The following is a 41083-nucleotide window of genomic DNA, read 5'->3' on the forward strand; positions in this document are numbered from 1 at the left end:
TTAACTGATGTCCTAACTACTTTGTCTACAGCTATAGCTGTAATAATGGCTGCAAAAGCAATACCCAAAATTACAAAAGTTTGTTTAACTCCAAAAGCATCTATCAGAAACTTAGCCAAAGGTGCGGTAATTAAAGGGGATAAGCCAAAACCAATTACAGTAGCACCAACAGCCAAACCTTTTTTATCAGGAAACCACTTAGCTACCACAGCCAAAGGTACACCGTAAGCGATACCCACACCCATACCAGCAATCACACCATAGGTAATAGTTAATGTGGGAATATTGCCACCGAAACTGGAGAGAATATAACCTACAGCCGTAATTAACCCACCCACACCCGTAATCAAACGAGTATCAAAACGATTAATATAAAAGCCAGTAATGGGCATTAAAATTGCGAATACAACCAACAGCATCGTAAATGGTAATAGGCTATCAGTTGCACCGACATTCAGAAGTTTTTCCAAAGGTTTTCTAAAAATACTCCAAGAATAAACTGTACCCAAGCACAGTAAAACAGTAATACTTAGAGGTATAAATATTTTCAATATATACGGTTGCTTGTGTCTGTGTTTTAAGTTACTACCTACTGCACAATACTTAGTGATCGCTCTTCGGAGAAAAACTTTTTGTCTTACTGATTGAATAGAAACCGTATAATTTAGCTGTATAATGTAACAAAAAAATGAGACGTATATAAAATGAAAAAAACTATTGCAGGTCTAACAACTTTTATACTGTTGAATACTTTTTTTTTGCAACCGCATACAATTGCAAATACAAATAAATTGAGTTTGCAAGATAAAAGTAAGAAACCTAGTAAAACAAAGTATTTAACTGTACCTTACAATGAGTCTATACGGATAACTCCAGACTTTTTAGGACATGACTTAAAAGCAATTATAGATGTGTTAACAAAAAGAAAAGAATTTTTTAAAAAAGGTGAATTTGAAACTACACAGGAATTTAACGAAAGAATCAATAGGGAACAAATTAAACCAATACTTGGAACGGTAAGTCTTGACAGTAAATTAGCTTTTGTTGCTCAAAAATATAGGAGTTTTTTATTAGACGTTAAAACCTCCTATGATGCTGATTCAAATTTGTTTAGCATAGAGATTCCATCAAGTTATGAAGGTTTTATATCGAAGGCGATAATCAACGGCGGTGATCGATTAATAGGTCACGAAAAGGGTTATAGCTTAGATTCTCAAATTGTTGATCTTGGTACGTATAAAGGTTCAAATGCTTATGGAGCTACAGTAGAGGTAGAAAAAATCAGTTATATAACCTGGGTTTTATTTCCTGGTAGAGTTATTGAAAAGCAGAATATTCAGCTAACAATGAATCGAGACGCAGCGATAAATTTAAAAGATAATATGGGCGTAATGTTTATCTGTAAAATAATAAAGTCAGACCCCATAGACGAACAATCACGGTTAAGTAAACCAACTTTTCAAGACCCAAAAGAAATCCTTTTTCTTGAATATAGGCTAAGAGTTGAAATAATGGAAATAAAGATATTCAATAAAAGCACTGGTAGCGTATATCACACAATAAAATTATGATGAATGTAAGGGGGTAAAGACAAGATACGCGCAAAATTTATCACCATGTAAACTTTTGTAAAGTAGCCATGTATTTTATGTCTTTCCAACATTGCCTAGTTTGAGCCAAACTAGGCGATGTTATGAGCGCAATTCAGCGGAATAATAATGGTTTTAGCTTTTCTTGATAAGAGTCTTCAACTTCTGTTTTCGGTAATGTTTAGAAAGATCGGATAAATAAGTGTGAAGCTTTCACCAGACTAAAAGCCTTACTCAGTATACTTTTTTCTTATATAGACAAAGGCGATCGCCTTCAATTTGTTACAAAAAATTTACATGGTGATAAATTTTGCGCGTATCTTGTCTTTACTCCAAGTTAACACTTCGACTACGCTCAGTGTGAAATTTAGTGATCGCAGAATCAAAACTAAGCTTTATAAATCTGGTAATGGTCAACTGATTCACGTTGATGTGAATGCTAGTTTGAATATTTTACGCAAAGTAGTCCCGACAGCTTTTAGTCTAGGGATAGGGGGCGTTGTAGTTCGCCCCGTCGGGGTTATTCCCGGCAAATGAAAGGCATGAGATATTTGTCTATGTTTTTTGTAACTATCTCACTTTTTGGCTAAATTAATCCTGGTAAGAATTAATCAGAATTAGTATGGCACTGTATTTAGATTCAGCTATTGTCGCCGAAGCGGAGATTGTTAAACATTGGGGTTGGGTAAAAGGTATCACCACAAACCCCACATTATTGGCACAAGCTAACACCCCACCAGAAACCACCCTTAAAACATTAGCCTCTTTAACATCAGGTCCCCTATATTATCAACTCCTGGCTTGCGACTATAAAAAAATGGTCATCGAAGGTAAAAAAGCCTTTGAAATTATTGGTGATCAAACTATTCTCAAAATCCCCGCCACACCTTTAGGGTTTGAAGTTGTAGCCACCCTTTCACCAGCAATTACCTGTTCCGTCACTGGTATTTACAGCCCTACACAAGCCGCAGTAGCTAAGGAAGCAGGAGCAAAAATTGCGATCGCCTATGTTAATCGTGCTACACGCTTATTAGGAGACGGTATTGGCTTAGTTAAAGAAATAGCGACCATTCTCCAGGGTAGTAACGTTGAAATTTTAGCAGCTAGTATCAAGTCACCAGCGGAAGCAGCCGCATCTCTTCAAGCTGGTGCAAATCATCTCACCTTACCCTTAGCAATGTTGGCAGCTATAGCCAGTCATGAACTTTCTAATCAAACCGTTGCGGATTTTGCGGCTGGAGGCATGGGCTTAACAATCCAAACTAATTTAACCTCAATTCTAGATAGAGAATACTTTTAGTTAATTAGTGAAGGGTTTCACCCCTCATCCTAAAAACCTTGATTTTAGATGATAAAAATATTTTAAAATCAGTTTTATTGCCGGAGACTAAATATCTGACAAAGCTGTGAGATCAAGTTAAATCAGGGATGATGGGTATGACCCCCCATTAGTTATTCTCGAATAAATATGGCTAAAAAACTGTTAATGGTGAACAATTGAAAAATTTTAAAAAAATGCCAAATTGGCAACCATCATCAAATAAACCAGGCTAAATTATATGAGACAAGAGAAAACAAGAGAGTTGTTAAGAGACAGCATCAATTAACAAATAACTCTTGTAGAGATTGTCTAAAAAATAAATAGAATTAGTATTTGCTGCATAGGAATACCTGCTAAATACAGGCGTTGTCGTTAACCTGCAAATTACCCCCCTAATTAACGGTTTTCGTCTGTATGAATAAATTCCTAATCGCTTCAGCAGCAAATGGTAGAGTGGGAGTGAAAGGCGCTTGATAATGCCTCCTCCCACTCTCTTTTTTTGGGTACTGTCTATATAAGAATTCAGGAGTTCAGGAGTCAGGAGTTCAATTTAATTTGGCTCTACCGGACTTAGTATGCTAATAGGATTAGGGAACTCTTAACTGGGAACAGTAAAAATGTCGGATATTAATGACTTTAAAGACTTAATGATTTGGCAAAAAGGGATGGATATTGCACCAAAGGTGCTATTTTCTTACTAAACTTTTTCCCAAAGACGAACTATATGCTATGGTTCAACAAATTAGAAGAAGTGCAGCATCCATTCCAGCTAATATAGCGGAAGGATATGGGCGAAGGTAGATACAGATAAATTCACAAGTACGCACTCTAAATTCAGATACTTACCAAAAGCATACTATTAATTTTATGAGTTACTACGTGATCTATGATGGGAACTGTAATCTTTGTGTAACTTTAGTACAGTTACTAGAAACTTTAGACCAGGGAAAACTATTTCGCTATGTTCCCATGCAAGATGAGGAGACATTATCCCAATGGGGAATTACTTCCACAGATTGTCAACAGGGGATGATTTTAATTGATGGTAATGCAATAGAGAAACGTTGGCAAGGCAGTAATGCGGCTGAAGAAATTGGGCGACTATTACCGCTAGGAAGTGTGTTCATACAGGCTTATCGGGCGTTACCGGGGATGAAATGGGCTGGAGATAGGTTTTATGAACAAATCCGGGATAACCGTTACACCTTATTTGGTAAGCGTGATCAAACCTATCAATCAGCATACTGTCTAGATGGTAGTTGCAAAACTGGTAACGAGTAATCTTGAGATGAGCAGAAAAACTAGTACCACAGGGCGGAATTAAAAATTAAAGATTGAAAATTAAAAAAGCTAATTTCACAAGCTTTTTAGGCATTTTTAATGGTGTGTTTATTTACGCCGTGTTGTATTGGTTATTTTTACTGACTTGGCCGATTAAACACCTCTAAAATTTGCCGACAAACCTGTTTAAGCTTTTCCCCAACCTCAGCAGAGGGTACAGAGTCACCAACAAAACTCCAGGTTTCAACAGTAGAAAGCCGCCAAACTTCTCCACGATGATCAAACCCAGCGGCTTCTACACCAATAGCGCGACGGTGATGACTGATGGGATCTTGATAAAATCGGATTTGAATTAAAATACTGCGACAGTGCCAAGATTTGCTAATACCAGGAAAGTGAAAACCAATATCTATGGAATCAGGATCTACTAATTCTCTGGTTTCCGGGTCATTATGCCAAGGTTTAAGATCAGATTTGACATCAGGAAACTCGTATTTAAATAGATTGACTACCGTAGCAATTTTGCTGGCAAATTCTAGGTTTATGGCTTGTTCGGCTGCGTTCACTCAACAATACTCCTCTATTCGGTTGGTCTGTGGGAAGAGAAAAACAGAAAAACCCGATTTAATTGTAATGATTCATTACATAGCGATCTAAAATAACACTGTTAATCTGTAAACAAACAAAAAATTAACTTCCATTTATGGTGCGTCAACGTTCTATTTTGTCACTGATTTTTGTATTATTAGCAACATTTTTGATTAGTTGTGGTAGTCCCAGTGTTGCTACTGTACCACCATCTTATACAGCAGCGGAAGTTGCTAAAATTCAGGAATATGTTCCCGGAATTCAGATGGTGCGCGATCGCAGCACAGAACTAGAAAACCTGATTAAAAAAGGTGAATGGATCAAAGTGGGTAATTTTATTCATGGACCCATCACAGAAGCTAGATTGAATATGACTTATATCATCCCCAACCTAGCACCCCAATCTCAAGCTAAAGCAAGAGAAATCAGCAAAGATTTACTCAAAGACCTAGTAAGAATAGATCAAGCTGCTTCAGCAGGTAATACCAGTCTGGCTTTAAGCAAATACAAAGAAGCTTTTGCAGATATTGACAAATTCTTACAACTAGTTCCCGAAAAGAGTAGCTAAGAGAGAAGGCAGGAGGGAAGAGGTAATACAAAGATTAATATCCTTCCCTGCTCCCCTGCTGCTCTACCCCTGCCTCCTTTAGAGTCTTGAATCACAAAATTCTAGGCTAATGGGGTGATAGGGTGGAGAAAAAGACTCTTCATTCTTCACCCCTGACTCAAGCGCAAAAACCATGAATGTAGTAATTATCGGTTGTGGTGTGGTTGGGGCGGCGATCGCCTATGAACTCAGCCAAGTTAAAGGTTTAAACATCACCGTTTTCGAGCAAAAACAGCCCGCACAAGGTTCTACCAGTGCCGCCCTCGGTGTCTTAATGGGCATCATTAGCCATAAAACCAAGGGTAATGCTTGGCGAATGCGACAAAGTAGCATCCAACGCTATACAACTTTGATTCCTGAATTAGAAAGGATTACAGGGCGAAAAATCCCTTGTAACCGTCAAGGAATCGTCATGCTGTTATCAGAAAATTTGGAGCGTCCTTTAGAAAGTGGCGTAGAAGTGCTGTCAGAATGGGAAAAACTCCGGGAAATTCGTCAATCTCAAGGTTGGCAATTGCAAGTTTGGGATCAAGAACAACTGCAAAAATACTGTCCTCAAGTTAGCCACCCGCAAATTATTGGTGCTGTCTATTCTCCCCAAGACTTACAACTAAATGCTACAGCTTTAACTTTAGCTTTAGTGGATGCAGCCCAACGTAATGGTGTAAATTTCAAATTTGGTGTATCTGTGACGGGAACAGAAACCCCACCACCAACCCCCCAAGTACCCTTACACATCAAAAAAGCATTGGGAGAAGCGCGCAAATGTAATTTTATTGAAACTACAGAAGGTAAAGTTAACGCTGATTGGTTTATCGTCTCTGCTGGCTTAGGTTCAACAGCCTTAACTGCTAAATTACATCAGATGGTGAATATTCGTCCGGTATTGGGACAAGCTTTATATCTAAGTTTAGGACGTGCTTTAGGAAATCCTGAGTTTCAACCGGTAATTACTGGTAATGATGTACATATTGTACCAATGGGAAATGGTGATTATTGGGTGGGTGCGACTGTGGAATTTCCCAATGATGAAGATATAGTATCTCCAAATCAAGAATTATTAGATACTGTCAGGCAACAGGCGATCGCATTTACCCCAGATTTAGCCGCAGCCAAGGTTCTCCGCACTTGGTCAGGATTGCGCCCTCGTCCCGAAGGTAGACCAGCGCCAGTTATTGATAAACTACCGGGTTTTACAAATGTTCTCCTAGCTACCGGACACTACCGCAATGGTGTTTTACTCGCCCCTGCAACAGCCACAGCCATTCGGGAAATTATTTTACCCCAAGATTCTCATTCTTAGGACTAAGATCCCCGACTTCTTAAAGAAGTTAGGGATCTGCTAAATGGGATCTGCAATCACTATAATTATTCATAGATTCATCAGTACCACTGCTGAGTTAAAAACTTTATTTATATTCTGTACAACGGAGATTCAGATATGGTACAGCAACTTACACCACCAGAAATTAAACCAGAAATCATCTACCCTGACAGTGATGGCAACCCTATGTCTGATAATACTAAACAATATCAATGGATTGTTAAAATTAAAGAAAATTTAGAAATATTATTTGCACCAAACAATGATGTATTTATAGCTGGTGATTTACTTTGGTATCCCGTTGAGGGAAGTGTAAAAACCCGCCAAGCACCTGATGTGATGGTGGTTTTTGGTAGACCCAAAGGTGATAGAGGTTCTTATAAACAATGGCAAGAAAATAATATTGCTCCCCAAGTAGTATTTGAAATTCTTTCACCAGGCAATAGTACCAAAGAAATGGCGAAAAAAATTCTTTTTTATCAACGTTATGGGGTAGAAGAATACTATATATATGATCCAGATACAATTGAATTAACAGGATTTATTCTTGAAGAAGAATGTTTAGAAGCAATTGAAGAAATTAACGGTTGGGTAAGTCCACGTTTAGGAATTCGTTTTCAATTAACAGCAGATAATTTAGAAATTTCTTATCCTGATGGTAGTAAGTTTCTCACATCTGTAGAATTACATCAAAGGGTAGAGCAAGAATATCAAAGGGCAGAACAAGAATATCAAAGAGCAGAACAAGAGTATCAAAGAGCAGAACAAGAACGGCAAAATTATCAAGACCTATTAGCAAAATTAGCAGCGAAAGGTATTGATATCAATAATCTGTGATTAGTCAGTAAATTGTAGGTTGGGTTGACGCAAGGAAACCCAACATTATGAAATCAAAAATGATTAAGTAGTGATACAAAATAAATTATATAGCAATCCTAAATAAGATATGAACACCTTTTCTCTATACCTCTGCGTCTGGAGCGGTTCGTTTTAAAAATCCGTTCATAAATCAAATAGGATTGCTATATAACTCATCACTCTATGGGAAAACCAGGAATAATTATATCAATTTCCTGCATTAGGTTTAAAGTTTCTGTTAAAGCAATGACAATTTTTTGATAGTGGTTAATTTCCTCTATAGATAATTCTCGTTTGGCGTTTTTTCTATCTTTTAGCCATTTATCTAATACCTGATATCCACCAATCTTAAATTCCCAGATATGTGGGGGAATATCTGTAAAATAACTCTGTTTATTAATATAAACCTTTTGGAATTCTGAATTATAGGTAACTTCCCTAACTTGATTATCTCCTATTCCTTGATAGGTTGTAATTAAATTATTGAATATATCTGATTTCATTAAATGTAAATTAACTAATTTTTCTCCTTTGATAGCTAATGAGTTAAATAGGTTTTCGTTACTGGTTAAGGGAAGACGGGGAAAATCTATTTTCAGAAATTCAGCGTAGCGAGTGCGATAAGTGGGACTGTGAAATATTGCATAAGCATAGTAAAATATTTGTTCAGGTGTGGGTATTTTACCAAGTTTAGTTTTGATAGCTTCTAAGAATTTTGGGGATAAATTAGGGGTTTTTTCTAGGAAAAGGTTAGTTTGTTCATTTTCTGTATTTGGATAAGTGTAAAGAGGAAAAACATAAGTTGCTTCTCTACTTTTCAATGAAACAGCACAATGTTCTGTTAAAGTTTCCGAACAAAATATATGATAAAAACCTGGTTCAACTTGTTGACGACATGAAAGTAAAGCAATGTTATTACCTTTTAATAAATGTGTCATTAATTCTTTACGACTATCACCTCTTTCAATAATCCTAGGGTTATAATAAACCCAACGATTATCAAATGGCCGATAAGCATATAATAATATATTTGATTCAACTTCATTTTCTTGGATATTTAACTTAGCTTTTTCTAAAGTCCAATATTCTGTATCTTTGATATTGTACTTTTCTTTTAATTCTTCTAAGTTAGTGTTTGTAGCAATATCATGAAAACGATTTATTAATTGTTCCCTATCATATTCAACACATACATTATCTCTTCTAGTTTTCACTCCTGCGGCATAAATGGAAAAAATATCAGTAATACTTAACTCTCTTTTATATTCATCTTCATAATCAAGATTTTTAGGTGCCAAAAAGTAATTAGGTGCAGTTGGTTTTACCTCTATCCAATCAACATTATCTAAACTTGCAGATTCCAAAAATTTATATTTATCCTCACGACTTCCCCAAACATCATAATATAATACCTTAGCCATTTCCTTAATCCCATCTCTGGATTTATAAGCAGTAAAACCATAATCAGGTTTACTTTTTTCCCGCACAGCAATTAAAATGGCTACACCTTGTTGAATATCAAAAACATTTTGATCAATATTACCATCTGGAGTAGTTTCCTTTAATAAAGAATTACCATGTAAATCCATGATATATAAAGTATCAAAATATTTTAATAATTCCTCCCTCATTCCCCGATGAATTAAACCATTAACATAGGAATGATTAGTAATAAAACCAATAATACCCGCATTGTGACTATTATTTTCTATTTGATATTGAGCAAATCTAATAAATTTAATATAATCATCATCCAAAGGTTGAATATTTTTCTCTCCTTCTAATCTTACTCTACCTTTATATAATTCTAAAAGTTCCCCAATGTGGGTTAATTCCGTAATAGTTTTACCTGCTTTACCAGTTTTATAAATTCTATCCCAAACTAAACCAGTATAGTCCACATCTGCTAAATATTTTTCATCTTGATTTAAGATTCTTTTACGTTTACTAGCATTTTGAGAACTGACAGAATAGGGAGGATTTCCTAATACTACAGTAATGGGAATTTCTGTTTTTACCTTTGCTGCTTGACTGGATTCTTCCGCGATAATTTGGGTAATTCCAGATATTAAATCACCTTGTTTTATCCCTTCTTCCAAAGCATTAGTTAAATATATTTTTAATCTTTCATTTGGGGCAAATTTATATTTTAAATATCCCAGTAATACACCTATTTTTAAATGTGCTATGGTATAAGGAGTCATTAATAACTCAAAACCAAAAAGACGATTTAAAAGTTCTGTATCTCTTAATAAATTTTCCCAACTACGAACATCATATTTAGCAAAATTATCACGAATTTGTTGAATAACTGCATATAAAAATGTTCCTGTTCCTGTGGCCGGATCAAGAATTGTTACCCTTCTATTTCCTAAACCATATTCTAAATCAAAGATTGTTCTATCTACTAAAATATCATTCACAGCACCCACGATAAATTTAACCACAGGTTCAGGAGTATAATAAACTCCGCGACTTTTTCTTAATGATGCTTGATAAGCAGCTAAAAATGTTTCATAAAAGTGAATTACTGGGTCTTCTGTGCGGGTTTCTCGACCAAAATTTTCTAAAATATTGGTCATATCTATTCTGTTAAATAACTCAATTAAATTCTCAATAGATTTGTGAATTTTACTAACGCTACCAGTTCCTAAAACTAAATCAAATAAACCTTTTAAAAAAGGGATTCTATCACTAATATAAATACTAGCTGTAGTGCGATTAAATGCAAATTCTTCAGGGTTTTCTGTATGACCAATTTTTGCAGTAAATAACCCATAGGCAATAGTTTGGGCGTACATATCCGCAAATTTATCATTATCTGTATCTAACAATAGTAATTTTTTAAAGGTTTCTTTGAGGCGATTTAATTCTTCCGTAGGATCTTCTATGACTAAAGATAATTCAATGGCATTTCTAATAGTTTTAGTATAAGCAGCCATTTCTTTAGCTAAATCATAATAATTATTAATATCATTAGCCTTTTGATTCAGAAATGATTGTAATAATTCTGTGATCGGTTTTAAATCATCAACTAGAGTAATTTCTCCTTGTTCTAAGGTAGCTAATTCAGCAGTTTTTTCACATTCCCCATCTACATACCAACGGAATTGTAGGTAATTAGTTAAGATGAAGTTATAACCTATATTCGATTCTAAATAACGTTTAATTTGCTGTTCATTTTGTTTGTCTAATTTAGTAATGTTGATATTAATATCTTTAGCTTCTATATATCCCACAACACGCTCATTTTTTCTGATAGTTAAATCAGGTATTCCTGCTTGATTACCTTTTTCTTCTACTATGGTATTAATGCCAATTTCTAACCCTTCTATTAAACTTTGTAAACTGGAATAGTGACTACGTTCTCCACCGTGTTTAATATTTTTTTGTAGGTTTTGGATGTAGTTATTAAAGTTAAACATAGTTGCTATTTTTTAGATTATAGACTGTTCAGAATAGCATATATTTGTTCATTTCGCATTGATAAAAACAAAATTTTATTAATCTTAGTAAAAAATTACAATTATAGATTTTAGGTAAGAATGCAGCCATAGCAATCATTCATGGACAGATCCCCGACCTCTTAAAGAAGTCGGGGATCTAGAATTTGGGATTTACCACCTTTATATAAACCAGAACTTAGGCAAAATACCTCTAAAACTCTCTTTATCTTCTTGTCCTTCGTGCCTATGCCTTCGGCACGCTTCGCGAACGTGGTTCATTCTTTCGTAACTTGTGGGTAAGTCCTATTTGTCAAAATTACCCAAAAATCCCTCTTAAATCTTCTTTCTCCGTGTCCTCTGCGGTTCGTTTTTCCTTTCCCACTACGTAAGAAAAGACTGATTACCAACTAAAACACCTTCAAAATTACGGTTTACCAGATTCATCAGTTGCTAGACTCAGATAAGCTAGTAAAGAAGATCCTTGCAAACTGAGTAAATATTCTCAACAGACTAACTACGTTATAACTGAATTATGTTTGATGCACTATCTGACCGTTTAGAGTCCGCCTGGAAAAAACTGCGAGGACAGGATAAAATCTCCCAATCCAATATACAAGACGCTTTACGGGAAGTGCGTCGGGCGTTGTTGGAAGCAGATGTCAATCTCCAGGTAGTCAAAGATTTTATTAACGAAGTCGAAACCAAAGCCCAGGGGGCTGAAGTTATCGCCGGCGTGCGTCCTGATCAACAATTCATTAAAATTGTTTATGATGAATTAGTGCAAGTCATGGGGAAAGAAAATGCTCCCCTGGCAGAAGTTGCAGGTAAAACCACCGTTGTATTAATGGCAGGTTTACAAGGTACAGGTAAAACCACAGCCACCGCAAAATTAGCTTTACATTTACGCAAACAAGAGCGTAGTTGTTTATTAGTGGCTACAGATATCTATCGTCCTGCCGCTATTGACCAGTTAATTACCCTGGGTAAACAAATTGATGTTCCAGTCTTTGAACTGGGAAGCGATGCTGACCCCGTAGAAATTGCCCGTCAAGGGGTAGAACGCGCCAAAGCCGAAGGCATAAACACAGTAATTATTGATACTGCCGGACGCTTGCAAATTGACGAGGATATGATGGCGGAATTAGCCCGCATCAAAGAAACAGTCCAGCCCGATGAAACCCTGTTGGTTGTGGACGCAATGACCGGGCAAGAGGCAGCAAACCTCACTCGCACCTTCCATGATCAAATCGGCATTACTGGGGCAATCCTGACTAAAATGGATGGAGATAGCCGAGGTGGTGCGGCCTTATCTGTGCGGCAAATTTCTGGCGCGCCCATTAAATTTGTCGGTGTGGGGGAAAAAGTCGAGGCACTACAACCGTTTTATCCTGAACGGATGGCTTCGCGGATTTTGGGCATGGGGGATGTTCTCACCTTGGTAGAAAAAGCCCAAGAAGAAATAGATTTAGCAGATGCGGAGAAAATGCAGGAGAAAATCCTGTCAGCAAAATTTGATTTTACTGACTTTCTCAAGCAAATGCGGTTGTTGAAAAACATGGGTTCTCTGGGTGGCATTATCAAAATGATTCCAGGGATGAATAAACTTTCTGAGGATCAATTAAAACATGGAGAAACTCAGTTAAAACGCTGTGAAGCCATGATTAACTCCATGACAATTAAAGAACGCCGTGATCCAGATTTATTGTCTAGTTCGCCTAGTCGCAGAAAAAGAATAGCATCGGGATCTGGTTATAAAGAATCAGATGTGAGTAAATTGGTGTCAGACTTTCAAAAAATGCGATCGCTCATGCAGCAAATGGGACAAGGTAGCATTCCCGGTATGCCTGGAATGTTCGGTGGAGGTGGCAATCCTTTAGCCGCAGGAAATCGTCCTTCACCTGGCTGGCGTGGCTACCCTGGCGGCGCACCACCAACGAAGAAAAAGAAAGAGAAAAAGAAAAAAGGCTTTGGGACTCTTTAAAATTTAAGCACAAAATCCCGGATTTATTCCATAAATTCGGGATTTCCTAAAGGCAAGAACTACGGTGTTTGTTCAGAGTCTCAAAAATGCAAAGCGATCGCAAATCACTATAATTGTTAATATATTCATCAGTGTCACTGCTTGTGTTCAAAACTTTATTTACCTCTAGTAAAATCGAGATTCAGATATGGTACTTATCTAAACTTTGGTAACCAATCAAAACCTTATTAGCAAACGACTTTACTATGCCTATCTCTAGTCTTCAAAAATCATTAATTCAACCCTGATTGGTGACAATTTCATTTTCTGCAAAATTCGAGCAAATTTATGATATCTACTACTGCAATTTCTCCCATTTTAACTATTCCTCCCCTAGAAAACGGCGACAAATTAACCCGTCATGAATTTGAACGGCGTTATCATGCCATGCCGAATTTGAAAAAAGCCGAATTAATTGAAGGAGTAGTTTACGTGGCATCACCATTAAGAATCAAAAGTCATGGAGAACCCCATGCTTATATTATGACTTGGCTGGGAGTTTATAAAGCAGCTACACCGGGCATAGGTTTCGCCGATAATGCCACAGTGCTAATAGATACAGATAACGAACCACAACCGGATGCTTTATTAAGAATTGAAACAGGAGGACAATCAAGAATAAATAAAGATGATTATGTGGAAGGTGCGCCAGAATTAATAGTAGAAATTGCTGCTTCTAGTGCTTCCTATGATTTACATGAAAAACTCAAAGTTTATCGTCGTAATCAAGTCCAAGAATATTTAATCTGGCGAGTTTATGACCATCAATTTGATTGGTTTAGGTTACAACAAGGGGAGTATATTCAACTTCAACCCAATGCAGATAATATAATTTGTTCCCAAATATTCCCCGGTTTATGGTTAGATAAAATAGCATTATTAGGAGGAGATTTAGGAAAAGTATTAGCTGTTTTGCAGCAGGGTTTAGCAAGTCCAGAACATGAGAATTTTATTAGTAGATTATCTAGTTAGTCATTATTGCCTTCTGCTTCCTGCCTGGCTATAACAACAATTTTTAACGCCTACCTACTTAGAATTATGTAATCAATACCAATGGACAGCAACCGAATAAGACCCTCAATATGGCGAAGATTTTATTTTGCACTAATTTGTAATTCAACTCGTTGTCCAAGTACCGCTAAAGTCCTTTCCATTGTAAATAATTTTGTAGCATGGTGGGGATCTAGAATACGTCTGACTTCCTTTTCATGGATATTAAGAATAGATGCAAGTTCAACTTTACTTATACCCTTCTCACGCATTGCTAAATATAGTGCAGCTTTTAATGCTGTCTGCGCTGGTACTGCTACTAAATACTCCCCATTTTGGGGTTGTGAACTATGGTAAAACAATCTCAAAAATACAATGTTATGTGGCTTCCTTTACCGCGTTTTTGGTCAACGTAGGCTTCAATACCACGCTCTTTTGCTAACTTTTTGACTTTTCTAATAAACTCACTCCCCTTCATAACCATATTATCCGACAATTTTATCCGATGGTCAAGGAAAAAACTGTAGTAGATATAGGAATCCGATTTGATAGCCTACTTACTTACCTAATACAGCGTTTCCCACTCTAATGAAGTGAGTCTGCAATTGCAACGAGGAGAACAACCGAAGACCGAAGCAGTGCGGGAAGCAATTTTAAATAGTGCTATTCCCTGTAACCCGGAAGAGGTGGAAGAACCAGAACGCTGTTTATTAGGTAAGTTGAATATTCCCGGTGCGTTTCAATTATTGACGGGAGAAATGTTAACTGCTGAATATGTTAAACCATCCCAACCGCAAATTAATTTCCAGGTTAATAGCCAAATTCCTCTTAAGAGAACTGAAAATAATGTGATGTTCCTAGAAGCACCACCTAGTATTAATGTCAGTAATCAGGTAGAAAAATCCTTAGTTGAAAATTCAATTAGTAGTCAGTTTCCACAAACTTTAGTTTTTTTCTCAAGCTATTTCTACAGGGATGCAGCTTGATAGTATTGAAGTGGAAAAAAGTCCTTTCTGTCGGATTAATAGTGATTGTTGGGATGTGAAATTAAAGTTTTTTGACCCGGAAAATGGTCGCAGAGCTAAAAAGGTGTTTTTGTTTACCATTGATGTTAGTGACAGAATTCCTGTAACTTTAGGACAAATCCGCTCTTGGTCTGTGCGGAAATAAGTATGTAGCTAACGCTATGATAAACAATTTATCAAAATTGTTCATAATGAATTAGTGTATGTAATGGAGAAAAGATTGAGGTACTACAACTGTTTTATCCCGAAACGACGGGAGCAGGGATCTGAGAGTTTGTCCTAAGTGGGCAATTTATAAACAAACCTTTATATTCATAGACAAACGCACAAGATATGACAGAATATCTTTCTTGTCGACAACTGACAACTGACAACTAAACCAATAGCCATTCATGGCTGGGAAGTGCTAAAATTAGCATCTCAGTGTGGGAAGTTGTGAATATGGATATCATAGTCTAGTCACTTCCTCATCAATCAGCTACAAATTTACTACATAGGAACAGGAGAAACAGTTCTCAACATGATCAAACTGCGTTTAAAAAGATTTGGCAAAAAGCGGGAAGCGAGTTACCGGATTATTGCTATTAATAGCCTGACTCGTCGTGACGGTCGCCCCATCGAAGAACTAGGATTTTATAATCCCAGAACCGATGAAGTAAAATTAAACGTCCCCGCCATTGTCAAGCGACTACAACAAGGCGCTCAACCTACCGATACAGTTCGTAGTATCCTCGTAAAAGCTAACGTTTTTGAACAGGTCAGTGCAACAGCCGCATCATAATCTTGAGATTAAATCCCCAGCAACCAGTCCCAATTATGTTGGGCTGGTAAAGTTTCTTGTGCAGCCGTTTTTAGAATCTCCAGAATCTTTAAGCGTTGATTGCGAAGTATCTCAAACTCTCAAGCGGGTTTGGATTCGCATTGCTTTTGATAGCACAGATAAAGGAAAAGTGTTTGGTCGGTGGGGACGAAATATCCAGGCAATTCGTACTGTTATTGCTGCGGCCGCAGAATTAGCTGGACAATCAGTATATCTGGATATTTATGGCAGCAGTTCCCAAAGTCGGGATAGTATGTCTTTTGATGAAGACCAGGAAGAAGGCATACTACCACCCAAGTCGAAAGAAAGAGAAAGTAATATTCCCAGACCGGTTGTTAAACCACGTTTACGCTAGTACCGCAGGGGCGGAATTAAAAATTAAAAATTAAAAAAGCAAATTACAAAAGCTTTTTAGGTATTTTTAATTGTTAGTTATTTTTTCCGGTTGTGTATTAGTAATTTCAAAATGTTGGTGACAGATTAAATTCTGGGATAGATGGAGACAGGAGACAACAGCATTGTCAAATCTTGGCTAATAATTCCGTATGTATTGCGGGTTTGTCAGCCAAGAATTAACAAATGTTGTCAGCCTATTTCCCAATCATAAAAATTTTAATTAATAGAAAATTCTAGGATTTTCATTTTTAAATTTCAGTAAGTAAACTCAAGGGAGGAATAAATTCCTCACTACAAACTTGAAATTATTTAGTCCATTCTATTTAATAGGAAAATATAAATTTTGTTAACAACTACTTTTCACCCAATTCAGAAATAATATGGCAGATGATTTTATAATTCAACTGCCTAATATGTCTAGTGCGATCGCCCTAGCAGGATATAGCGAGGCAAATATCAAGTTTTTATCTCAACAAACAGGAGCTAATTTAGTTCTGCGCGGACAAGAATTATTAATTTCGGGAACACCGAATCAAGTAGAATTAGCTAAGAGATTAGTGCGATCGCTAGAAAATTTATGGAGTCAAGGTAATAATATCTCTAGTGCTGACATTTTAACAGCCCGTCAAGCCCTAGATACCCATAGAGAAGACCAACTACAAGACTTACAGCGCGATATACTAGCGAAAACTCGCCGGGGTTTGGACGTTCGTGCTAAAACCTTTCACCAACGCCAATATATAGACGCATTGCGTAGACGTGATTTAACCTTTTGTATTGGTCCTGCGGGAACAGGTAAAACTTATCTCGCTGTAGTCGTCGCTGTCCAAGCATTGCTTAGTAATCAATTTGAACGGTTAATTTTAACCCGTCCCGCAGTAGAAGCAGGGGAAAAACTCGGCTTTTTACCAGGAGACTTACAACAAAAAGTTAACCCCTATCTCCGTCCCCTTTATGATGCCATTAACGAATTTATAGACCCCGAAAAAGTCCCTAATTTAATCGAACGGGAAATAATCGAAGTTGCGCCACTAGCTTATATGCGGGGACGGACATTAAATAACGCCTTTGTCATCGTTGATGAAGCCCAGAATACCACACAGGCGCAAATGAAAATGGTTTTAACCCGATTGGGTTTTAACTCCCGCATGGTAATTACAGGTGATATTACCCAAACCGACTTACCACCCCATCAAAAATCCGGTTTAGAAGTAGCGTTACAAATTTTAAAAAACGTCGAAGGAATTGCAGTTTGCGAATTTACCCAAAAAGATGTAGTTCGTCATCCCTTAGTACAGCGAATTGTTGCTGCCTATGAAAGATACGAAACGTAAGCAAGAATTCAGGAGTTCAGGAGTCAGGAGGGGCAAAACTGGTTTTAAGCCCATGCCACAAAATGAGATAATTTATATTTTATATTTTGGTATTGCCTGATTGGTCATAAATCTGAAATTAAACACTAACAACTAGAACAAAAACAACTATGACAACAACATTGAAAGAATTTTTAGAAGCTTGTGAAACCTTGGGAACTTTGCGTTTAATTGTCACCAGCAGCGCCGCCGTTTTAGAAGCCAGAGGCAAAATAGAAAAGCTATTTTATGCCGAATTACCAAAAGGTAAATATGCGAATATGCACACCGAAGGCTTTGAATTTCATTTGAACATGGACATGATTCAACAAGTGAAATTTGAAACAGGGGAAGCCAAAAGAGGAAATTTTACAACCTATGCCATTCGGTTCTTAGATGTGGAAGAAAAACCAGCATTAAGCCTCTTTTTACAATGGGGTAAACCAGGAGAATATGAACTAGGACAAGTAGAAGCTTGGCAACTTTTAAAAGAAAAATATGGAGAAATCTGGCAACCCTTAGCCCTGAAAAATTTGTAGTTTGAAACAGTTCCCCGACTTCTTAAAGAAATAGGGGAATTTAATGTTTAATGTTTAATTTTGTAAGTATTCAGCTATGGCGCTCGTTCATACCCAGATCCCCGACTTCTTTTATTAATTGTGTCCATAAATGATAAATTGATTACAGAAGTCGGGGATCTTTTTACCTCACATGAATTCCTACTCAATTTTTAATTGTTGAATATGTTAATGAAGATAATTTTTAGTTTTTGCTTAATGCTTTTTTTGTTCTTAGGAAATAATGAAGCACAAGCTGGAGAATTAGCAGAACATTTAGCCAAATTCCCCCAATGGGAAAAATTAACATCAGTCAAACCAGCCAAAGGAGATTTAGTTTACCCTGAATGGATGTCTGGGACTTGGAAAGTTACCAGCACATTAGTAGATTTAGCCGCACCTTTAGCACCAGATATAGTCACACCAGGTTTTGAAGGCAATCGCAGTCAATTAAATCAACCAATTAGTTTTTTAGTTAAATTTGTCAAAGTTAAACCTACTAATGATAATTTAAAAATTATTCCTAATTTCCAGAATCAACCATTAATATTAGTAGCTGATAGAGAATTTAATAGTTTAAATTTAACCAAAGCTTATTTAGGAGATAAAGCTGTATTATCATCGAAAGTAGATCCTAAATCTCCCAATCGGCAAATTACATTCTTACGCGGTGAACATCAATTAATTTCCATTATTACAGCCCGCGCTACAGAAACAATATCAGATGATCAATTCATCGCTACAGAAGTTTTTCAACAATTATTTAAAGGTGGTTCTCGTCCTTATTTTAATACTGTAGAATCAACCACCGCTTATCAAAAACTTTCTACATCTTCCCCCACTATTACAGCAGATCAAGTAACCGCTGTCTATCTTTCTCCCCAAGATCCTGATTATTTTGCCGCAGGTTCTCAACCAGTGGCATTATATCGTTATCTTTTGGAATTTTACCCTTTTTAGATTCCTAAATTTTGTAGAGACATTCCTCTGAACATCTCTACATGATGGGTAATTAATAAACCTGAGTCTCTGAATTGAGTTGTTTAATATGTCAGGATACAGAATAGCCGTTTTCAAATCATTCGAGGATTCCTGCTACAAATAAATATTCTTACTCCTGACTCGGTGACTCGGTGAATTCTTACCTTAATATCGAAAAATAGCTGCTACATTGACTCCATCAAGTATTGATTCCGGTTCAAGATGATAAACTTTACCACCATTTAAAAGTGTGTGAATCGCTGCAAAATTTAACATATCTTCATCATCTAATTCTGGTTCTGAATGTAAATCAACTGTAACATTCTGCCCATCAAATTTCCCCCATATATATTTTTTAAGAGGTACAAACAAAGTATCAACTCGTTGATAATAGGCTGCGGTGATAATTTCTTTAATATCATTGGCTATTTTTCTACTTTTTTCACCAGCTAGTTGCAAATAAACCTCTATTAAGTTTTGATATTCTTGCTGAAATAAAGGCTGCACAATTTCCCAAGCTGCATGATTTAATTCCTGGGGTTTAAGAATTTCTGCATTACCATAAATACCTGTTTCTAATAGATAGGGATAAGTATTAGCTTGTCTGTAAATTGGTAATAAATACTCTACTCCTGCTAATAATAAAGGTGTTTTTTCACCTCGTATTTTTTGATGTAATGCACTATCAACAGCATAACAAAATTGTAAAATATCTTCTTCATGTTTCTCTCGATCAGGACTACCCTGTCCATGTACAGAACCGGGATGTTGAGCAGCAGAAGTTGCACCTATCGGTATACCAATTCTGTGCTGTATACCTTTTTGTAATTCATCTTCCAGGAGAGTTTCATCCAAATTATGAGGCATATTTTCTACTGCTACTTCATTGAGTTGGTAGCGCGTTCCTGAATAAAATTTGACATGATGTTGACTTAACGCCAAGATGTAGAATTTTGCATCATTATTAATCAAGTTTAACAAAGGTTTGATGTGAAAATTATTACCAGTAACTACTAATTGAGGGCAGGAAATTGGTAAACAATAGTGATGAAATAGATTTGGGGAAGTAAAAATTACTAATCCATGATTTTGATTTTCCCAAAAATCAGTATTGTCTAATTCCATCACTGGTTTGAGCAAATTTACAGTTTCAGCATGACGTAACCCTATTTCATCTAAGCGATTTTCAGCTTCCCGAATTAAATTTTTAAACCGAATCGGATTTTGTCGGGTTTCTCCTCCGACTTTTTCCACAGGTAGATACAGAGAAACGCATGGATGCTGAGGATTTTGGACTAAACTTTTGAGTTCATCAAGAGAAAATATAGTCATAGATTTTATCCCCATCTAGGAAAACTAGAGAATATAGATTCAATTCAACTCTTGATGTGACAACTCTGCATCTTTCTTTTGACAAGAAATTACCCGCTTGATCTTCCTTTTTATAGATAGAACCTAAGAATTAAGGAAATAGAAAACAGGAAATAGGGAACAGGGAACAGGGAACAGGGAACAGGGAATGGGGAATGGGTAATAGGGAATGGGGAATGGGGAATGGGGAATGGGTAATAGGGAATCAGCGTGGCGTTAGCAATACTCCCGAACTCCTACGATAGAATAATCAACGGGTGTAAAAATAAATACAAACATTTGTGAATTATTCCCCTTTGATCACATTGGGAATTGTTTTTAGGATGTGTGTGGCAATTTCTTCTGGTGTTTCCGTGGCTTGAATTGTAATATGTAAGTCAGCTTGGGAGTATAGTGGTTGACGTTGTTCTAAAAGATTTCTCAGTTTAGCTTCGGGATCTGAATCTTGTAAAAGCGGCCTTGTATGATCTTCTGCTAATCGCTCTAATAATATAGGGATTGGTGCATCTAACCAAACTATTAAACCATGATGGAGATAACTCCAATTATACTGCTGGGTCACTATACCCCCACCAGTAGCAATAATTAACTTAGTATAGGAACAAACTTGAGCTAAAACATTACTCTCTAGTTGACGAAACTCCGTTTCACCATTTTGAGCAAATATTTCGTTGATAGATTTACCTGCAACTTTAGTGATCAATTCATCTGTATCTATAAATCTATAACCTATTTTTTCTGCTAATAATTTTCCTACCGTTGTCTTCCCGACCCCCATCATCCCAATTAAGTAGAGATTAACTCCCTTAAGTAAATTTGTCATCAGCATTTTCTCCTGTAAAATCAATTAGATATTATGACTTTTTTTTATGAATTTTGGCAATTATGATATAAATCCGAGAACATTGTGAATTTTTAGAAGTTTTAAAGTTAGGCAAGAATCAAGGTTGTAATGTGGGTTAAAATAGGCTGTAATTAGGATTTTTTGGGCTTATTTTCATTATCATCTGTAAATTCATCATCTTCAAAAAAATCCCAGTCGTCGTCATCTGTAGCTTTGTTTTGACTTGGTGCTTCGTATGGGGGAATAATGACTCGATAATCAGCATCATAAATAGTTTCAGTTTTACCCACAGCAGTATTTTTCGGTGATTGAGAACTATAGGAATAAACAGAACTAGGTCTGGTTCCAGGTGGAGAAGCTTCTGGTACTGATTCTAAATTATCTTCATCATTCCAATTATCTTCATTCCTATTTGTTTCCCAATCGTCAAATTCATCATCAAATTGACTGACTGGAGGGGGAGGACTTGTCGGCGGTGGAGTGTTTGGTTTGACACGGGATGACCTAGGAATTGATTTGGAGACAGGTATAGGTTGTTCTTGTAAATTTAAGTAAGTAGTAAATTTCATCAAGCTGATAATTATTACAGAGGTAATCATGCCAGCAATGATACTGAATAAAATCCATAGTGCTAATGGTAAGGATTGAGTCCGCATTCCTAAAAATACCAATGGCAGTGAGGGTGATAAGTTTTGGACTAATAATATTATTAGTCCTAACGTTGCTGTGACTAATATAATTAAGCGAATTACAGCCATAAGTAATTTAAAGTTCAAAATTCAAATCAACGAACAAAACCATGATCGGAAATTTTAGATTTTATATTAAAAAAATTTGTTACAAGTCCCTGTCTTTCAGGATGGAAAAATACTCGCCGCGCTGCTTACGCTTCGCTAACGTCAATCCCAAATCTAAAATTTCCGACTTTCTACACTTTAGAGTAGAGTCAATCCAAAATCGTAAGTCCAAAATTGAGTGCTTTTTGTTGGCATAGATGACATTTCTCCGATAAAAAATTAACAATTAAAAACTGAGTTTTGCTATTTTAATTTTTTAATTGCTAATTTTTAATTGCTATAAATGACCTTGCCAACGCTCAATAGGGATACAGTCAATATCTAATTGATCTAGAGCGCGAGCAACAACAAAATCAACCAAATCCTCAATGGTTTGGGGGTTGTGATACCAGGCCGGAATAGCTGGTACTATTCTGACTCCAGTTTCGGCTAAGGTAGTTAAGTTCCGCAGGTGAATTAAGCTAAAAGGAGTTTCTCTCGGGACAATTACCAGTTTACGACCTTCTTTAATTTGTACATCTGCAGCACGTTCCAGCAAGTCTGAACTTAGTCCCCCAGCGAGTTTGGCGACTGTACTCATACTACAGGGCATAATAATCATCCCCAGAGTGCGGAAAGAACCACTGGCAATACCTGCACCAACGTCACTCCAAGGATGACAACGGAGTTTACCTTGTGCAGGAACTCCTGCTTGTTCTCGCCAAAATTGCTCTTGTTTATCGGGTTCTCCTGGCATTCGAATTTCCTGTTCAGCTTGCCAAACGGTGTAAGTAGATTTAGAGGCTACTAATTCAATGTGATATTCTGCTGCCAAGAGGAATTTGAGAGCGCGAACGGCGTAAATTAAGCCAGATGCACCTGTTACGCCGAGGATTAAAGGTTTTGTGTTATTAGTCATTAATCATTAGTCAATGGTCAGTAGTCAGTGGTTAGGATTAGTGGTTAGTATTTAAGAGGAACGGACAACGGACAACGGACAACGGAAACCTGACTATTCCTCATCATAGGGTTCTAAATCAAAAGACTCGTTTTTATTGGCTGAATAAATATCTGTGGAATCGCCATTAGTGGTATTTGCGGCCATGCCTTTGGGTAAACCATCGGGGCCAACGGTGACAAGATCAATTTGTTGGCGGTAATAATCAACACTCTTAACTTGCACACTGACGCGATCGCCTAGTCGGTAAGAAGCCCGATTTTTGCGACCAAATAGAGCCTGTTGTCGAGCGCGATATTCATACCAATCATCTTTAAGGGAACTGACGTGGACTAGACCTTCTACCCGTAAGGTGTTAGATAAATTTCCTTCCCTGGGCGATTCTAGAGGGACTTCAATTTCCACAAAGAACCCGTAGGATTGAACACCAGTAATGACTCCAGGAAAGACTTCGCCAATGCGTTGTTTCATTAAGGAGGCTTTTTGGAGTCCGGCTAAATCAGATTCAGCTTCTTGGACTTCTTTTTCCCGATCATTAATTTGGACGATAACTCTGGTTAAGTCGCTTTGCAGTTCTTGTTGCAGTTCTGGGGGGAGAACATTCCAATTAATCTCTTCGTGACAATTGGAATGTCGCAGGTTAATCCGTTCCTTGACGCGGGTATTACGGCGATCGCGTCCGTATTCTAATAAATTATGATAAACCCGTTGTAAAAGAATATCTGGGTAACGTCGGAGGGGGGCGGTGATATGGACATACTGGGATAAAGCCAAACCAAAGTGAGAACTCTTGGTGGTGCTATATACAGCCGGTTTGAGTGTGTCCTGTAATAAATAAGTCAGAACCTGTTCCGATGGCGAATCCGCAAAAGCAGCCGTTAAGTGTTGATAATCCAGGGGTTGGATTTCCAATTCTGGATCAAGAGCTAATTCCACACCTAAATTAACGGCTAGTTTGAGCATTTCCTGGACATCTTCCGTATCAGGTGTACCTTGAACCCGCCAAATACTGGGAATACCCAAAGCACTGAGATGATCAGCCATAAGTTGATTGACTAAAATCACCAACTCAGTGAACAAGCGTCGCCCCGGTAAGTCATTCAGGACAACCGATCCCAAATATCCTTCATCATAGTAGGGATTATGGCTAGGTGGTAGATTTAGCTGTAAACTACCTCGCTCAAAACGCACCTGTTTAATGACCTGTGCTAAAGTCTGCAAATCTTTGAGTTGCTCTTGAATGTCTCGCACTACTTTGCTAGTTTCACCAGCGAGGATGCTTTGTGTATCTGGATGAGTCACAGCCACATCTACATTGATCACAGTGGGTTGAATTTCCCATTCCTCCACCTTTCCTGATTGGGGGTTAATAGTGATCACAAAAGAAAGAGCCAAGCGATCGCTACCAGGAACTAGAGAACAACGTTCCATCACCGCTGCTGGTAACATCGGTAATAATAATTCTCCCAGATAGACCGACTTACCCCGCTTCAATGCTTCCCGGTCGAGGATTTCATCCGGTTGGATGTAATGGGAAACATCCGTGATGTGAAACATTAATCGCCAATTATCAGCAGTAATTTTTTCTAAACTGAAGGCATTTTCGACCACAGTATCATCTTGATTGGCGTTCTCCATCGTCAAGGTAAACACATCACGTAGATCAAGACGATTTTTCAGGTCTGCTTTAAGAATGCGCTTCGGTAACTTGGCCGCTGCATCTAGAACATGATTGGCAAAAGTGCGAGAAAGATCATGCTTACAAGTCACCAAATCTATATCTGCTGCGGCTTCTGCATCACTGCCCAGGATTTGTACCACCCGACCCAAGGGGGGATATTGTGCCAATGGATAACGGAGAATTTCCACATGAGCTAAATGATCAATTGCTGCTGCCAAATCCATATTATTGAGTTGCAGTGTCAATTCAAACAGCAATCGGTCATCTAAAGGTACAGCCCGAAAACCGCTTTCTACCTGCTTAATTCGAGCTAGTAAAGTGTGATTAGATCGCTCCATGATCAACTTCACCTCTCCTTCAGGCGATCGCCGCCGACTGCCTTCCTTGAGGACCTTGACCAAAACGCGATCCCCATTCCAGGCATTACTGAGATGACTTTCCCGAATATAAATATCCTCCGAGCCTTCCGTATCTTGAATTGCAAAACAAAAGCCCTTACTAGAACACCGCAATTTAGCCTCAATCAGCCCTTCTTCAGTCACACGGCGGTATTTGCCCCGTTCCTTCACCAACAGGCCAATTTTTTCTAGTACATCTAAAATAATTTGCAGTTTTTCGAGACTTTCTTCATCCTCACAACCCAGTTTTTTTTCTAGGACTTTACGAGCTACCAATTTATCATCTGTAAAATTGGCAAGAAGTGTAGCGATTGAAAATTCCATGCAGTGAACCGACCTTTGGTCAAAACATCATTTTTTGTCGAATCTGGTTCTTTACTAGTTAGGGTGACAGTCAGCAAAAGTCCCTGCTCCGACTTGCGACTGAACAACCATCTCAGAATCTGTTTGGGCGCTACTGAATCTTGATCCCAACAATTTTCACTCTGCACTCCTGATACTCAATGATTCATCACTAGCTAATTAGATTATGGGTGGGTGAGAGACTTGGTTTGGAGAACTCTCCCTGCTACCCAAAAGCTATCAACTCGGTTCATCACAGGTTTTTAATTGTTGAGAACGAGAACAACAGTAACTTCACGCCATAAACATCTGATAGCCTAGCGTGGCGCTAGTCATGTCTTAACTAGGAGAAACTGCCGATAAACCCAATTCTCCCATAACGTAGAATCGGTAACAATTAGGTAAGCAGTAAAACACAGGCAGTGAGGGCAAACCTTATCCTTACTATTGTAGATTTAGAGCGCACTTATTTGAAAATACTTTTAGATATCTAATTGAGTGGCTAGTATAGCATTTAGGGAAAGATGAGGATTTGCCGTTAATTAACCCTGAGCAACTGGTAGTATCAAGACATATTTAATGTCGTGACTGCTGAGTTCTCAGTAAGACTTTATATTGAAATATGGGGTTTTGTCTAGAGGATGGTCAGTTGTCAGTTGTTAGTTGTTCCCTGACTAGCAATTTATGTTATTACGAGAATTCAGATAAAAATGGTTGAAACTATGATGCTGGCACAATTTCAGAACTTGTACCCCAACGGCAGTATTATCTCAGAATTAGTAGAAATTTTTCAAGGGAAATATATCGTCCGTGTCAGTATCCAGCTAGAGGGAATCACCCGTGCAACGGGCATGGCAGGGGCAGAAAAAGTAGAAGCAGCAGAAGATCATGCTATAGATAGAGCTTTGATAGTGCTGGGAATGAAGAATCTGCCCACCGAATTGGCAAAATCTCCCCTTCCATCTGTTGCTTGTGCACCTATTAAACCAAATGTCCAGGAGTCAAAACCTGTAACTGCTATGGGTAACACACAGACATATACCCCACCTGTGATCGAACCACAAATTAATACCCAAGTTATCAAACCAGACATCTTTCCCAGTCAAGAACCAGAATATCCACCATTAGCAGAAGTTCCTCCCAGTAACGTCACACCTTTTACACCTCGTACTTATACCCCCTATGAAGATGCTGGTAGTCAGTCAGCTTTGGGTAAGAAAAAGAGACATAACGAACCAGTTAATTTATCGGATGTCATTGCCCAAACAGATGTGGAAATAGAACGTTTAGGCTGGACTCCAGAACAGGGAAAAGATTATCTGCTCAAAACCTATGGTAAACGCGGACGTTCTTTACTCAGTGAAGAGGAATTACGAAATTTTCTCACTTATCTCAAATCACAACCAGATCCCATTGCCGGATTTTAAATAAGTTGGGCAGTAGGGGCGAACGGCCGTTCGCCCGTACAACTAATAACTAAACCAATGCTACAGGACGACTACCAGCCGCATGACGGTCAATTACTTGGTCAATTAAGCCATATTCTCTAGCTTCAGCTGGAGACATAAAGAAATCCCGTTCAGTATCTTCAGAAATACGCTCATAAGGTTGACCAGTATGTTCCGCTAGATACTCATTAAGGCGCTGCTTGTGATACAAAATTTCCTTGGCTTGAATGGCGATATCAGTTGCTTGCCCTTGAGCGCCACCTAAAGGTTGATGAATCATAATCCGTGAATGAGGTAAACTCATCCTTTTACCCTTTGTCCCAGCACTGAGGAGAAAAGCACCCATGCTTGCTGCTAATCCTGTACAGATGGTACAAACATCGGGGCGAATTTGCTTCATGGTGTCAAAAATGCCCATTCCTGCTGTCACTGAACCACCTGGAGAATTAATGTACATATATATATCTTTCTCGGCATCTTCAGAATCTAAAAACAGCAGTTGGGCAACAATCAGGTTAGCCAAATTGCTATCAACCTGTTCTCCCAAAAAAATAATCCGCTCACGCAACAGCCGTGAATAAATATCAAAGGCGCGTTCGCCTCGACCTGATTGTTCAATAACGATAGGAATCATGCAGCGTGTTTTTAGCTATTTTCAATTTATTCTATCGGTGAGAATGGCTGATTGTGTTGAATTTGCCAACTAAAGATTAGAAATAAGCAGGGGACAGAGGGTAGGGGCAGAGAATAAGTTAAGTATTTTTACGGTGTCAATATTGAAACTGAGTAAGGTACAACTATTAAATATTGGTAAAAATTTAAAAATAAACTTCTGTTTTATGGACACTTTTTACTCAAACTAACGTCCCAGTTGTCAGGTAAATTTAATATAGAGAGCTAGATCACACTTTTTTAAATATTTGTGAGATATTCTCAAATTATATTCACTAAATCCGATAAACGAGAAACACGAAGTGTATTTACAATAACAGTTTCAAAATCACAGGTTCTTATGGAAACGCCATCCATATAAAAAGAGGGGGTACTATGCTAGAAAAACTTATGCAAGCAGCCTTGATTACATTTTTATTACAAATAATAGCTGTATTGAGTAATACCAATTCAATACAACCCAAGGTAGTATCTCCTTTTGCCGAAATCTCTGGGCCTGTCATTAGTTCAAATTTTCGGGTTTTGGAGTAGACATCATATAGCAGGAGGCGGTGGTTCGACTTACTTCGACCCTTCGACTAGCCCAGGGCATCGCCAGCTCAGTCAGTACAAGTCGCTCACCAACCGGGACAGGAGGCAGCAGGTAGGAGGCAGCAGAGAAAGCCTTATCCTGTATCATTTTTAATTTTCAGGACTTCGACTATGGCTACGCCACGCAGGCTATCGCTCAGTAACCGTTTGTGTCTCATTCAACTGCATACCGCCATATCAAATAAATAATGTTGCATATTTTTTGATTTCCTGTTCTCTGTTCCCTGCTATATGTAGTCTAAATTTGCCTTTTTAATTCCTACTTGTAGTAGGAATGATTTTATGTTTACTGTTGTGATCAGTTCCACCTGTGAGGCTACGGAAATATAACCCACCAATAGTAATAACAAACAGAAAATATCCTACTGCTTGGACAATATAAATTTTGTCTCTATAACCAAATAATGATTTGAGAATAATACCAGGGAATTGTTCATCTGGTAAAATCTTCGATGTATTCCAAACTATTGGACCAAGAATACAAGAGTGAATTCTGGTGAAATGTTCGTAATAGAAACAGAGATTTTCCGAGGAACGACTACTTAAAGCTAAATTAGCTGTAGCTTCATCAAAATGTTGTAAACCAGAAACGACTAAACCAGAAACAATTAAGATTAATAACACTCCCATAACTTGGAAGAATTGGCGAATGTTAATTCTTACACCCCACTTAAATAACAAGACACCAATTCCTGCTGCTGTGGCTAAACCACCTAGTGCGCCGATGGTGGGTAATAATCCTTGTTGAAAATTAGCAGCGACAAAGAGAACTGTTTCAAATCCTTCTCGTAGTATGGCGACTAAAATTAAACTAAAAACCCCCCAAGCTGCATTTGAATTTTTTCCTAGTGCTTCGGTAACTGCGCCCTCGACTTGGGCTTTCATAAATCTGGCTTGTTGGGTCATCCAGATTAACATCCAACTCAGCATGATTATAGCTAAAATACTAAAAATTCCTTCTAAAGCTGGTTCAACTACAGAGGTGTATTGAGGATTAATTGAACCTAAGAATTTAATGATGCCAGTAAATAAAAACCCGATTAAACCACTAACAATAATACCGACGATTACGCCAGCATAAACCCAAGGATTTAATCGAGATTGTTTGGCTTTTTTTAATAATGCCAGAACAATACCCACGACTAGGGCGGCTTCTACTCCTTCGCGTAAGGTAATTACAAAAGTGGGTAAGGCGGTACTAAAATTCATATTTGTTAGTTGTTAGTTGTTATGTTTGACATACTCACTGACCTAAAGGCGCGGTGATTCTTGAGACTTAAAGATTTATTTGGTCTGTGTTACTAAATATTGTCGGTCTGTATTTATCGGAGAAAGTATTGATTTGATTGAAAAATCATGGAGGTTGCTGAAAAAATGAATTTTCAAGTGCTTAAATTCAATGGTGAAAAAAACCATGTTCATGCGCTTATTGAGTATCCACCTAAGCTATCTATTTCCCAAATAGTAAATGCTTTAAAAGGTGTATCTAGCCGTAGATATGGACAAGCTGGCTACAAAAAAACCCATAAAGAAGCATTGTCGAGTCCTAGTTATTTTGCTATTTCTGTAGGAGGTGCGCCGTTAGAAATATTAAAGGAATAGCTCAAAAATCAAGAAAAGCCGTCCTAGAAGGACGGGGCTTGTATCCCATTATTTTCGGTCAGTTGTCGGTTCTCCTGACTTCTAACTTCCAAATTCTGACTCCTGACTCGGTGACTCCTACTTTATTAGCTGAAATCGCGTAACATTTTTTTGAGTTCGAGATTGTGCATTTCTTCTTGACCGATCATGCCACGGGCAAATTCTTCTAGGTAGATAGAAGCGTTATTTACTGTGTCTAGAAGAGTTTTATACATATCTAAAGCTTTCTTTTCATGGGATAAACTTTCTGTCAAGATATCTTTGACTGTATGATTGAAAGTCTCTTCCATGGGGGCAATTCTTAAAGTGGGATGTCCTTCTAAACCTGTAAGAATTTCTCCAACTTGTTGGGCGTGAAGTAAGGATTCTGTGGCTTGGGCTTTGAAGAATGCCACAATAGGTATACGATTAGGCCCTGTTACCATCAAGGAATAATGGGTGTAGCGAACTACCCCTGCTAGTTCAAATTCCATGATGGCATTGAGAATATCAATGGTCTTTTGGTGGTCGAGTTCTTGCATTAGTTGTTAAGTTGAACAAATTTACATCAGGAGAGTTTTTAGTTACCAGTTATTCGTGAGCAGTTATACTTTTTTCAGGTTTTGAAACCCTAAACTGGGTTCACTTTTAGTTTTTAACTATTTTCTCTCTTATTCACCATTTTAAACGTCTTATTCTGGACTTCCAATGGTGTGAAAATACTAATTTTGTGCTTTAGTGCTAGTTTTTGTTCGCACTTTTTGGGTATTTTCCTCGATGATTTTTACTAGCTTGGTAACATCTTCTGGAGTGTTGACTGCTTGGGCTGGAGGGATAGCAGTAGGCCAAACTTTCACCAATTCCATAAAAGCTGTATCTATGGCTTTGTGCGACTCAGGATGTTCCTGGGTCATTTGGCTAGAAATATTTTGATATAGTTCTTGGGAATAGACTACAAAGCCGCGAGAGTCTTGATATTCAATGGGGGCGGCAATGTTGCCATTAGCAGTTGCTGCACCATATTCTGAGTTAGCTGCATCTAATAAACCGTTAATTACTTGGAGAACAAATTCTGGTTTGCTACGTTCTTGGGTTGGTAAAGCAGCGATCGCACTATCAACAGCTTCTACAGAAGTAGTAAAGTTAGTTTTAATTTTGTCATCCTTGGGATTAGATTTAACTAAGTCGGTTAAACTGACCAAACTACTTTTAAATTCTTTAACTTTACGTTCTTCTAATTGTTCTTCAACATCAATATAAATTTCTTCTACTGGGTGTCCAATATGGGGTTGAGCTTGTTTAGGCTGATTTTGATCTAACAATTCTTTGGCTACCAAAAGATGTCCTTTCATCAAACCCAATTTGGTCATGTAGTCAATATCTTTGGCTTCTCCTGTGAGTACCACTTCCTCTACTGTCACCATGTCTTTAATTCGGTCAAACTGTGGCTGAGTAATTACTTTTTTACTGACTAAATCCGCTGGACTAGCGTAGGGACGGTTAGCTTGAATTTTGTTTGATAAAGCTGGGACTCCTAATGTAGCTTCTAATTTATCTAACTGCGATAAAATTGCATTATTGATATTAATTTTAGCTTTATTACCATGACCACCATGAGCGCTCATTTCTGAAACCGGCACTGTACTTTGTGTTTGCATTTCTGCTTTTGGTGTCTCGCTGGTACAAGAACTCAAGGAAATCATGGCACAAGCAGCGATAGACAAGAATAAATAAGGGAATCTGATCATTTTTGCTCCTGGTAAACTGTTAATGTTTGTAATTTAAGGATTTAGCAGTAGATAAATTTGCAAATATTTCATTTTAGATATAATTATGATTTATCATAAATGCAAATATTTATCAACTATTTTTCTAAAAGACAAGTATAAATTAAGTAAGTAAATTTCAGATATTACTAAATTTGGGTTTTACTAAGTTGCTAATCTTTCTGAGTTTTGTCAGGATTTACTGACCAATTTTTGGGAATCTTTTTCCGCGATTACTTCAAACTGTCCCATACACCCGCTTTCAGCGATCGCATCTTGATGAGGATGAAACATATATTTTCCTGGATACTTAAAAGCAAACTCTAAAATATGCCTTTCTGCTATACCCATTGTTAAAACGTCCGTTTTTTCACTGGGAGTCATGGTCATCCCGGAACGATAAACATCAAAGAAATTAGCGTGCAGGTGAAACGTCACTGCTGGATCAAATTCAATAATGTTTAGGACATATAACCGAATTAACTGATTTTGATAAATCTGGATAGGATGGTGCATATAATAATGTGGTACACCATTAAACGCATAATATTCATTTTTGTTATCATCATTGACATCATACCCAGACATGATTAAAACAATTTCGTCAGCCGGGGGACGAGGTTTAGGCGGGTCAATGATAAACATTCCATATAAGCCCTTGGCAATGTGGCGAGTAACCGGGGCAACATGACAATGATATAAATGTACGCCGTAGGGTTCGGCATCAAATTCATAGATAGTGGCTTTACCATTGCTCACAGGCCGTACTCCATCCATTTCTGCGCGATGAACTCCATGAAAATGTAAGGAGTGAGAATGTCCAGCCTTATTGAGAAAAAGTATTCTTATTCTTTCTCCTTCTTTTGCCCGCAGTGTGGGTCCAGGGATACGCCCGTTTAAGTCCCAAATGTTATAGGAAACAGCACTATTAAGCTGGATGGTGGAAGTTCTAGCAACTAATTGAAATTCGCGGATTGTCCGCCCATTTTCCTGTTTAATTGTCCCATAATCAAAATCTCGTAACACCTGCATGGGGTTAGTAGCACCGTTAGCTGCTGCCATCTCCATAGGTGGTATTCTCACCATAGCATGATTTTTGCCGCCTAATATTTGCCACAATGCCCCCGCAGTCATAATTCCCACACCAGAAACTCCCAATTTTAGCAGTTGACGACGAGTCCAAATTTTATCTTGACTAAGGGTAAAGTTATCTGACATGAGATTTTTAGGGGTATATTGAGAAAATGAGAATTATTTGCAATTAGTTTTACATATCTTATAAAAATTAGGAATTATTGTCAATAACTTAGAAAAATTTATTTTCAGGACTATTCTTGGTATATTGGTTTTTTTACCCTTGTCTAAAACCTAGTCCATAGAATAAGGTACTAGGATGTTGATAATGACTGCTGGTATCAATAATATGTTTTTGTTATCAGGACTTAGGCAAAATACCTCAAAAGTAGGGGTAATTCATGAATTACCCCTGGGAAAGAATCAGGTTTTTGATGACTTCGTGCGTAAGTCCTAGTTATTAACCAGCAAAGTACACTTTATTTTGATAAATTAGCCCAACTATTTATGGGAGTTGACAAATGACTGCTTTTTCTCCTAGTTCAGTATTACAAAAAACTGCTGGTATTACCCTTTCTAAACCAGTACAGGTAACACTTTATATGATGTTATCTTCTTTAGTTATTTGGACTGTGTTTTTCTCCACCTATCCGCCAGCGCATAACACAGCACACTCAGCGCGTCACCATGCTTTAGGCGTGGCCTGTCATTAAATTTATCTTTGGATAATTTGCTTATGGTGGGCAATGCCCACTGTACATTATTTTTTGAAAAATCAAATATCAGTGTCGGAATTCAGGAGTCAGAATATTTGTTGGTAGTTATCATCTTCCAGAAGTCTGTTTTTTGTGCAATTATCAAGAATAATTTGAAAAATTTGATTATTATGTATCCTGAATTCTTACATATTAGTCCTAGATAAATAACATATTTCTTTGCAATTAAATCTTAGTTGACTATGAAAAAGTATCGCCTGTTTGCTCTTATCAGTGCTGCTTGTATTTGTTTATCAATTTTATATTCTTGGGTGGGAGTTGCCCAAACTCCTCAATCTCAAGTTTTATTAACTACAAACCCATCTTTAGAAAAAATTCTCCCCTTTGAAGCTGGTACAGATAGGGAACAATCTCCAGTTAAGTTTACATTGCAAGCTGTTGACGCTAGAGGAAAACTATTAAACAATGCTTTAATTAAATTACAGATTTCCACACCTCCCCGTAATCATTTTTTAACTACAGATTTTCCTATTGTGGAAGGAACAAAGTTATTAGAATTGGAGGCGGCTGCACTTAATGGTAAATTAGAATTTGAGCAAATGTTACCAATTCGGGGTAATTATCAAATTCAAGTTAATGTTTCTCCTTTAGAGGCAAATGCTTTTGCTAGTTATGAGCAAACTTTGAATTTAAATGTGAGAGAAAATCCCGTTAAATATAAATATTTTGCTGTCATCGCAGCGATTTTATTATCATTAGGATTGTTAGGCGGTTGGGTAATTGGTGGACAAGAGGAAATTAAAGATGGGGAAATTGCCCCGCAGTCTGTCCGGTTGTTGTTAAGTGCATTAACCGTAGTGGCAATTGTGACTCTATTATTTATTAATATCACGGCGGAAGTTGCGGAAGCTCATGGTGATGCACATAATCATAAAAACGAGAAGATAGCCCCATCAATTAGCCAATATCAGGGCATGAAAATCAAGATTACAGGCGATAAAATGGCGACTGTGGGGAGGTTGGCAAATTTAGCGGTTGAGGTCAAGGATAGCACTACAGGGGCAGCTATTAAGGATGTAGGATTGCGAGTAAAAGCGATCGCATTGGAAGATAATTTAACGGTGTTTGCTTATCAGGGATTTCCTAATGCAGAAGGGAAGTTAATCTGGCAAGAACAATTTTTTGATGGCGCACCTCATAAGGTAGAAGTAGAAGCTATTTCTTTACCTGAATCTTCACGTCAGTTTCCAGGAGTGAAGGTAGCGCAATTTGTCGAAGTTGAGGGAATTGCACCACCAATTTATATTCGGTTAATTGGCTTATTTTATTTTACGGCTATTGTGGGTATGGGAATGGCGATTGGGTTGTTAATTCAGCATAAAAGAGGATTGCCATTGAGGGGAAATTAAGAGTAAGAACAGGAGTCAGGAGGGGCGAACGGCCGTTCGCCCGTACAGGAGTCAGAATATTTGTTTGTAGTAGGAATTACTTCTCTATTTAGGGAATTTTGCCGGATTATTCAATAGTAATTTTAGCTCTTTGTCTTTTAAATCGCCTTTCAATTCTTCAAAAATGTGGTTATTAATTGAGTATTATGATTGATTTTGTACCCCATACTCAAGAAATAATTTTTGATTTACAATCTTTGAGGTTAATTTTTAGACAGATAATTTATTAAGCAAAATTTGATCTAGGTTGAATTGATAGTTAAAAATATAGTTGTCTTCCTACCAGGGGAGGAATTCTGCAATAAAGCTAGAATTTTTGAGATATTGATATTTACATATTTTGGACTAAAAAAAGCCTAAAAATAGATTTAATAGGAACTTTTCAGGAATAATAATATATAAAACTTTTGAGGGAATTACTAGGTATCAATGTTTAGTTATTATTCAATTAAATCCGAGTGCAGTAGTTAAGTTTTTTATAGGAGAAATCAGGTGTTTAAATATATTTCTCAGTTAATGACTCATCAGCAATTAAAAGTCCCTATGCTGAGTTTAATCCTAGCTATTACTGGTATGTTAGGTGTTAGCTATACAGGTCAACAACATCAAAAATTGCTGTCATCCACAGCCCTAGCAAATAACTATATAGTCCCGAAAACTATGTCTGATACTCCTGTATTATCAGACCTCAAACTCACGAAAGAGGAAAGCATTCAACCATCAATAGCTAATACTTCTTATCAGTCATCTACTGACGAATTAACAGAAAATATTACTACACTATCTACAAAATCTAGAGAATTAAATATCAAAGGAAAAGTGCAATTTCCTGATAAAGATGGTATTTATCTCTATGGACAATCTACACAACCAAATCAATTAGGAGAAGGTTATATTCTGTTTCAAAAACGGCAAAATAGAATAGTTGGTGCTTTGTATGTACCTCAATCTGAGTTGAGTTGTTTTCAAGGAACTTTAGGCAAGTCAGGAGAATTAGCCATGACAGTCAAGAGTTCTCCTGGTGAAGTGGGTGCAGTGGAAGTTTCTACCACCAGCACAATTCCTAAAATTAGTGATGATACTTCAGAAACTTATACTCATTCAATTAGTTTGCAAGACTATTATCAGTTAAATTCTGTGAGTGCAAATGATAGAAGAATATTGCAAATGTGTAAACAGGAGGTTAGATAGTACCAGTATGACTGATATCACGTTTAGTAAATTAACAAGTCTCTCACTCGACTGTATTCTTATATTACCTAAGAACTAGAAGTATCAGAAACGGCTTTTATTACTTTCCTTCCTTTCTTCGTAGTGAAAATTTACCCTACTTCTGTATAAATCTTCACTCATAAGTAATAGGACAAAATTAATTACACAAACATCTGGGCTGAAATTCTTGACTGATAAAGAATTGGTAAATAACTAATATGTAATTAATTCTGTCCAGATACTTATTGAATATGTAGTTGATATATGGTACTTTGCACTTAAACAACTTATGAAAAAGGAAAGCAGTACGCATGTATCACGAAAATAAGAGTTTTCAAACTAGCCTCACTGACAATCTTGACTATCCTGAATTCTGTTTAAAAGCCAGTTTAGACTATTCTATATTTAAGGATTTCCGTCAAAATGAAATATACAATATTGCATTAGAACATGATTCCTTTGAGCAAGGTTTGGAGTATTTGGAAGCAACGCAAAAGTCCGAGTCCAATGTATTAAGCAATATTAATGAATTTCGGAAGAATGATTTGATTGGAAATCCGAGAGTTTTTGATTACGAAGGTATTGGGACAATAGCACCACCTACTCTGAGATACATAAAAATTCTATCAGATTTAGAATCTGAATTTGGAACTCTAGATAACTTCAATATTTGTGAAATTGGTGTTGGTTATGGAGGGCTATGTAGAATTATTAGTAGTTATTTCAATATCAAAACCTATACATTGGTTGATTTGAAATCCGTGTTACAACTAGCCCAAAGATATTTAGATCATTACCCATTAAATACGACGGTTGTTTATAAAACAATGAATGAACTATTAGGAAATAGTTATGATCTTGTGATCAGTAATTATGCCTTGACGGAGATTAGAAGAGAAATACAACAAGTTTATTTAGAAAAAGTTGTAATTCCTGCTCAACGAGGTTATATTACATACAATGAAATCAATCCAAAAGAATTTAATTCTTATACCAAAGAAGAATTTATTGCACTAATTCCTCAAATTAAAATCAAAGAAGAAGTTGCTATCTTAGATCCTAGAGATTGTACCTTAGTTTGGTAATCAAAATTTATCTTATCTATTCACGTCTTCAATTCTCTTAACAACATTAGGGTAGGCAATGCCCGTCCTACGAAATCTCAAAAATTCTAGATTTTTATGGCTCTCATAGACTAGATAAGCTGTTACGCAGCTAGATCCAATAATCCTAATGTTGTTATTTCTTGTAGTGCGGGCATCTTGCCCGCAAGAATTATACAAATTAAATGCACCAAATTAAATGCACAACAGCTTATGAAAACTTAATACTTAATGCTTACCTAAATTAATTATGTAGCAGGAGATTCAATAAAATCAAAATCAATTTTTATTAAATCAGTTATTTTATATTCATAAAATTCCTGTATAATAAGGTTCTCAAGCATTATTTTTTATTAAATTATCATACCCACTCTGGGAGAGCCATTTTTATTTTTCTGGCCAGATTACTTCTAGACGCTCTTGTGCTTCTTTTAAAGCGGTTTCGGCTGAAGATTTACCTAATAATGTCGCCTCAATTGCTCTACCCAAACTATCAGAAATGCGACTATATCCAGCCAGAATTGGTCGAGAACCAGCGACACTCATTTGGTCTACAAATACTTGTAACCAGGGTTTATCACTGAGATATTTTTTATATTCTGGACTTGCTGCTGATTTCATGTTAACTGGTAAAAATCCTGTACCTATTGCCCATTCTGTTTGAAATTCTTCACTTAAAACAAATTCTAAAAATTTAAAGGCGGCTTTTTCTCTTTCTGGTTGGGTTTTCATAATAAAAAAACCACCTGTACCTGTAACTGTAGCTGGAGTCATATTAGTAGGAATGGGAAAAACTTTATAATCTACTTTAGACTTGGTAATATAAGTCCAAGATCCGGTAATTTGCATGGCTACACGACCACTGAGAAAAGCATCTTCCTCATAACCTCTTTCTGGGGGAGAAAGAGTTGCAGAACCATCTTTAATTAAGTTTTCCCAGAATTTTAAAGCAGTAATAGTTCTTTTATTAATTAAATTGGGACGGTCATTAGTGACTATTTCTCCTTGAGAACTTAATAAAAACGGAAACCAACTAAAAACAGTCCATTCTCCCTTACCTAAAGGTAATAACATTCCATATTGTTCTGGTGTTTTATCGCCATTTTTATCTATTGTTAATTTTTTAGCAACTTCTCTAAATTCTTCCCAGGTTTTAGGAGGTTGAGAAATTCCTGCTTTTGCAAATAAATCATGACGGTAAAAAATACCAATGTTGCTGGTATAAAATGGAATTGACCATTGATGGCCATCTAATTGTAATTCCTTAAATAAACGGGGACTAACTTCTGATTTAACCGGTGATTTCTCTAACCACTGTTCTAAAGGTACAATTGCTCCTAATTCGGCAAATTGTCCCGTCAGTTGTGGATCAAATGCTAAAATATCCGGAGGTGCATTACCAACAACGGCGGTTAATATTTTGGGTAATCCTTCGGCATAAACAGACTCTATTTGAATATCCCTATGAGTTTGATTAAATCTGTCCACTAATTTATCAAAAACATATCGGTTCTTAGGTGGATTAATACTTTGCCACAGGGTTAAATGAATAATGCTTGTGTCTTTATGTATATAGCTTTGACAACTGGATAATAGTGTAATGCAGAAAACAACTGCAATCACTAAAAGAGAAAGTTTCCCACTAGAATTAAATAACTGTTGGTAAAAACTTCTAATTTTAGGGACAATTTGAACTTGGCTGATGTTCATAGAAATACATTAGATAGATGAAGAAATACTATTAGTAAAATTCTTACTTACGCTAGTTTCAGCCCTAGTATAAACATAAGTTTCAGGCTCTTTTATTGTGTGTGTTTTAAAGATTTTTTCTGCTCTTTCCCATAAATCTGTATCTTCTCCATAAGTCATGTGTTTAAATCCTTGCAACTCAAAAAATACCTTTCTTTTACCAAAAAATGTTGGACCCAAAACACATTCTTTTAAATTAATTAACTTACCTGGTTGAAAATAATCTGCAACTAAAATTTCTTCTTCGCTAAAAAATCCTCCTTGAATCAAATCAATTTCTGGATGAGCTTTCATATATTCTAATCGTGACTCTAAATGATTTGGTTTGTATGAGTCGTCACTATCAAGCAGTGTTATGTATCTACCAAATGATGCCTGTATACCTGCATTTTTGGCATAGCATTGTTTTTTATTTTGATGCTTTAAATACCGGATATTATTGTATTGACCAAGATAGGGATTGACAATTTCAAATGTATTATCACAGCTACCATCATCCACTATTAAAAGTTCCCAATTTGTAAAAGTTTGATTGAGGACACTCTCAATGCCTTTATTTAAGTAATGAGCGCGGTTATAGGTACAGACAATAATGCTAATTTCTGGGGTGATATCAAAAGCGATAGGACTCATGGTGAGTTATTTACAGATAAAAGGTAGGTTAATGGCGTATCAACTAATATCTAGTATCGCATAACATGGTAAAATGACTAAGTTAGTGATCATTCCCTTAAATACTAGGTAACAATGATAACTAATATTCTGAAATATTTACAAACTTCAGAATGCAGTCAAAACCAATCTGATAAAACATTTTACAGTTGGTTCAATATTCATTAAATATATTTTTTCAGCCTATGACTCATTTTGGCACGATTTGCCCCACCGCTACTGGTCACTTAAACACTATGACTGCTTTAGGACGCGAACTCAAAAAACGAGGTCATCGTGTCACTGTTTTGGGGATGGCTGATGCAGAACCCAATGCCGAAGCTGCTGGCTTGGGATTTCGTCCTATTTCTGGGGATGAGTTGCCAGTGGGAACAACAGCTAAATTTTATGAGGAGTTGGGCAAACTCAATGGGTTAACCGCATTACGTTACACAACTTCTTTATCAGAACAAACCACAGCTTTATTTTTGCGGGATGCGCCACAAGTTATTCAAGATGCTGGAATAGAAGCACTAATAATTGATGAATGTATATTTGGAGGAAGCACAGTAGCCGACTTTTTGAATATACCTTTTGTGACTGTTTGTTCCGCCCTAGTCAATGGTTTTGATCATTCTATTCCGCCATATTTTAAAACTTGGCAATATAATCCAGCATGGTGGGCAAGGTTAAGAAATCGTGTAGGTTATGAGTTAATGTTGTTGAGTTTTAGTAAACCTATCCGACAGGTAATTTCAAAATTTCGCCGTGAATGGAATTTACCACCTTGTACTAATATTAATGATTTTTACTCTGTTTCTAAATTAGCAATTATTAGTCAACAAGTAGCCGAGTTTGAGTATCCAAGACCTAATTTAGCAAGATTACTTCATTTTACTGGACCCCACTTTGATGTTACAGCTAGAAAATCCGTTGATTTTCCCTTTGAAAAATTAAATGGACAGCCTCTCATTTATGCTTCGATGGGAACATTACAAAATCGGCTGCATAATATTTTCCATCATATTGCGGAAAGTTGTGTAGGTCTAGATGCTCAATTAGTTCTTGCACTGGGAGGTGGACTAGAACCTCAAGACTTACCAAACTTACCAGGAAATCCCATAGTTGTGAAATATGCTCCACAGTTAGAACTGCTACAAAAAGCAAGTTTAACTATTTGTCATGCTGGAACTAATACTGTTTTGGAGTCATTGTTTTATGGTGTACCTTTGGTGACTATTCCGATTACTAATGACCAACCAGGAGTAGCCGCACGTATTGTCTGGTCTGGCACAGGAAAGTTTATTTCTACTTCCCGGTTAACTACTCCTAGATTACGTCAAGCTATTCAAGAAGTATTGACGCAACCATCTTACAAAAATAATGCTTTGAGGCTAAAAACAGCAATGAATCAAGCAGGAGGAGTAGGTCGTGCTGTTGATATTATTGAGGAAGTGATATTAAAAAATCAGTCAGTCAGCTTAACGGGTGACAAGACGGTTGAAGAT

Annotated in this window: 39 protein-coding genes and 2 pseudogenes; 25 read left to right on the top strand and 16 right to left on the bottom strand. The window is 37.0% G+C overall.

The features are described 5' to 3' along the window. Positions 1-551 (bottom strand): MFS transporter (locus CUN59_RS10800; protein ID WP_243406918.1); only part of this gene is annotated, 551 nt, incomplete at its 3' end. A 153-nt stretch (positions 552-704) separates the two neighbouring features. Between CUN59_RS10800 and CUN59_RS10805 the strand changes: the two genes are divergently transcribed. From CUN59_RS10805 to CUN59_RS10825, 5 genes are all read left to right on the top strand, one after another. Beyond that, complete coding sequence (locus tag CUN59_RS10805; RefSeq protein ID WP_104387847.1) at positions 705-1571, top strand: hypothetical protein; 867 nt, start codon at positions 705-707, stop codon at positions 1569-1571. 315 nt (positions 1572-1886) lie between these two features. After that, entirely contained in the window at positions 1887-2126 is a 240-nt protein-coding gene (locus CUN59_RS10810; protein WP_243406919.1) for a hypothetical protein, read from the top strand. A gap of 85 nt (positions 2127-2211) precedes the next feature. Next, positions 2212-2889 carry a transaldolase family protein gene (locus CUN59_RS10815; protein ID WP_104387848.1) on the top strand — a complete coding sequence of 226 codons (678 nt, stop codon included), beginning with the start codon at positions 2212-2214 and terminating at the stop codon, positions 2887-2889. A 750-nt stretch (positions 2890-3639) separates the two neighbouring features. Next, positions 3640-3711 (top strand): four helix bundle protein, encoded by a 72-nt coding sequence (locus CUN59_RS22645; protein WP_243406921.1) that lies wholly within the window; start codon positions 3640-3642, stop codon positions 3709-3711. Positions 3712-3777: 66 nt separating this feature from the next. Beyond that, positions 3778-4191, top strand: a complete 414-nt coding sequence (locus CUN59_RS10825) for a thiol-disulfide oxidoreductase DCC family protein (RefSeq protein ID WP_104387849.1) — start codon at positions 3778-3780, stop codon at positions 4189-4191. Between the two features lie 137 nt (positions 4192-4328). Here the strand turns inward: CUN59_RS10825 and CUN59_RS10830 are convergent, their stop codons facing one another. Beyond that, entirely contained in the window at positions 4329-4757 is a 429-nt protein-coding gene (locus CUN59_RS10830) for a Tery_1686 family protein (RefSeq protein WP_104387850.1), read from the bottom strand. A gap of 137 nt (positions 4758-4894) precedes the next feature. On the opposite strand from CUN59_RS10830, the gene psbQ reads away from it, so the two are divergent. The 3 genes from psbQ (at position 4895) to CUN59_RS10845 (ending at position 7547) form a co-directional block, all read left to right on the top strand. Beyond that, positions 4895-5347, top strand: a complete 453-nt coding sequence (gene psbQ / locus CUN59_RS10835; RefSeq protein ID WP_104387851.1) for a photosystem II protein PsbQ — start codon at positions 4895-4897, stop codon at positions 5345-5347. A gap of 172 nt (positions 5348-5519) precedes the next feature. Further along, positions 5520-6689, top strand: coding sequence for an NAD(P)/FAD-dependent oxidoreductase (locus CUN59_RS10840; protein WP_104387852.1), 1170 nt, complete (start codon positions 5520-5522; stop codon positions 6687-6689). Positions 6690-6827: 138 nt separating this feature from the next. Continuing rightward, on the top strand, positions 6828-7547 hold the full coding sequence (locus CUN59_RS10845; protein ID WP_104387853.1) for a Uma2 family endonuclease: 720 nt from the start codon (positions 6828-6830) through the stop codon (positions 7545-7547). 197 nt (positions 7548-7744) lie between these two features. Here the strand turns inward: CUN59_RS10845 and CUN59_RS10850 are convergent, their stop codons facing one another. Further along, positions 7745-10993 carry a type ISP restriction/modification enzyme gene (locus tag CUN59_RS10850; protein ID WP_104387854.1) on the bottom strand — a complete coding sequence of 1083 codons (3249 nt, stop codon included), beginning with the start codon at positions 10991-10993 and terminating at the stop codon, positions 7745-7747. 553 nt (positions 10994-11546) lie between these two features. Here CUN59_RS10850 and ffh point away from each other — a divergent pair. Both ffh and CUN59_RS10860 read left to right on the top strand, forming a co-directional pair. After that, complete coding sequence (gene ffh, locus CUN59_RS10855; protein WP_104387855.1) at positions 11547-12995, top strand: signal recognition particle protein; 1449 nt, start codon at positions 11547-11549, stop codon at positions 12993-12995. A gap of 327 nt (positions 12996-13322) precedes the next feature. Beyond that, a complete protein-coding gene (locus tag CUN59_RS10860; protein ID WP_207765411.1) occupies positions 13323-14006 on the top strand; it encodes a Uma2 family endonuclease in 684 nt (227 codons plus the stop codon). Positions 14007-14128: 122 nt separating this feature from the next. Here CUN59_RS10860 and CUN59_RS10865 read toward each other — a convergent pair whose 3' ends face one another. Beyond that, a complete protein-coding gene (locus tag CUN59_RS10865) occupies positions 14129-14386 on the bottom strand; it encodes a helix-turn-helix domain-containing protein (RefSeq protein WP_133164014.1) in 258 nt (85 codons plus the stop codon). 231 nt (positions 14387-14617) lie between these two features. Between CUN59_RS10865 and CUN59_RS10870 the strand changes: the two genes are divergently transcribed. The 7 genes and pseudogenes from CUN59_RS10870 (at position 14618) to CUN59_RS10900 (ending at position 19134) form a co-directional block, all read left to right on the top strand. Then, complete coding sequence (locus CUN59_RS10870; protein ID WP_104387857.1) at positions 14618-15010, top strand: hypothetical protein; 393 nt, start codon at positions 14618-14620, stop codon at positions 15008-15010. Then, a pseudogene (locus CUN59_RS10875) lies at positions 14976-15194 on the top strand (cyanobactin maturation protease PatG family protein); the annotation flags it as partial. The gene CUN59_RS10870 and the pseudogene CUN59_RS10875, both read left to right, overlap by 35 nt. A gap of 375 nt (positions 15195-15569) precedes the next feature. After that, entirely contained in the window at positions 15570-15830 is a 261-nt protein-coding gene (gene rpsP, locus CUN59_RS10880; RefSeq protein ID WP_104387858.1) for a 30S ribosomal protein S16, read from the top strand. Positions 15831-15837: 7 nt separating this feature from the next. After that, complete coding sequence (locus CUN59_RS10885; RefSeq protein WP_104387879.1) at positions 15838-16224, top strand: KH domain-containing protein; 387 nt, start codon at positions 15838-15840, stop codon at positions 16222-16224. A 421-nt stretch (positions 16225-16645) separates the two neighbouring features. After that, complete coding sequence (locus CUN59_RS10890) at positions 16646-17599, top strand: PhoH family protein (protein ID WP_104387859.1); 954 nt, start codon at positions 16646-16648, stop codon at positions 17597-17599. A gap of 149 nt (positions 17600-17748) precedes the next feature. Continuing rightward, a complete protein-coding gene (locus CUN59_RS10895) occupies positions 17749-18156 on the top strand; it encodes a ChuX/HutX family heme-like substrate-binding protein (protein WP_104387860.1) in 408 nt (135 codons plus the stop codon). A 204-nt stretch (positions 18157-18360) separates the two neighbouring features. Then, a complete protein-coding gene (locus CUN59_RS10900) occupies positions 18361-19134 on the top strand; it encodes a DUF6816 family protein (RefSeq protein WP_104387861.1) in 774 nt (257 codons plus the stop codon). Between the two features lie 186 nt (positions 19135-19320). Here CUN59_RS10900 and CUN59_RS10905 read toward each other — a convergent pair whose 3' ends face one another. The 5 genes from CUN59_RS10905 to CUN59_RS10925 form a co-directional block, all read right to left on the bottom strand. Beyond that, positions 19321-20487, bottom strand: a complete 1167-nt coding sequence (locus CUN59_RS10905; protein WP_104387880.1) for a baeRF7 domain-containing protein — start codon at positions 20485-20487, stop codon at positions 19321-19323. 325 nt (positions 20488-20812) lie between these two features. Next, on the bottom strand, positions 20813-21349 hold the full coding sequence (locus tag CUN59_RS10910) for a shikimate kinase (protein ID WP_104387862.1): 537 nt from the start codon (positions 21347-21349) through the stop codon (positions 20813-20815). A 152-nt stretch (positions 21350-21501) separates the two neighbouring features. Next, complete coding sequence (locus CUN59_RS10915; protein WP_104387863.1) at positions 21502-22128, bottom strand: LapA family protein; 627 nt, start codon at positions 22126-22128, stop codon at positions 21502-21504. 316 nt (positions 22129-22444) lie between these two features. Further along, positions 22445-23065 (bottom strand): flavin prenyltransferase UbiX, encoded by a 621-nt coding sequence (locus tag CUN59_RS10920; protein ID WP_104387864.1) that lies wholly within the window; start codon positions 23063-23065, stop codon positions 22445-22447. 93 nt (positions 23066-23158) lie between these two features. Beyond that, the gene (locus tag CUN59_RS10925; RefSeq protein ID WP_104387865.1) at positions 23159-25507 is read right to left on the bottom strand and encodes a ribonuclease R family protein; all 2349 of its coding nucleotides are present in this window, start codon (positions 25505-25507) and stop codon (positions 23159-23161) included. A gap of 743 nt (positions 25508-26250) precedes the next feature. Here CUN59_RS10925 and CUN59_RS10930 point away from each other — a divergent pair. Continuing rightward, positions 26251-26952, top strand: a complete 702-nt coding sequence (locus CUN59_RS10930) for a slr1353 family protein (RefSeq protein WP_104387881.1) — start codon at positions 26251-26253, stop codon at positions 26950-26952. A 49-nt stretch (positions 26953-27001) separates the two neighbouring features. On the opposite strand, the gene clpP is transcribed toward CUN59_RS10930, so the two are convergent. Next, positions 27002-27607, bottom strand: a complete 606-nt coding sequence (gene clpP, locus CUN59_RS10935; RefSeq protein ID WP_104387866.1) for an ATP-dependent Clp endopeptidase proteolytic subunit ClpP — start codon at positions 27605-27607, stop codon at positions 27002-27004. Between the two features lie 413 nt (positions 27608-28020). On the opposite strand from clpP, the gene CUN59_RS21425 reads away from it, so the two are divergent. Further along, positions 28021-28176: a QAALIT motif small membrane protein gene (locus tag CUN59_RS21425; RefSeq protein ID WP_165790185.1), complete on the top strand. Its 156-nt coding sequence runs from the start codon at positions 28021-28023 to the stop codon at positions 28174-28176. Positions 28177-28488: 312 nt separating this feature from the next. Here the strand turns inward: CUN59_RS21425 and CUN59_RS10940 are convergent, their stop codons facing one another. Beyond that, positions 28489-29445, bottom strand: coding sequence for an FTR1 family iron permease (locus CUN59_RS10940; RefSeq protein WP_104387867.1), 957 nt, complete (start codon positions 29443-29445; stop codon positions 28489-28491). Between the two features lie 73 nt (positions 29446-29518). On the opposite strand from CUN59_RS10940, the pseudogene tnpA reads away from it, so the two are divergent. After that, positions 29519-29838, top strand: a pseudogene (gene tnpA, locus CUN59_RS10945) (IS200/IS605 family transposase). A 125-nt stretch (positions 29839-29963) separates the two neighbouring features. On the opposite strand, the gene CUN59_RS10950 reads toward tnpA, so the two are convergent. The 3 genes from CUN59_RS10950 to CUN59_RS10960 all read right to left on the bottom strand — a co-directional run bounded on the left by CUN59_RS10950 (position 29964) and on the right by CUN59_RS10960 (position 32840). Continuing rightward, the gene (locus CUN59_RS10950) at positions 29964-30398 is read right to left on the bottom strand and encodes a ferritin-like domain-containing protein (RefSeq protein WP_104387868.1); all 435 of its coding nucleotides are present in this window, start codon (positions 30396-30398) and stop codon (positions 29964-29966) included. Positions 30399-30578: 180 nt separating this feature from the next. Beyond that, positions 30579-31604: a ComEA family DNA-binding protein gene (locus CUN59_RS10955; RefSeq protein WP_104387869.1), complete on the bottom strand. Its 1026-nt coding sequence runs from the start codon at positions 31602-31604 to the stop codon at positions 30579-30581. Positions 31605-31814: 210 nt separating this feature from the next. Next, entirely contained in the window at positions 31815-32840 is a 1026-nt protein-coding gene (locus tag CUN59_RS10960) for a multicopper oxidase domain-containing protein (protein WP_104387870.1), read from the bottom strand. A gap of 377 nt (positions 32841-33217) precedes the next feature. On the opposite strand from CUN59_RS10960, the gene CUN59_RS10965 reads away from it, so the two are divergent. From CUN59_RS10965 to CUN59_RS10980, 4 genes are all read left to right on the top strand, one after another. Beyond that, entirely contained in the window at positions 33218-33409 is a 192-nt protein-coding gene (locus tag CUN59_RS10965; RefSeq protein WP_104387871.1) for a CbtB domain-containing protein, read from the top strand. Between the two features lie 245 nt (positions 33410-33654). Next, a complete protein-coding gene (locus tag CUN59_RS10970; RefSeq protein ID WP_104387872.1) occupies positions 33655-34821 on the top strand; it encodes a hypothetical protein in 1167 nt (388 codons plus the stop codon). Positions 34822-35352: 531 nt separating this feature from the next. Next, positions 35353-36051 carry a hypothetical protein gene (locus CUN59_RS10975; RefSeq protein ID WP_104387873.1) on the top strand — a complete coding sequence of 233 codons (699 nt, stop codon included), beginning with the start codon at positions 35353-35355 and terminating at the stop codon, positions 36049-36051. Between the two features lie 332 nt (positions 36052-36383). Next, positions 36384-37157, top strand: a complete 774-nt coding sequence (locus tag CUN59_RS10980; RefSeq protein WP_104387874.1) for a putative sugar O-methyltransferase — start codon at positions 36384-36386, stop codon at positions 37155-37157. 405 nt (positions 37158-37562) lie between these two features. Here CUN59_RS10980 and CUN59_RS10985 read toward each other — a convergent pair whose 3' ends face one another. Together CUN59_RS10985 and CUN59_RS10990 are read right to left on the bottom strand one after the other, a co-directional pair. After that, the gene (locus CUN59_RS10985; RefSeq protein WP_104387875.1) at positions 37563-38885 is read right to left on the bottom strand and encodes an ABC transporter substrate-binding protein; all 1323 of its coding nucleotides are present in this window, start codon (positions 38883-38885) and stop codon (positions 37563-37565) included. 9 nt (positions 38886-38894) lie between these two features. After that, complete coding sequence (locus tag CUN59_RS10990; RefSeq protein WP_104387876.1) at positions 38895-39557, bottom strand: glycosyltransferase family 2 protein; 663 nt, start codon at positions 39555-39557, stop codon at positions 38895-38897. A 224-nt stretch (positions 39558-39781) separates the two neighbouring features. Here CUN59_RS10990 and CUN59_RS10995 point away from each other — a divergent pair. Beyond that, the coding region (locus tag CUN59_RS10995) for a glycosyltransferase (RefSeq protein WP_104387877.1) at positions 39782-41083 on the top strand (1302 nt) is incomplete at its 3' end.

Origin of the sequence: Cuspidothrix issatschenkoi CHARLIE-1 (genome assembly GCF_002934005.1) — a bacterium.
Lineage (GTDB): Bacteria > Cyanobacteriota > Cyanobacteriia > Cyanobacteriales > Nostocaceae > Cuspidothrix > Cuspidothrix issatschenkoi.

Excerpts from the sequence above, each read along its gene's own strand:
- CUN59_RS10970 (WP_104387872.1), top strand. The coding sequence starts at position 33,655 with ATGAAAAAGTATCGCCTGTTTGCTCTTATCAGTGCTGCTTGTATTTGT.
- CUN59_RS10890 (WP_104387859.1), top strand. The coding sequence starts at position 16,646 with ATGGCAGATGATTTTATAATTCAACTGCCTAATATGTCTAGTGCGATC.
- CUN59_RS10840 (WP_104387852.1), top strand. The coding sequence starts at position 5,520 with ATGAATGTAGTAATTATCGGTTGTGGTGTGGTTGGGGCGGCGATCGCC.
- CUN59_RS10805 (WP_104387847.1), top strand. The coding sequence starts at position 705 with ATGAAAAAAACTATTGCAGGTCTAACAACTTTTATACTGTTGAATACT.
- CUN59_RS10860 (WP_207765411.1), top strand. The coding sequence starts at position 13,323 with ATGATATCTACTACTGCAATTTCTCCCATTTTAACTATTCCTCCCCTA.
- CUN59_RS10810 (WP_243406919.1), top strand. The coding sequence starts at position 1,887 with ATGGTGATAAATTTTGCGCGTATCTTGTCTTTACTCCAAGTTAACACT.
- CUN59_RS10825 (WP_104387849.1), top strand. The coding sequence starts at position 3,778 with ATGAGTTACTACGTGATCTATGATGGGAACTGTAATCTTTGTGTAACT.
- CUN59_RS10965 (WP_104387871.1), top strand. The coding sequence starts at position 33,218 with ATGACTGCTTTTTCTCCTAGTTCAGTATTACAAAAAACTGCTGGTATT.
- CUN59_RS10950 (WP_104387868.1), bottom strand. The coding sequence starts at position 30,398 with ATGCAAGAACTCGACCACCAAAAGACCATTGATATTCTCAATGCCATC.
- CUN59_RS10905 (WP_104387880.1), bottom strand. The coding sequence starts at position 20,487 with ATGACTATATTTTCTCTTGATGAACTCAAAAGTTTAGTCCAAAATCCT.
- CUN59_RS10910 (WP_104387862.1), bottom strand. The coding sequence starts at position 21,349 with ATGACAAATTTACTTAAGGGAGTTAATCTCTACTTAATTGGGATGATG.
- CUN59_RS10915 (WP_104387863.1), bottom strand. The coding sequence starts at position 22,128 with ATGGCTGTAATTCGCTTAATTATATTAGTCACAGCAACGTTAGGACTA.
- rpsP (WP_104387858.1), top strand. The coding sequence starts at position 15,570 with ATGATCAAACTGCGTTTAAAAAGATTTGGCAAAAAGCGGGAAGCGAGT.
- CUN59_RS10925 (WP_104387865.1), bottom strand. The coding sequence starts at position 25,507 with ATGGAATTTTCAATCGCTACACTTCTTGCCAATTTTACAGATGATAAA.
- CUN59_RS10940 (WP_104387867.1), bottom strand. The coding sequence starts at position 29,445 with ATGAATTTTAGTACCGCCTTACCCACTTTTGTAATTACCTTACGCGAA.
- CUN59_RS10980 (WP_104387874.1), top strand. The coding sequence starts at position 36,384 with ATGTATCACGAAAATAAGAGTTTTCAAACTAGCCTCACTGACAATCTT.
- ffh (WP_104387855.1), top strand. The coding sequence starts at position 11,547 with ATGTTTGATGCACTATCTGACCGTTTAGAGTCCGCCTGGAAAAAACTG.
- CUN59_RS10845 (WP_104387853.1), top strand. The coding sequence starts at position 6,828 with ATGGTACAGCAACTTACACCACCAGAAATTAAACCAGAAATCATCTAC.
- CUN59_RS21425 (WP_165790185.1), top strand. The coding sequence starts at position 28,021 with ATGCTAGAAAAACTTATGCAAGCAGCCTTGATTACATTTTTATTACAA.
- CUN59_RS10900 (WP_104387861.1), top strand. The coding sequence starts at position 18,361 with ATGTTAATGAAGATAATTTTTAGTTTTTGCTTAATGCTTTTTTTGTTC.
- CUN59_RS10895 (WP_104387860.1), top strand. The coding sequence starts at position 17,749 with ATGACAACAACATTGAAAGAATTTTTAGAAGCTTGTGAAACCTTGGGA.
- CUN59_RS10815 (WP_104387848.1), top strand. The coding sequence starts at position 2,212 with ATGGCACTGTATTTAGATTCAGCTATTGTCGCCGAAGCGGAGATTGTT.
- psbQ (WP_104387851.1), top strand. The coding sequence starts at position 4,895 with ATGGTGCGTCAACGTTCTATTTTGTCACTGATTTTTGTATTATTAGCA.
- CUN59_RS10955 (WP_104387869.1), bottom strand. The coding sequence starts at position 31,604 with ATGATCAGATTCCCTTATTTATTCTTGTCTATCGCTGCTTGTGCCATG.
- clpP (WP_104387866.1), bottom strand. The coding sequence starts at position 27,607 with ATGATTCCTATCGTTATTGAACAATCAGGTCGAGGCGAACGCGCCTTT.
- CUN59_RS10985 (WP_104387875.1), bottom strand. The coding sequence starts at position 38,885 with ATGAACATCAGCCAAGTTCAAATTGTCCCTAAAATTAGAAGTTTTTAC.
- CUN59_RS10990 (WP_104387876.1), bottom strand. The coding sequence starts at position 39,557 with ATGAGTCCTATCGCTTTTGATATCACCCCAGAAATTAGCATTATTGTC.
- CUN59_RS10920 (WP_104387864.1), bottom strand. The coding sequence starts at position 23,065 with ATGACTAATAACACAAAACCTTTAATCCTCGGCGTAACAGGTGCATCT.
- CUN59_RS10850 (WP_104387854.1), bottom strand. The coding sequence starts at position 10,993 with ATGTTTAACTTTAATAACTACATCCAAAACCTACAAAAAAATATTAAA.
- CUN59_RS10930 (WP_104387881.1), top strand. The coding sequence starts at position 26,251 with ATGCTGGCACAATTTCAGAACTTGTACCCCAACGGCAGTATTATCTCA.
- CUN59_RS10960 (WP_104387870.1), bottom strand. The coding sequence starts at position 32,840 with ATGTCAGATAACTTTACCCTTAGTCAAGATAAAATTTGGACTCGTCGT.